Below are 56445 nucleotides of genomic sequence, written 5' to 3' on the forward strand. Positions count from 1 at the left end.
GGCGCGCATTTCGAGCCGCTCACCCTTTGGGCCGCCCTCTCCCAGGCGACCGAACATATCGGTTTCGTCGCCACCGCATCGACCACCTACGAGGACCCCTATCTTCTCGCCCGAAGATTTGCGTCGCTGGATTATATCTCCAAAGGTCGCGCGGCATGGAACGTCGTCACGACAGGCGCCGACGTCTCAAAGAACTTCTCGATAGCAGGCCATCCCGCCCATGCCGATCGTTATGAGCGGGCCGAGGAATTCGTCGACCTGGTGAAGGGATTGTGGGATTCCTATGAGGACGATGCCTTTATCCGCGACAAGGAAAGCGGGATCTATCTCGATCCCGACAAGGTGCATCTCGTCGACCACAAGGGCAAGTTCTTCTCGGTGGCGGGTCCGCTCAATGTCGGCCGTCCGGTCCAGGGTTATCCCGTCATCGTGCAGGCCGGTGCATCCGAACCGGGGCGCGAGCTTGCCGCCCGTACGGCCGAGATGATCTTTACTGCCAATCAGACCTTCGAGGACGCGCAGGAATTCTATTCCGATGTCAAAGGGCGGCTCGCCCGCTATGGCCGCCGGCCGGTCGACCTTCTGATCAGCCCCGGCATATTCCCGGTTCTCGGCGGGACGGAGGCGGAAGCGCAGGCGAATTACGACCATATCCAATCGCTGGTTCATCCCGCCATCGCCTGGAATATCCTTGCCCGCCACTATAAGGGCGTCGACCTTTCCGGTTATTCGCTCGATGATCCCGCCCCGCCCCTGCCTGAGAATACCGAACTCAACAAAAGCCGCCTCAAGCTGGTTTCCGATCTGGTGTCGCGCAACAATCTGACGCTGCGGCAATTCTATCTGGCGGTCGCCACCGCCCGCGGCCATCGCACCGTGGTCGGAACACCCGAGCAGATCGCCGATGCGATGCAGAACTGGTTCGAGAATGGTGCTGCCGACGCCTTCAACATCATGCCGCCGGTCCTGCCCACCGCGCTCACTGACTTCGTCGATCAGGTCGTGCCGATCCTGCGCAAACGCGGCCTGTTCCGACACGAATACGAAGGCACGACGCTGCGGGAGAATCTCGGCCTCCAGCGCCCGCCGAACGGTTTTGCGCTTCAGGCGCAGGCGGCACAGGCAGCCGTATGATCTTCCTGGAGGCCCTCTGGCTGGCCTCCTTCTTCCAATCGCGCAGAACCGGCATCGCATGAGCAATCATTCCGAATTTCTCTGGTATATTCCCAACGACGTCAAAGCCGGTCATCGCGGCGATTCCGCCGTCGAAAACCATAACAGCCTCGATACGCTGACCAGCCATGCAAGGGCGCTGGAGGAGCATGGCTGGAAGGGCGCGCTGATCGGCACCGGTTGGGGTCGTCCCGACACCTTCACCGTCGCGGCCTCGCTTGCCGCCCGGACCACCACCTTCGAGCCGCTGATTGCGATCCGCCCGGGTTATTGGCGTCCGGCAAACTTCGCTTCCGCGGCGGCGACGCTTGACCAGCTCACGCGCGGGCGGGTGCGGATCAACATCGTCTCGGGAAAGGACAACCTGGCCGCCTATGGCGACATCGAGGGCGATCAGGCGCATCGGTATGGCCGCACCAAGGAGTTCATGCGGCTGGTCCGCAGGCTATGGACCGAAGAAAACGTCACCGCCGCCGGCGAGCACTTCCGGGTCGTCGACTCCACGATCGCGCCACGTATCGAGGTTTGCGGTGACCGCCGGCACCCCAAATTCTATTTTGGCGGCGCCTCGGAAGCGGCCGAGCGAGTGGCCGCCACCGAGGCCGATGTCCAGCTTTTCTGGGGCGAGCCGCTCGACGGTGTCAGGGAACGGATCGGTCGCCTCAAGTCGCTGAGCCGGGACCTGGACCGCGACCTCCCGCCGCTGGAATTCGGGCTGCGGATAACGACGCTGGTCCGCGATACCACCGAACAGGCTTGGGCCGACGCCGAGGCGAAGGTGGCGGAGATGGCCAGAAGTAAGGGCGTCGGTTGGCACGATCACCAACGTACCCTTGCCGTCGGCCAGCAACGGCTGCTCGCTCTTTACGAGCGCGGTGACGTCCTCGACGATAACCTCTACACTGCTCCCGGCCGGTTCGGCGGCGGCGGGGCCGGCACCACCTGGCTGGTCGGCTCGGCGGCGGATGTCGCCCGTTCGCTGCGCAAATACCAGGATCTTGGGATCACGCATTTCGTGCTGTCCGACACGCCCTATCTCTCAGAGATCAAGCGGCAGGGGGATCAGCTTCTGCCGCTGCTGCGTGACTGAAGCGTCAGGTCGCCGCGGCTACGCATCGGTTGCGGCCGGAATTCTTGGCGACGTAGAGGTTTGCGTCCGCCACGTGCAGCGCCGCCTCCAGGCTGTCGGCGAGGGACCAGTCCGCCAGGCCGATGGAGCAGGTGACGTCAAGCTTCGGGGCCACCAGCGACCATTCATGGTCCTGCACCAGCAGCCGTAGCCGCTCGGCATCGCCAAAGGTTTCCGCGGCTGTCGTGCCGGCAAGCAGAAGCAGGAATTCTTCGCCGCCCATGCGGATTGCCAGGCTGCCTTCCGGTCCGGTGTCGCCCAGCAACCCGGCAAGCCGGCGCAGGACGATATCGCCGATGGAATGGGAAAATATGTCGTTGATGCGTTTGAAATGGTCGATGTCGACCAGCATCAGGGTCGCATGGGTCACTCCGGCTTCGACCCACTCCCCGCATCTGAGCTGCAATTCACGGCGATTGCCGAGGCCGGTCAGCGGATCGGTGCGTGATGCCAGCACCGCCGCGCGCTGTTCGGCGGCAAGCCGCAGATTTTCCTCCAGCAGGCGCTCGCGCTCCAGACGGGCGCTGTCTTCCTTGCGGCGCATGGTCTTCAGATCGAGCGCCAGCTTCATCGTATAGGCGCGCGCCGAGGCAAGCCGCCGATAATCCTCGACCACCAGCTCGTGATAGATCTTGTGATGGTCGAAGGCCGCCCGCCAGTCGCCGGCCATTTCCGCAATCCGGAAGCGCATGTCGAAATGGCGCAGCTTCATGCGCGGCACAGCCAGAACCTGCTCCATCGCCTCGACGCCGGCAAGCAGCGACTGCGCTTCATCGAAAGCGCCCCGCCCTGCCAGAAGATAAGCGTACCAGTAGGACGTTTCCGCCTCCAGCACTTCGTCCTGCGCGACCCGAGCGGCGGCAATGGCGGCGACATAGCGGCCCGCCGCGACGGCGTCTTCGCCGCTTGCCCAGGCCAGAAGCCCTAGATAACAATGACATTCGGCAATCTCATAGCTCAGCTTCTCTGCCTGAGCCTCAGCCAGGATCGATTGCAGCTGCGCTTGCGTGCGCGCAAGCAGGGATTCGTCGATCTCCTTCCGTGCCAGCCGATGTTCGCCGAGCGCGCGCGCCGCCATGCGGCTCGCAATCGAGCGGGCGATCAGCACAGAGTCCTTGGCCAGGCCGCTCGCCTCCGCATAATTGAGGCTTTCAGCCGCTGCCTCGGCGGCGCGATCGAAGTCGTTTGAATCGAACAGCGCCACCGCATAGGCAGTACGCGCCCGCCAGTTGGCTAGCGGATCCCGGCAGGACTTGGTGCGTTTCTGGCAATCGGTCAGCAGGGTGAAGCCGGTTTCCAGATCGCCGAGCGCCACGAGAATGCCGCCATGGACCGATTGCAGGGAAATGATCGCAGCCTGATCCTGGCAATATCGGAGCCAGGTTTCGGCGCGCAGGCAGATCTTCAGGCCCTCAGGCAGCGTCTCCTTGTTGAAATGGATGAGCGCCAGTCGATGTGAAACACGCAAAGCTCCGGTGACATCACCCGCTTCGAGTGCTGCCTCATAGGCAGCCTCCGCCACCTCGAGCGCTTCGCCGGTGCGGCATTCCCAGTCTAGGCGCACGGCGCAATCGAGCAGTGCCTGCCAGCTCGCTGCCAGGTTCTGATCGTGCCTTAACTCGGAAGATGCCGGTCGTGCCACCTCTGCCCCATTCTTTCCGCAACACATAGTCTTCGAGAACTTCTAACAATTCTCAAACAGTTGCGCTTAACGGCGAATTTCATCGGTGACCGTCACTGCCGGCAAGTGGATTCAAACCGCCCGGTTGCAACAGCAGATACGCGTTACTTCAAACCAACAACTTGGCGTATTCTTTTCCGCACGGACATTGGGCCGTTTAAGACGAAATATGCGACCACATAGTCAAAAAGCGCAGCAATATGACGCTTAGGCGGATTCGTTTACACTCTCTAAAATATCTACCCCTATTTTTAAGGATATCGGAGCGACGTTCTGAGGATCGTCACCTACGCCATGATGGCCGGCCAGGTATACCGAAATTTCGCATGAAATCGACGTTGTTACGCTGACGCTCGCCCCGCTTTAGGCGCGACGCGCGCAGTGGTGCACGGCGGACGCATTCGGACACAGATCCTGGTCTGAGACACCTTTGACAAACCTTGCCAACACGATGGAGCGTGGCAATGAATACTCTTAAAAGTTTCGGGATCGCAATGCGTCTCGCCCTTGGTTTCAGCTTCCTGATTGTGCTGATGGCCGGCCTGAGCATCTACTCGACGGTACAGGTCGCTGAGATCAACAGCAACCTTGGAACGATCAACGACGTCAACAGCGTCAAGCAGCGGTTTGCCATCAACTATCGCGGCAGCGTGCACGATCGGGCGATTGCAATTCGCGACGTCACGCTGGTGACCTCTGCCGATGAGCGCAAGGCGGCCGAGGCATTGATCGAAAAGCTGGCCGCCACCTACGCCGAGAATGAAAAGCGCATGGCGGATATGGTTGCATCTCCGGCAGGTGCGACGGATCAGGAAAAGACCATTCTGGGCGAGATCGCCGACATACAGGCGAAAACCAATCCTTTGGTCGCTCAGATTATTGCGCTCCAGGAAAAGGGTGATGGCGATGCGGCTCGCAAGATCCTGCTCGAACAGGCAAGGCCGGCCTTCGTTTCCTGGTTGGGCGCCATCAATAAATTCATCGATTATCAGGAAGCACTGAACAAATCGATTGGCGGCGAGGTTCGCAGCACGGCAAGCGGCTTCAAGCCGATCGTGCTGACGGCGTTGGGTATCGCGGCTCTTCTTTCGATCATTGCGGCTGCGATTACCGCGCGCACGATCGTCGGTCCGCTGGGAAGACTGCAGCTTTCGCTGAAAGCGATGGCGGAGGGCAATCTCGACGGCGATCGTCGCCTCGAAGCGCGAGGTGATGAGATCGGCAAGCTTGCGCGCGCCGTGGCCGGCTTGCGCGACGCCATTTCGACAAAAGCTGAACGGGAAGCTGACACGGAAGCCAAGCGGGCTGTCGCAGAACGGCATCGGCTCGAGCAGGATGCAGACGAACGCCGCACTCTTGCCGAGCAGACCGACAGGGCTGTCGGCCAGCTTGGCGATGCATTGCAGGCGCTGGCAAACGGCGACCTCACGCAGCAGATCGACACGCCGTTCATCCCCTCGCTGGAAAAGCTCAGAGCCGACTTCAATACCGCGGTCGAAAAGCTCCGCGCTGCCATGCAGAAGGTTGCCCAGAACGCGAGTGCTATCGCCGCCGGCGCACAGGAGATCCGATCTTCCTCGGACGATCTCGCCAAGCGGACCGAACAGCAGGCCGCATCCGTTGAAGAAACCGCCGCCGCGCTGGAGGAAATCACCACCACGGTCGCCGACTCGAGCAACAAGGCCCAGGAAGCAGGGCAGCTCGTTCGAAAGACGAAGGACAGCGCGGAGCGTTCGGGCAGTGTCGTCCGGGGTGCGGTCGACGCCATGGGCAAGATCGAATCCTCCGCCACCGAAATCGGCAGCATCATCGGTGTCATCGATGAAATCGCCTTCCAGACCAACCTGCTTGCGCTGAATGCCGGTGTCGAAGCCGCCCGCGCCGGTGAAGCAGGCAAGGGCTTTGCTGTCGTTGCCCAGGAGGTGCGCGAATTGGCGCAGCGTTCCGCCAAGGCTGCGAAGGAAATCAAGGAACTGATCAACGCTTCGAACGGCCACGTGAAAAACGGCGTCGCCTTGGTCGGCGAGACCGGAAAAGCCTTGGAAGAGATCGTCGCACAGGTGCAGCAGGTCGACGGCAATGTCGGCGCTATTGTCGGCGCTTCGCAAGAGCAGGCAACGGGGCTGAAGGAGATCAACACCGCTGTCAACAGGATGGATCAGGGCACGCAGCAGAACGCCGCCATGGTGGAAGAAGCGACAGCCGCCGCCCATAATCTCGCCAAGGAAGCCGACGCGCTGTTCCAGCTCTTAGGCCAGTTCAGCATCGGGGGCGCGGTGGCATCGAAGCGCGCATCGCAGCCCGCTGCCGCGGCACAACATGCTCAACCGGTGTCCTCGCCGGCGCGCCAGATGATTGCCAAGGTAGGCAGGTCGTTTCAGCGAAGCGCGGGCCAGGGAAATGCGGCCCAGGGGAACGCAGCATTGGCCGGCGATTGGGAAGAGTTTTAAATCGCACTGATTTCTCGCCAGCTTCTGCTGGAAAGCAAATTGCAAAGGGCGGCGTTTGCCGCCCTTTGCTTTGATTGGTGTCACGCCCGGGCCGGAACCTTGGCCGGAAGCAGGGCATTGAGCACGACTGCGACCGCGATGTTTGCCGCAAGCGCCAGCAGTCCCGTGTAGACGGTGAAGGGCTCGCCGCCGAGGCTGATCATATGCAGCGGTTTCCAACCGGCATCCCAGACCAGGAAGGTGCCGCCGCAGAAGCCGACGAACCAGCCGGCCAGCAGAGCGGGTGCACGGAACCAGTTGGTATAAAGGCCGAAGACCAGGGCTGGAAGCGTCTGCAGGATCCAGATGCCGCCGAGCAGCTGCAGGTCGAGTGCGAACTGCGTCGGCAGGAAGATGATGACGAGCAGCGCACCGACCTTCACCACCAGCGAGGTGATCTTTGCGACCTTCGCCTCCCCGGCATCGCTGACTTTCGGATCGACATAGGCTTTCCAGAAGTTGCGGGTGAAGAGATTGGCTGCACCAATGCTCATCACCGCCGCCGGCACCAGCGCGCCGATGGCGATCGCCGCAAAGGCGAAGCCGGAGAACCAGCCCGAAAACAGCGTCTTGAACAGGGTCGGAACGACATCATTGGCACTGTCGAGCTTCAGATTGGCGGCATGGCCCATATAGCCGAGCAGCGCCAGAAGACCGAGCAGCAGCGTATAGGCAGGCAGCATGATCGCGTTCTTGCGGATCGTCTTGCCGCTGTTGGAGGCAAAAATGCCCGTCAGCGTATGCGGATACATGAAGGCCGCAAGCGCCGAACCGAGCGCCAGCGTAGCATAGGCGACATATTGATTGCCGCCGAGCAGCAGGCTGCCGGAGCCTTTGGCCTGGAAGGCGGCATCGGCCGAGGCGAAGACATTGGCGTATCCGCCGAGCTTCGACGGGATCAGTGCGACGGCTGCGATCACCACGATATAGATCATGATGTCCTTGACGAAGGCGATCAGGGCCGGCGCGCGCAGGCCCGCCGAATAGGTATAGAGGGCCAGTACGATGAAGGCGATAGCGAGAGGCAATTCGCCATGCAGCCCGAGCGCCTTCAGGACCGCCGTCATGCCGACGAGCTGGAGGGCGATGTAGGGCATGGTGGCGATGACGCCCGTTGCCGCGACGGCGAGTTCGAGGCCGCGCGATCCGTATTGGCCGTGGACGACGTCGGCGGCCGTTACATAGCCGAACTCCTTGGCACGTTTCCACAGAACCGGCATGACCATGAAGACGAAGGGATAGACGACGATGGTGTAGGGCAGCGCGAAGAAGCCGTAGGCGCCGACCGTATAGACCAGCGCCGGGACGGCGATCACGGTGTAGGCGGTATAGAAATCGCCGCCGACGAGGAACCAGGTGATCCAGGTGCCGAAGTTGCGGCCGCCGAGGCCCCATTCATCGATATGGGCGAGCGTCTCGGGCTTGCGCCAGCGGCTGGCGACGAAGCCCATGACCGTGACGAGGACGAAGAAGAAGATGAAAACGGCAAGCGCCTGGCCGTTGATATCAGTCGTCATGACGGGTGCTCCGATAAGCGATCCAGGTCAGCGTCGCGGTGATCGGCACCCAGAGAAGCTGATACCAGTAGAAGAACGGAAAGCCGAAAAGGGACGGCTCGCGGACATTGTAAAATGCCGGCCAGAGCAGGCCTATATACGGAATGATCAGCAGCCAGAGCGCTGCCTTGCTACGTGGTTTTTCCATGTCGGAATACCTTTCAGGCGCCGCGGGCGGCGGTCGCCATGTTCCAGTTGTCGGCGTGGAAGGCAGGTCTGTCAGCCGGCGGCGGCAGCAGACCCTGTTCGGGTCGCTCGAGCTTTTCCGGACGTTCGGAAGCTGATGTAACGCATGTAAATTCCTCCCAGCGGCTTGCACTTGGCCAGCCGCGAATGGAGTCCTAGGGCGTCGGATTTATCCTCACAAGATGGGCGAGGAGCTGAACTACCGGGCTCTACCCAGAAGTGGGTAGGCGCGGATCCACGCCGACTTTCGAGACGATGCCGTGGTCGAGCGCATAGCGGATGAGACCTGCTGTCGTTGCGATGCCGAGCTTTTTCTTGAGGTTCTTGCGATGGGTTTCGGCCGTCGCGGCGCTTATTCCCAGCACTTCCGCGATCTCGCGGTTGCTCCTGCCTGCAACGATCAGCCCGAGCGTGTCGCGCTCACGCGGCGTCAAGGGATCGCTCCCCTCCTCCGCGCGTTCGCCCATCAGCGCATCGAAGACGCCGGAGGAGAAATAGGTGCCGCCGCCGGCGACGGTTTCGATGGCCGCGACGATCTCGTCCGTCGAAACGTCCTTGAGGACGTAGCCGGCGGCGCCATGCATGACGGAGGAGGAAATATATTCGCGGCTGTCATGCATCGACAGCATCACGACGCGGGTTTGCGGAAGTTCGTTCCTGAATAATTCGATCGCATCGATGCCGCTGAGCTTCGGCATGTTGATATCCATCAGCACCACCTGCGGCTGGACCTGCCGGGCGATGTCGAGCCCGGTTTGAGCCAAGCCGGCGGTGCCGGCGACTTCGATATGGTCGAATGTTTCGAGCACGGCTTTCAGCCCGTCCAGCACCAGTGGATGGTTGTCGATCAAGAGCACCTTGATTTTCGGGCGTGCCGTCATGCGGCTTCCGCCTGCTTGCCGGCGGCAAGATTGGCCGATCTCGGCATCATGGCCGTCAGCGTCGTGCCGGTCTCGCTGCTGTTGATCAGCAGCAGACCGCGGAAATGCGCCATCCGCTCCTGCATGTTGCGCAGGCCGAGTCCGGCTCTGCCTGAGGCGCCGTCCTTGCTGCCGTCGAAGCCGGTGCCGTTGTCGGAGATAGTCATGCGGGCGCGGCCGCCGTCGCTCCAGAGCTTGACGGTCAGCCGGGAGGCGCCAGCGTGGCGCTCGACATTGTTGAAAGCCTCCTGCGCGACGCGATAAAGTGCGGTGTTGGCTTCGGCTTTCAGCCTGTCGGTGAAGCCTGAGGCGTCGATTTTCGTATCGATCCCGGTCCGCTCGGCGAAATTGTAGCAGAGCGCCTCAAGCGCCGCCTTCAACCCGAGGTCATCAAGCACGCGCGGCCGCAGATCATGCGAGAGCCGCCGGATCTCCTTGATGGCGCCGTTCAACGCCTCGACGCCGCGGTCGATGGTCAGCGCCGCATCGTCGACATTGGTCCTGACCTTGCGGCCGGCGAGATCCATCGCATAACGGACGCCGACGAGATTTTGGGAAATGCCGTCATGCAGCTCGCGGGCCAGCCGCGCACGCTCCTCTTCCTGGGTGTCGATGACCCGCTGCGTCAGGGCCTTGAGCCGGCTATCGGCCATGCGGCGCTCATGGAAGGTCAGAAGCATGCAGGTGGTGAACACGACGAGCACCGACGGTACGGCGATCAGCGCGACGATGACGAAGGTCCGCCTTATGTTGGCGCGCGTTACCTTGTTGGCGGCGGCACTCTGGGCAAACACGTCATCCAGATAGACGCCGGTGCCGACGACCCAGTGCCATTTGTCGAGGCTGACGACGAAGGAAAGTTTGTCTGCGATCTGCCCGGTCGATGGTTTCTGCCATTTGTACTGATGCAGGCCGCCCCCCGCTCGCGCCGTGGCGATCAGTTCCGCAATCACCTTGTCGCCATCCGGATCGGTGAGATCGAGCCAATTGTGCCCATGCCGGAAGCTCTGGCGCGGGTGGACGATATTGTTGCCGTCATAGTCGTAAACGAAGAAATATCCGTCCTTGCCGTAGTCGAGCGAGGTCAGGATCTCAGCAACCTGCTGCTTGGCGGCCTCGTCGTCGGCCCCGGCCTTGTCGTAGATCGTCTGGATGGCCGACAGCGCAAGGTTGGTCAGATTGAGGATCTCGGCTTCCTTGGTCTTCAGCATGTTCTGCTCGAACGTGTCGATGCTGTTCTTGGCGAGGTTTGCCGATTGCCAGGTGATGAAGGTGGTGATCGCAAGGATCGAGATGACGAGCGGGACGATCGCCAATGCGATGATCTGGTGTCGTAACGTCAAGGACCGTTCCTCCCGGGATTTGCGGCCGGAATTATGCCCTTTGTCCTATATTAGTCCAGTCGCGGTGAGAACGGATGATCGCTATTCCAAGGGCACGAACAGGCCGAGCTTGACGTCGCGCAGCACGACATTGGTGTGCATGCGGCGGATCTGCGCGTTTTCCGCCATGATCAGAGCCGCGATGTCGTCATAGTGCTCGACGTCGCGGGCGGTGATGATCGCGATCAGATCGACCGCGCCGGTGACGTAGTAGACCTGCTGGATATGATCCTGCTTCTCCGCCCAAAGGCGGAACTTCGCCAGTGCGTCGTAATTGTCCCGCTCGATCTCCATCCCGACGATGAACACCATCGATGTTCCCGTCGCCTTACGATCGACGACGGCGACCTCCGCCTTGATGATCCCCTCCTCGCGCAACCGCTTCAACCGTCGCTGCACGGCCGAGACCGACAACCCGATCCGTTCGGCAATCGTTTCGGCCTTCAGCTGGCAGTCACGCTGAACGATGTCGAGAATGTCACGGTCAAAACGATCCAGCTGTTCCATCATTCAGTCCAATTCCAGTTGCGGCACTTCATACGTTCTGCCGTATTCGATGCGCGGGGAAGATTATTTTGCACATAATATGCAAAAGAGGTGATAATTGCGCGAAAAAACCGCGTTATTTTATCATTATCCTTCGCAAATTCAGTTCAGCCGGACCACTGCATGTCGGATCAACCCTTTCCTGCTCTTCGCGTCGAAGATCTCCATAAAAGCTTCGGCTCGCAACAGGTCCTCAAGGGTATCTCGACGGAGGCCCACAAGTCGGATGTGATTTCGATCATCGGCTCGTCCGGCTCCGGCAAGAGCACGTTCCTCCGATGCATCAATTTCCTGGAAACGCCGGATCGCGGCCGTATTGCGGTGAACGGCGAAGAAGTCGCGCTGAAAGCCGGTCGCGGTGGGCGGCTGCAGCCGCAGAGCTGGCGACAGATCGAGCGGTTGCGGACAGGGCTCGGCATGGTCTTTCAGAGTTTCAATCTCTGGGCCCACCGCACCGTGCTGGAAAACGTCATCGAGGCGCCGGTGCACGTCATGGGCATGTCCAAGCGCGAGGCGATCGAAAAGGCCGAAGCCCTGCTCCACAAGGTCGGGCTCTTTGACAAGCGCGACGCCTATCCCGCCTTCCTGTCCGGCGGCCAGCAGCAACGCGCGGCGATTGCGAGGGCGCTCTGCGTCGATCCCGCCGTCATGCTGTTCGACGAGCCGACATCGGCGCTCGACCCGGAGCTGGTCGGCGAGGTCCTGAAAGTCATCCGCGATCTTGCGGAAGAAGGCCGGACCATGCTGATCGTCACGCATGAAATGCGCTTTGCCCGGGATGTTTCGAGCCGAGTTCTCTTCCTGCATCAGGGACGGATCGAGGAAGAAGGTCCGCCGGAACAAGTTTTCGGGGCGCCGGTCAGCGCCCGCTGTCGGGAATTCACCCGTCTCAGCGCCCATTGATCACACCAGCCATCATCGACACCACACGAACCAGGAGAATCCCGCGAATGAAACTGCTCCCCACGCTTTTCGCCGGCGCAGCACTTGTGCTTTCCGCCGTCACGGCCCAGGCCGAAGTCCGCTTCGGTGTCATGAACGAATCCTATCCGCCCTTCTTTGCCAAGGATGCCTCGGGTGAGTGGCACGGATGGGAAATCGATCTGATGAACGCCGTCTGCGACGAGATGAAGGAGAAATGCTCCATCGTCGAGATTTCCTGGGATGGTCTCATTCCAGCTCTCCAGAGCAAGAAGTTCGATGTGATCTGGTCGTCGATGTCGAACACCGCCGAACGCTCGAAGGTGATCGATTTCACCGACAAATATTACAATACGCCGAGCACTCTGATCGGCCCCAAGGACCAGAAGCCGGGCGCCACTGCCGAGGACGTGAAGGGCAAGACGATTGGCATCCAGGTGTCGACGATCCAGTCGGAATATTACAAGAAGTATTTTGCAGGCGCTGCCGAGGAAAAGACCTACCAGACGCTTGACGAGGCTTTCCAGGATCTCGCCTCCGGCCGCATCGACTACGTCTTCGGTGATTCACTGGCGCTGGACGCTTTCCTGAAAAGCGACGGCGGCAAGGATTGTTGCGCCAAAATGGGCAATGTCGCCGACGACAAGGAGATTCTCGGAGCCGGCGTTTCGGGCGGGTTGCGCAAGGAAGATACAGAGCTGAAAGCCAAGCTGAATGCGGCTATCGCTGCCGTTCGCGCCAACGGTCAGTATGACGCCATCAACAAGAAATACTTCGATTTCGATATCTACGGCGCGAAGTAAGCAGTCTCAGCGATGGCGACCGCGCAACAAGGCATTCTGGACCTGCTGTCTCCCTATCCTCCGGGATGGGGCGGCGTTCTTTTGACAGGTGCAGTCTCCACGGTCGCCATCTCCGCCTGCGCCTTCGCAATCGGCCTGTTGCTCGGCACTGGCGGCGCGCTTGGAAAGCTGTCCGGCAGTCGCGCCCTCCGCCTGCTGCTCGATCTCTATACGACAGTGATCCGCGCGGTTCCCGAGCTGATCCTGATCGTTGGGCTCTATTATGCCGGCACCGACGGTCTCAATCGGCTACTGGCGGCATTGGACCTGCCGCCGATCAACGTGAACGGCTTCGTCGCCGCTGTCGCCGTGCTCGGCTTCGTGCAGGGCGCCTATATGACGGAGGTTCTGCGCGGCGCGATCCTTGCCATTCCTGCCGGCCAGATCGAGGCCGCCAAGGCCTTCGGCATGGGACCGATGCTGCGCTTCCGCCGCGTCCTGCTGCCGGCGCTTTTGCCGAACGCGCTGCCGGGGCTTGCCAATCTGTGGATGTCCGTCACCAAGGACAGCGCGCTGGTGGCGGTCGTCGGCTACCAGGAACTGGCGCTCGCCACCCGCCTCGCCGGGGCAAGCACCAAACATTACTTCGTGTTTTTCCTGGCTTCGGCCCTCCTCTACCTCGCCATCACGCTCGTTTCCAACGTCGCCTTCAAACTGATCGAGGCGCGGGTGCGGCGGGGACAGCCGCGCCTTGCCTGAAGAAAGCGTCGCATGAATTTCAGCTGGATCTCTTCCTATTGGCCGCTGCTTCTGACCGGCGCCTGGCAGACCGTTTCGCTGCTGGTGATCTCCGTGGTGTTCGGTTTTGCCATCGCCATCGGTCTCGCCTTTGCGCAGGTCAGCGGCGGCAGGCTGACGCGGCTGCTCGCTCGCGGCTACTGCACTTTCTTCCGCGGCACGCCGCTGCTGATCCAGCTGTGGCTTCTCTATTACGGCGTCGGCTCGCTGCTGCCGATGATCCCCGGCATTCGCCAGAGCCTGTTCTGGCCAATCCTGCGTGAGGGCTTCTTCTTCGCCGCCGTCAGTTTCACGCTGAACTATGCGGCCTATGAGGCGGAAGTATTGCGCGGCGCGCTGCTTGCCGTGCCCAAAGGCGAGCTCGAAGCCGGCCGGGCCTTCGGCCTGTCGCCCTTGAAGCTCGTCCGCCGCATCTGGCTGCCGCGCGCGATCCGCATCGCCCTGCCGACGATTGCCGGAGAGATCGTCATGCAGCTGAAGGCGACGCCGCTTGCCTTCACGGTGACGGTGATGGATCTCTACGCCGTGGCCAACAAGGTTCGCCAGGACACGCTGCTTGTCTATGAGCCGCTGCTTGTCGTCACCGTCTTCTATCTCGTTTTAACCGCAGTGATCGCCCGCGTCTTTCGAGGTCTCGAAGCGCAGGTGCCGGTTCGTCGCTAGGCCGACGAAAAAGGAACCGGCCATGAGCTCCCTCGCGCATCAATCAATTGCAATCCGCCCACCTTGTTATGAAAAGCCCGCCGTCGGTGACGGGGCGACAGCCTGAATGGAGACCTCTTCATGAGCACGACACGAATTCTCGATGGCGGCATGAGCCGCGAGCTGCTGCGGCTCGGCGCCGAACTGAAACAGCCGGAATGGTCGGCCCTGGCGCTGATCAATTCGCCGGATATCGTCCGTGAGGTCCACAAGGAATTCATCGCCGCCGGCTCGCAGGTCATTACCACGAACAGCTATGCACTGGTGCCCTTCCATATCGGTGAGGACCGGTTCCAGAAGGAGGGGGCGGCGCTGATCCGTCTCGCCGGTCGTTTGGCACGCGAGGCGGCCGATGCCGCCACCGATCGCAAGGTGCTGGTGGCCGGTTCGCTGCCGCCGATCTTCGGCTCCTATGAGCCGCAGAATTTTCAGCCTTCACGGGTGCAGGATTATCTCAAGATGCTGGTCGAAAACCTCGCGCCCTTCGTCGATGTATGGCTCGGCGAGACGTTGAGCCTGATCGCCGAGGGCGAGGCCGTGCGTCAGGCGGTCGCGGCATCAGGTAAGCCGTTCTGGATTTCTTTCACCTTGGCGGATGATGAGGCGGATATCGAGAGCGGCGAGCCGAAGCTTCGCTCCGGCGAAAGCGTCGAGGACGCGGCATCCTGGGCGGTTTCCTCAGGTGCGGAGGCCTTCCTGTTCAATTGCAGCAAGCCTGAGGTCATGCGAGGCGCTGTGGAGACGGCGGCGCGCGTGTTCCGCAAGGCGGACGCTCGGATCGAGATCGGCGTCTATGCCAACGCCTTCGAAGGCGAACAGGGCGCATCCGCCGCCAATGAAGGCCTGCACGAGACCCGCGACGATCTGAACGACGACGCCTATTCGCGTTTTGCCTGCTCCTGGGCCGAAGCCGGTGCGACGATCATCGGCGGCTGCTGCGGCATCGGTGCGGCCCATATTCATCGCCTCGGCAAGACGCTTTTAAGATAGGCTAGACGCCGATCGGCTCATCCGGCTTGGGTGGTCTTCTGCAGTTCGAGCAGAAGCTCGATCAGCTTCGGCGCCATCACCCTGATTTCCGAGAGATGGACGGCGCTCAGCCTCGTCAGAAGCGCGTCCGCCTTCTCGGTCAGGAGGAGCGTCTGGCGGCGCCTGTCGGCCGGATCGGTATGGCGTTCAACTAGCCCGGCATCCGAAAGCCGTCCGACGAGCTCGGTCGCCGTGTGGGGCGCGATGATCAGCCGCTCGGCCAGCATGCCGATCGTCATGGCATCGCCGCGTTGGCCTTTGATCGCCAGCAGCGCCTGATGCTGCTGTACGGGCAGTCCTTCCGACTGGGCGGCAGAGGCGCTGAAGTCCGTGAACTGGCGAAGCGCGAATCTGAGGTCGGCGAGCGCCTCATAATCCTCCTGTCTCAGCGGCGGCGGGGTTTTCTTCAAAGGCATTCTCCTCTGCCGCAACGGCTGCCAGGGTCGCGAGCCATTCTGCCATCTCGAATAGATGGGCACCCGACAGCCGGTCAAGTGAGGCATCTATACAGACATTTTCATCCTCATGCTTTCACCCATTGATTTATATCGCATCACGATATATTGACGCGCCTCAAGCATACCCATTTCCGCGTAGCAGAGGCTTCCATGGCGCAGCATCAACCAAGCAACCGGCCGCACGATTTCACCGGCGGTCTTTCCCGGCGCGAGGCCGGGGATTTCACAACCGACAGGCGGGTCCTCCTGCTGATCGGAATGTCTATCATTATCGGCACAGCCGGCGCGTTTGCGGCCTGGTGTCTCGTCAGCCTGATTGCGCTGGTGACCAATGTCATCTGGTTCGGGCAGATCGGCATTCAACCTAACTCTCTGGCTGCCGTGCCGCGCTCGCTGTGGGTGGTGCTGGTGCCGCCGCTCGGCGGGCTGATCATCGGCCTGATGGCCCGCTTCGGGTCGGAAAAAATCCGCGGCCACGGCATTCCCGAGGCGATCGAGGCGATCCTGATCGGCGGCAGCCGGATGTCGCCGAAGGTCGCGGTCCTGAAGCCGCTGTCATCGGCAATATCGATCGGAACGGGGGGGCCATTCGGCGCCGAAGGGCCGATCATCATGACCGGCGGGGCGATCGGATCGCTTTTCGCGCAATTCTTTCACATGAGCGCGGCCGAGCGGAAGACGCTTCTCGTCGCGGGTGCCGCCGCCGGCATGACGGCGATCTTCGGCTCGCCGATCGCCGCGGTCATGCTGGCGGTCGAACTGCTGTTGTTCGAATGGAAGCCGCGCAGCTTCATTCCCGTCGCCGTTGCCGCCTGCGTGTCGATCTGCTGGCGTCCGCTGCTGTTCGGCACCGGCCCGCTTTTTCCGACGCATTTTCAGGTGGATTTGCCCTGGTGGGGAATTTTTGCCTGTGCGGCGATGGGCATCATATCGGGACTGCAATCAGGATTGCTGACGACGCTGCTCTACCGGATCGAAGACCTGTTCGAGGCATTGCCGATCCACTGGATGTGGTGGCCGATGCTCGGCGGCCTCGTCATCGGCCTCGGCGGCCTGATCGAGCCGCGGGCAATGGGCGTCGGCTACGACATCATCGACGGCCTGCTCAACAATCGGCTGCTCGCGCCGGCGGTGATATCGATCCTGCTGGTAAAGACCGTCATCTGGCTGTTTGCCTTGTCGTCCGGCACTTCAGGCGGCGTGCTTGCGCCGCTTCTGATTTTCGGCGGCGCTCTCGGCTGGCTGGTCGGCCTTGTCATGCCGGGCAATGATCCCGGATTCTGGGCGCTGCTCGGAATGGCGGCGATGATGGGTGGAACCATGCGCGCGCCGCTGACGGGCACCTTCTTTGCGATGGAGATCACCGGCGACATCAGCACGCTCGTTCCGCTGCTCGCCGCAACGGTGGTGGCCTATGCCGTCACGGTTCTTCTCTTGCGCCGCTCGATCCTTACCGAAAAGATTGCGCGCCGGGGGCAGCACATCACCCGCGAATATGGCATCGATCCGTTCGAACTCTCCCGTGCACGGGAGATCATGATCAGCGATGTCGACACGCTTCCGGTCACTATGATGATCGGAGAGGCCTGCGATTTCTTCGCGTCCCAGGAGAAAACCCATCGGATCTACCCGGTGGTCGACGCGGCAGGCAGGCTAGCCGGCATCGTCTCGCGGGCCGATGCCCTGCTCTGGCAGGGGAAAGAGGAGCTGGCCCTCCAGACGCTTGGCGAAAACGTCGCAGACGGCTCCGTACCCGTCGGGCATCCGGATGATACCGTCGCCTTCATCGCCGATCTGATGCTGTCAACCGGTGACGGCCGCATTCCGATCGTCGATCCCGCTTCGGGCAAGCTCTGCGGCCTGATCGCCCGCAAGGATCTGCTGCGGCTGCGCAGTTCCTACCGGTCGGCGGAACTGGATCGGCGGCCTTATCTGACTGCCGGAGCGAAGAGCAGGCCTTGATGGTTTTTGCGAAGGCTGCCGACAGCAGCCTTCAATGCAGTCCGAACAGGTTCAGCAGCTCCTCGCGGTGGCGAACGAATTCCGGTGCGCTGCGGTCGCGCGGGCGCGGCAGATCAATGTCGATCAGGCGCGGTTCGCCGCCCTTCTCCCGTGGCAGGATGAGGATGCGGTCGGCCAGATAAATCGCCTCCTCGAGATCGTGGGTGACGAGAATGGTCGTCACATCCTCATCGCGCCAGATCCGGGCGAGTTCCTGCTGCATGCCGATCTTGGTCATCGCGTCGAGCGCGCCGAGCGGTTCGTCGAGCAGCAGGATCTCGGGCTGGACGGCCAGCGCCCGGGCGATCCCGACGCGCTGCGCCATGCCTCCCGAGAGCTGCCGGGGATAGGCCGCCTCGAACTGCTGCAGGCCGACAAGCTTGACATAGTGGCGCGCCCGCTCCCTCGCCTGCTGACGCGTGAGACCACTCGTTTCCAGCCCGAAGGCGACATTGTCGAGCACATCAAGCCACGGCAGCAGGCGGGGCTCCTGGAAGATGACGGCACGTTCTGCGCCGACGCCCCGCACCGTCTGGCCATCGACGAGAACCTCTCCGGCATCGGCATCCTCAAGGCCGGCCAGAACCCTGAGCAGGGTCGTCTTGCCCGAACCGCTGGCGCCGACAATGGCGAGGCTTTCGCCGGAGCGGATGTGGAGATTGATATCCTTGAGAACCTGCAGCGGCGTGCCGTTCAACTTGTAGGATTTGGAGAGGCGACGGATCGTCACCTCGCCGCGGCGAATGTTCTCAGCAATGCCCATCTCGGTTCCTCAGTTGCTTGCCGGCTTGGCATCAGCCGTGAAGAGGATGTCCTTGGCCGCCAACTGGCCTTGCTTCAGCTTTCCTTCGCGAACCAGGACGTCGATCCAGAACTGGATGTCGCGCTCGACCGGCAGACCGCCGGCGCGCACGCCATAGCCGCGGAAATACTGGGCGATGTCGGGATTCTCGCCGCGCTCGCCGAGTGCCTTGGCCAGGATTTTTTTGGTTTCCTCAGGATGTTCGCGGGCATAATCGAGGGCGCGGGCCGATTGCTCGACGAAAATCTTCGAAGCCTCAGGATGTTGCTGGATGAAATCGCGGCGCAGGACCACGAAGCCGCCGGCAATGTCGCCGAGCACATCGGTATCGTCGAAGACCGCGCGCAGGCCGCCATTTTTGAGCGCGGCACCCTCGAAGGTCGTCTGCCAATAACCGAAGGCGGCAATATCGACCTGTTTGGAGCGCAGCACCTGTTCGAGCTGCGGGCCGGGAACGACGATCTGATTGGCGGAGTCGGTCGGCAGGCCGGCAGAATGCAAGGCTTCACGGATGGTATAGTCGAGATGCGCACCGAGCGTATTGACCGCAATGCTCTTGCCGGCAATGTCCTTGATGCTCTTGATCGGGCTGTCTTCCAGCACGTAGAAGGTCGACTGCACCTCGTCATTGATGCCGTTCGACGGATAGGCGGCGACGAAGTCGTTGCCGCCGATGATCGAATTCAGCACGGCGGAGGTGGCCGCACTGCCGATCTCGACGTCACCGGATGCGAGAGCGATCAGAGAGGCCGGCCCGCCCTGGGCATAGCCGACATTTTCGAACGTGATGCCGGTACCCTTGAAATAGCCGAGTTCGTCGGCGAGCTCGTGGGCGGCAAGACCGCCTTGGCTGGCGAGGTAGCGCAGCTTTACCGTGTCGGCGGCTGCGGCTGGCGTGGCAAGGCCGAGCGCGATGACGGCCGGCAGGAGAAGGTTGCGGGGATAAAATGTCATGACGTGTCCCTTTCGGAAGAGGAAAATCGGGGGAAGCAGTTTAGCGGCTCGGCTAAGACCAGCGGCAGAGACGGCGCTGCAGGAGAACGAGCAAGGCATTGGCGGCAAGCCCGAGAAAGGCGAGCAGAAGGATCGCCGCAAACATCAACGGGATCTGGAAATTGTACTGGGCGTTCATCACCTGGAAGCCGATGCCCTTGTTGGCGCCGATCATCTCGGCGGCAATCAACAGGAGCAGCGCGGTCGTCGCCGAGAGACGCAGGCCGACGAAGATTGCAGGAACCGACGCCGGCAGAATGACGCGGCGGAAGATCGTCAGCGATCCGGCGCCATAGGTCCGCGCCATCTCGATAAGCTTCTGGTCCACCTCCTTGACACCGCCGATCGTGGCGAGCAGCACCGGAAACAGCGTCGCCCAGAAGATCACGAAGATCTTGGATGTTTCGCCGAGGCCGAGCAGCAGGATGAAAATCGGGTAGAGCGCCAGCGCCGAGGTCTGCCGGAAGAGCTGCAGGATCGGATCGAGCGCCTGCTCGACCGCACGCACCTGGCCCATGAACAGGCCAAGCGGAATGCCGATCACGACGGCAAAGGCGAAGGCGGTTCCAGCTCGCTGCAGGCTGATGGCAATGTCATCCAGCAGCGCGCCGTTGGCAAGATTGGTCCAAAGAGCAAACAGGATCACATTCAAGGGCGGGAAGATGGCCGGATTGATCCAGCCTTCGGTGCTCGATACCTGCCAGAGCGCGAGGAAGGCGAGGAGCAGGCCATAACGCGGCAAAAACGATGCGAGCACCCCGCGCACCTGGGAGCCGAGAACGGAGATCGTGCTTTTCTCGCTGCTTTTCAGGCGGCCGAAGCTTCTCGGGAGAGTCTGGTTGATTTCATAGGCCATGGTCCGCTCCCTCACTCTGCTGCCTGGAGAACTGCGCGTCCGGCAGCCCATCGGTTGGCGGGGAAAGGCAGGCCGAGGTTTTCCCGGAGCGTCTTGCCCTCATAGGCGGTGCGGAACAGTCCACGGCGCTGCAACTCCGGGATGACCAGATCGACGAAGTCGTCGAGCGCCGTCGGCAGCCAAGGCGGCAGAATATTGAAGCCGTCGGCCGCTTCATTCTCGAACCATTGCTGTAGCGTATCGGCGATCTTTTCAGGAGTTCCGACGATGGTGTAGTGGCCGCGGGCCGACGCGATCCACTGATAGAGCTGGCGGATGGTGAAGTTGTTTTCGTCGGCGATCTGGCGAATGAGGGCCTGGCGGCTCTTCATGCCCTCCGTCGGCGGTGCGGGCGGCAGCGGGCCGTCGAGATCATAACCGTGCAGGTCGAGCGTACCGCCGGTAAGGCCGTTGAGGAGGCCGATCCCATCCTCTTCGACAATCAGCGAGGTCAGGCGGTCGTACTTTTCGCGCGCTTCCGCTTCGGTCCTGCCGACGAAGGCGGAGACGCCGGGCATGACGAGGATGTGATCGGGGTTGCGGCCGAGGCCGCGGGCGCGTGCCTTGATATCGCGGTAGAATTCCTGGGCGGTTTCGATGTGCTGATGGGCGGTAAAGATGACTTCGGCCGTTGCCGCGGCAAGCCCGCGCCCGTCGTCGGACTGCCCGGCCTGCACGATAACCGGATGTCCCTGGGGCGAGCGCGAGATGTTGAGCGGACCGCGCACGCTGAAATGCTCGCCGCGGTGGTCGGTGCCGTGCAGCTTGGCCGGATCGAAGAACACGCCCGACTCCTTGTCGCGGATGAACGCGTCGTCCTCGAAGCTTTCCCAGAGTTTGCGGACAACGTCGACATGCTCGGCAGCACGGCGATATCGATCGGCATGTGGAAGCTGCGTATCGCGGTTGAAGTTCTGTGCCGTGAGGTCGCCTGTCGTGGTCACAACATTCCAGCCGGCGCGGCCCTCGGAGATCAGATCCAGCGAGGCGAATTTGCGAGCAGTCGTATAGGGCTCCTCATAGGTGGTCGAGGACGTCGCGATAAAGCCGAGATGGGTGGTGAAAGGCGCAAGCGCGGAAAACAATGTGACGGGTTCGAAACCGGCGACGCGGGCATTGCCGCCTTCGCGCGCTCCGCCAAAACCGACAGCCAGTCCGTCGGCCAGGAAATAAGCATCGAAAAGTCCACGCTCGGCTGTCAGAGCGAGTTGCTTGTGAAACTCGAAACTGGTGGCGCCATCGGCCGGTTGGTCCGGATGCCGCCAGGATGCAACATGCTGTCCGCCACCGGGAAGAAATGCCCCAAGCCTGATTTTGCGTGTCATTTCGCGTCCTCTCCGTTTGCCGCCCACAGCCCGGTCTTTTCCAGGGCCAAGGGATAGGTTGGCTGTCAGGACACTAACCTACGTTCTCCATAAATTTTATAGAGAAACTTAATTTCATAATTTCGGGAGAAGAGTGAATAGTTTTGCGGGATCGGCTTGAATCTGGAAATCGACGATCGGGGCGGCCAATAAGAGATATCTCTTGCGGCGGTCTTTTTGTTTTCCACGTCAGACAGGTCGGCAAGCGGCATCCTGCCTTAGCGTGACATGATTTGGGACGTCAGCCTCGTTTGGGCCGGGCCGGGGCATGTTCCAGGCCGGCGGCGGCCTTCTTCAGGCTGTCGAGGTAGCGGTCCCGGTTCGCGATGCCGTCGTCACGTGGGGTGACGAGGCAGAGCGTTGCGGCGGCGTGACCTTCCTCGCCGCGCACCGGCACGGCAAAACAATGGGTAAAGCTGTCGACGATGCTGTTGAAGGTGAAGAAGCCTTCACGCTCGGCCTGGCGCACCTCGGCGATGAAGGTCTGAGGTTCGAGCCATTCACCGCCCGGCAGACGGAAATCCTGCGACGGAATGAAGTTCAGGATGTCCTGATCCGACAGATGTGCGACGAGCAGGCGGCCCGACGCCGTCCACGGGATAGGCACCGATTGTCCGACATCCGTCGAAATGCGGAAGGGCCGAGCGCCTTCGCGCATGCGCACGACCGTGTATCTGTTCCCATCCAGCATGCAGAACTGTGCTGTCTCCCGCGTCTCGTCGGCAAGCTGTTCCAGCGTCGCCTCGCATTCACGGGTGAAATCGAAATGGTTCTCATAGGCGGCGCCGAGGAAATAGAGCTTGCGGCCGAGATAGACGCGCCCCTCGCCGCCGGTGAATTCGAGGATGCCGTTGCTGAGCAGCAGGTTGACCAGCTCGTACACCGATGAGCGCGGCGCACCGATCTGCGCGGCGATTTCGTTCGGCTTCAAGGCCTGCCGTTTTTGGCGCAGGAAATCGAGGATCTCGAAGGCGCGGTCGAGCCCTCGGGCGCGTTTGCCGGCGGCTTCATCCTGAACTGCATCCATCGCTATCGTCCTGTTCTTTTTGTCCGGCCAAGCTTTTCAAGCCGCTTGCCGTATCTGTCAATCGATCCCGTCATTCAACCGCGAATGAAATTTTCCGACCCCTCTTGCGGGGTAAAAAAATCGGCCTAAGATCGCCTCGTCCGGTATATAGATCACATGTACGATATATTGGACATAGATGGCAAGCCGTCAAGGTTGCCGCACAAAAAAGGGGATCGACATGAAGAATTTTGGAAACAGCATTTCCGCCTCGCTGCGCCGCCGCCTCCTCGCGGGCGCTGCCGCAGCAGCCACCCTCCTGGTCTTTTCCACCGGCACTGCCTCGGCCGCTGCCAATTGCATCAAGGGCGACAGGAAAGCGCCCTATACGATCGGTTGGGCGAACATCTACTCCGTGCCGACCTGGATGAAGCAGACTGAAGGCACCATCACCGCTGAAGTGGAGGAGCTGAAGAAGGCCGGCCTCGTCAAGGATCTGATGATCACCGACGCGCAGGGCAACGCCCAGACGCAGATCCAGCATATCCAGTCGATGATCGACGCCAATGTCGACGCCATCGTCGTCATCGCCGGCTCCTCCAATGCGCTCGACCGCGTCATATCGGATGCCTGCGACAAGGGCATCGCGATCGTCAATTTCGACAGCCTGGTCAACACCGACAAGGTGACGGCGAAGATCAATACCGATTCCAGCGAATGGGGCGCGACCGCTGCCAAGTGGATGGTCAGCCAGCTCGGCGGCAAGGGCAAGATCATCATCATGAACGGCCCGGCCGGCATCTCGGTCAGCGACGACCGCCGCAAGGGCGCCCAGCCGGTCCTCGATGCCAATCCGGGTCTTAAGGTGATCACCGAGACGAACACCGAATATAACGTCGCGCCGGCACAGGAAGCGATGACCAGCCTGCTGTTCGCCAATCCCGAAATCGACGGCGTGCTGTCGCTCGGCGGCGCGCTGTCGGCCGGCTCCGTCCTCGCCTTTGAGCGCCAGGGCCGCGACCAGGTGCCGACCACGGGTGAAAATGCAAGGCAGTTCCTGGAACTCTGGAAGGAGAAGGGCCTGAAAGGCTGGGCGACGATGCAGCCCAACTGGCTCGGCGCCCTTTCCGTCTACACCGCCGTGCAGGCGCTGCAAGGCAAGGACGTGCCGGCCTTCGTCAAGGTGCCGCTGCCTGTCATCGACGACAGCACGATCGGCAGCTACCTCGCACGGGCCGACAAGTTCCCGGCCGACGGCTATATCTACTCGGACTACGACAAGGCACTGTTCGACAAGCTGCTGGCCAAGTAATCCGCGGTTGGGGGACGTCGTGATGACGGAAGAAACGCCCGTGCTGGAAGCCCGGCAGGTGTTCAAGGGATTTTTCGGCAATCCCGTTTTGAAGGGTGTCGACATCGCCCTTCTGCCGGGCAGGGTTCACGCCCTGCTCGGCGAAAACGGCGCCGGTAAGTCGACGCTGATCAATCTCCTGTCCGGCTCCCTCCAGCCCGACGGCGGGTCCATCCTCGTCGACGGCAAGCCGGTCGGGCGTTTCAGCCCGGCGGCGGCGCGCGCGGCCGGCATCGCTGTCGTGCAACAGGAGCTGAGCCTCACGGCCACTCTCTCGATTGCCGAAAACATCGGGATCGGCGCGTTTCCGCGCCGGTTCGGTCTCATCGACTACGGAGCGCTTCATCGCGGCGTGCAAGAGGTCTGCGATCTGGTCGGGCTGACCGAGCCGCTCGACATGCCGGTCGCCGATCTGGCGCTCGGCCGCCGTCAGATGGTGGAGATCGCCAAGGCGCTGTTCCGCAAACCGCGTGTTCTCATTCTGGATGAACCGACCTCGTCGCTTTCTGCGTACGAAGCCGGCATCCTCGCCCGCCTGATCGGGACGCTCAAAGGCCGCGGCACGGCGCTTCTCTATATTTCCCACCGCCTGAATGAGGTGCAGGCGCTCTGCTCACATGTCACCGTGCTGAAGGACGGCAGCGTCACGGCCGACCAATCGCTGTCCGGCATCGATGGTGAGGGGCTGGTCCGCCTGATGGTAGGCCGCGAGACCGGCGACCTGTTTCCGCCGCGCCCGGCCGCGGTACCCGGCGCGATGCGCATCAGCGTCGAAGGTTTTTCGGCCGGCATCGTGCGTGACATTGGTTTTTCCGCCCGCGCCGGCGAGATCGTCGGCATCGGCGGGCTCGTCGGGCAGGGCCAGGAAGACTTGCTGCTCGGCCTCTATGGCGCGATTCCGGCCTCGGCGGCCAGGGCGGAGGTGGCGGGCAAACCCCGCCTGCCCGCCCATGTCGGCGCAGCGAATGCGGGGGGCATCGTCTACGTCCCGGCGGACCGCAAACACGAGGGACTGGTGCTGCCGCATTCGATCGCCTCCAATCTTATCCTGCCCTCGCTTGGACGGCTTGCGAGCAAGGGACTGCGCGACGCGACGGCGGAAAACGGCCTGGTCGCCGATCTCGCACGTCGCCTGACGATCAAGGGCGATACGGCCCGCCCGGTGCAGGCGCTTTCCGGCGGCAACCAGCAGAAGGTGGCGCTCGCCAAATGGCTGCCGCTCGACCCGTCCGTGCTGTTGCTCAACGATCCGACACGCGGCGTCGACATCGAGACCAAGCGTGAGATCTACCTGATGCTGCGCGCCTTCGCCGCCGAAGGGCGGCTCGTCATTTTGGCCAGTTCCGATACGCCGGAACTCGTGCATCTCTGCGACCGCGTCGTGGTTCTGCGCGAGGGCCGCGTCGCGGCGACGCTATCGAAAGATCGGATCAGCGAAGGCGCGATCGTCGGCGCCGCCATGGGCGTTACGACCACAACGCAGGGAGAGGCGGCATGAGCACTATTTCGTCAACCCGGCTCTACGGCGCGATCCAGCTCCGCCGCAACCGCGGCCTCGCCGGCCTCTATCTGGTCGTGGCTGCCTTTCTCATCCTCTATGCAGTGCTCTTTCCCGGCATCCTTTCCATCGGCGGCTTTTCGAAGTTCACGCAGAACTGGTTTCCACTCGCGCTGGTCACCATGGCGCAGGCGCTACTCATGCTCAACGGCGGCATCACGCTGGCGATCGGCCCGCTGGTCAGTCTCGGCGCGGTTATCGCCGCGACAACGATGGGAGGACCGTTCGGCCTGCCCGGCGGCATTATCGCCGTCGCCGTCGCCGGCCTTTCGATCGGTGCGGTCACCGGCGCCATCGTGACGCATCTGAGATTGCCGGCGATCATCGTCACGCTGGCCGGCTCCTTCATCATCGGCGGCGTCGCGCTCATCCTGTTGCCGCGGCCGGGCGGGTTCATTCCCGATTGGCTGTCGACGGTGCTTGCCGGCCATACGCCTGTCGCCTTCGTGCTGCTCGTCGTGATCCTCATGCTCTGGAAAGCTTTTCTGGCAACGCCGCTCGGCCTCGGCATCTATGCGGCCGGCGACAACCCGGTCGGCGCATTCCGCTCCGGCGTGCCGGTCGAACGGGTGAAGGTCGCAGCCTTCGCGCTCTCTGGGCTTCTGGCCGCTCTCACCGGTCTCTTCGTTGCGGCGCAGACCGGCTCGGGCGATCCTGTCATCGGCACGCCCTTCACGCTCAACTCGATTGCCGCCGCCGTGCTCGGCGGCGTCGGTTTTCTCGGCGGCAAGGGTACGATGCGCGGCGCGATCTGCGGCAGCCTGCTGCTCTCGGTGATGATCAACGTGATGTTCTTCCTAGGCTTTCCGCCCGTCGCGCAATATGTCGCGCAAGGCTTGATCATCGTCGGTGCGGTCGCCGTACCGGAGCTTCTTGGGGTTTGGAGGGCAAGGCGATGAACATCATCCGATCCGCATTCCGCAATCCGCCGCTCCTGACCTTGCTTCTGGTCGCGCTCGTCTGGATCGTTGCTAGCGTCTCGCTCCGTGGTTTCGGCGCCTACGGCCATCTGCGTTATCTACTGGAACTCGCCGCGGTGATCGGCATCGTCGCGGCCGGGCAGACGCTCGTCATCCTGATGGGCGGCATCGATCTTTCCGTCGGTGCTGTCATCACCGTCACGGCAATCCTGCTGCCGCTGATTTCGCCCGCCTGGGATCCGACCGGCCTTGCCGGCATTGCGGCCGCCCTTGCCATCGTCACCGGCATCGGCTTGATGAATGGCGCGGGTGCTGCCTATCTTCGCGTGCCGCCGATCATCATGACGCTTGCCATGGCGACCTTCCTGCAGGGTCTGCTCGTCATCGTCGCCGGCGGCAGCGCCGTCACCGTCAGCAACCCGGCCGTCATCCTGCTCGGGCAGGCGCGGCCGCTCGGTATTCCCTCGGGCATCCTGCTGTGGCTCGCCGTCTCGGTCGTCGTCCTGCTGCTCATCCACCGCATGCCGCTCGGCGCCCGGTTCCTGGCGCTCGGGGCGAACCCGCTCGCCGCCCGGCTTTCCGGCGTCAGCGTCACCCGCAACACACTGATCGTCCATACGCTGTCAGGTTTTTTCGCCGGGCTTGCCGGCATTCTCGTGCTGGGTATGAACCGTCAAGGTTATGTCGGCATCGGCGACCCCTATCTGCTGACCTCGATTGCCGCCGTCGTGCTCGGCGGCACCTCAATCCTCGGCGGCCGCGGCACCTATGCCGGCACCATTCCAGGGGCGATCCTGCTCGTCACCACGACGGCGCTGATCACCGTCGTCAACGCCTCCCCTGGTTGGCGGTCGATCATGTTCGGTACGCTGATCCTCGCCCTCCTGCTCGTGTCCGGCCGCGAGGCGCGCAGATGACGGAGCGCTACGACGGGCCGGTGATCGACCCGCATCACCATCTCTGGGATCTCAGCCTGCAACGCCATCCGTGGCTTCAGAAAGCGCGGGCTTCCGGCGAGGAGATGGTGTTCGGCAGCCTCGCACCGATCCTGCGCGATTACGGCATCGACGATTATCGCTCCGATGCCGCGCGCCAGAACGTCGTTGCGACGGTGCATGTGGAGGCCGGCTGGTCGGTTGCCTACCCGCTGGAAGAGAGCCGCTGGCTTGAGGGTCTCGACCGCAGCTCCGGGGTGGCGCACCGTTATATCGCGCGCGTTCCCCTCGACGGGCCGGATGCCCCGCGGCTGCTGGAGGCGGAAGCTGAGAACCCCAACGTCGTCGGCATCCGCGATATTCTGAGCTGGCATCCCGATGCGGCGAAGCGTTTTGCGCCGCGTCCGGATCGCATGGGCGATCCCGCCTGGCGGGCGGGGCTTGCCCATGCCACGCGGCTCGGGCTGGTCTTCGACCTGATGCTCTATCCCTGGCAGATGGCCGAGGCGCTCGATCTCGTGCAGGCCTTTCCCGAAACGCTTTTCGTGCTCAACCACGGCGGCAGCCCTGCCGATCGGACGGAGGACGGCATGGCGCTCTGGCATCGTGGCCTGCGGGCGCTCGGCGGCGCGCCCAACGTGCGCGTGAAGATCTCCGACCTTGTCGCCTATGACCATGCATGGACGCTCGAAAGCCTGCGGCCGGTGATCGAGCATTGCCTCGATTGTTTCGGGCCTGAACGTGCGATGTTTGCGAGCGACTTCCCGGTCGCCGGCCTGCACGCTTCTTTCGACGAGGTCTATCAGGTTTTCCGTACGGTCGCCGCCGAGCTCTCTCTCGACGAGCAGCGCGCTTTGTTCTTTGCGACTGCCAATGACACCTATCGCCTTGGTTTGGCCGATCCGGCCGAGATCGGGAGAGCCCGCCATGCCTGATCTTCATAGCGCGACGGAAAACGTCCTGATCGACGACCGAGTGCGCGGCTTTCCGCCGGGCCATCCGCCGCTTTCGCCTGCTGCGATCGGATCGCAGGGATGGAAGCCCTATGACGGCAGGATGGCCCTGCCGCTGATCTCGCTCGACCGCCGGGCCTTCGCCGGTAATGTCGAACTGATGATGGCTTATGTGAAAAGCCATGGCGGCGAGATCGCGCCGCATGCCAAGACCCCGATGTCGACAGTGCTGGCAGAGGCGCTTCTTTCGGCAGGCGCCTGGGGCACGACCGTTGCCGACATCCGCCAGGCCGCCGTCCTGCTCAAGGCGGGACAGCGCCGGCTGATCCTCGCCAACGAGATCGGCGGGGCCGCCGCCGCCCGCCGGCTTGCCGCGCTGCTCGGCCATTATCCCGATGCGGAACTCCATGTCTTCGTGGATTCGACGGCGCTCGTCGAGGCGCTTCGCTCCACATGGCAGGGGCGTGCGGATCTGCCGCCTCTCGGGCTGATGATGGAATTCGGTGCCGGCCGCGCCGGTCTCCGCAGCGCCGAAGCCGCGGCGGCAATTCTCGACTCGATCCTGGCCCTGGAGACGCCGGCTTTCCGGCTGACCGGCATCGCCGCCTATGAGGGCGCGGCCGCGACCGCCGATCCGGAAGAGACGATGCTTCGCATCGACGCGCTGATGGCGATGACATCAGATTTCCTGCCGAAAATCCGCGCCCGCATCGGCAGGGAACGGCCGCTCCTTCTGACATCAGGCGGCTCGGTGTTTTTCGATGTCGTGGTGGCGCGGCTTTCAGCCGCCGTCGCCGCCGATCCAGCCTGCCGGCTGGTGCTGCGCAGCGGCGCGATCTTCTTCCACGACCACGGCGTCTACGCGCGTGGTCTCGCCGGCCTCGATGCGCGCGGTGGCTTGCGTATCGGCGGCGAGACGGTTTCGGCAGCGTCCGGCTTCCGTCCGGCGCTGCGCGTCTGGGCCGAGGTCCTGTCGCGGCCGGAGCCGCAGCTTGCGATCTGCGGCATGGGCATGCGCGACGTGGCGATGGACCAGGGCCTGCCGCGGCCGCTGGCGCTCTATCGCAATGGCGCATATCTCGGCAATTTCGAAAGCGCCGAGGTTTTCCGCCTCAACGATCAGCATGCCTTCCTGACTCTTGCCGAGGATAGCGACGTCTCGGTCGGCGACGTCGTCGAGTTCGGCATTTCGCATCCCTGCACCTGCCTTGACCGGCATGCAATCCTCTATGGCCTCGACCCGGATCATTCGGTGACGGCCGCCTATCTCACAAGCTTCGGCTGAATTCTCTCCAAGAGCAAGAAAAGGAAACCTGCATGATCCAGCGTTACCAGAAGGGTTCGCGCATGAGCCAAGCCGTCAGCTATGGCGGTCTCGTCTATATTGCCGGTCAGGTCGCGGAAAATCGCAAGGCAGGCATTGAGGAGCAGACCCGCGACGTGCTCGGCAAGATCGACGCCCTTTTGAAGGAAGCCGGGACCGATCGCTCGCGTCTCCTCGCCGTCAATGTCTTCCTGCCGGCGATTACCGATTTCGAGGCGATGAACGGCGTTTACGACAGCTGGATCGACATCGAAAACCCGCCGGCCCGCGCCTGCACCGAAGCCCGCCTTGCCGACCCGGACCTGCGCGTCGAGATGACCGCGGTCGCGGCGCTGTAACTGCGCGGCAACCGCCCGCACTGGAGAGATCATGCATAGCGGCCTCGTCAATCCGATCGATTTTTCGCGCCAGGGCCGACAGGCCGGCCATCTCGCCATTCCCTATTCGATCGACCGTTCGCCCTATTATCAGATCCGCATTCCGATCCTTCGTCTCAGTAATGGTGAGGGGCCGTCTTTGCTGCTGATGGCCGGCAATCATGGCGACGAATACGAGGGTGAACTGCAGCTCGCCCGGCTGATGCGCCTGCTTGACGTTACTGAGATCCGCGGTGCCGTCACCATCCTGCCGATGGCCAACCTGCCGGCGGTGATGGCGGCCAAGCGCTGCTCGCCCTTCGACGGCGGCAACCTTAACCGGGCTTTTCCCGGCGATCCCATGGGCTCGCCGACGGCGCGTCTGGCGCATTTCCTCGAACACGAGCTATTTCCGCGCCATGACGTCATTCTCGACCTGCATTCGGGCGGCACGTCGATGGCGCATCTGCCCTGCACGCTGATCGAGCGCCAAGCCGATGCCGCCCGCTTCGAGCGATCCGTCTCGCTGATGCGGGCGATAGGCGCATCGCATGCCTTCATCGCCGACAACGGACCGACCGCACCGACATCGATGGGTGCTGCGGCACGGGCAGGAACCATCGGCCTTTCTGGCGAATTCGGCGGCGGCGGAACCGTGACACCTGCGACGATGGCCTTCACCGCGGCGGCGATCGACCGGCTGCTCCTCACGCTCGGTATCGTCGAACAGCCGATTCTGTCGCGAGCGACCCTCGCCGAACCGGGGCCATTGCAGCTGCTCTCGCTCTCCCGCCACAGCCAGGGCATCTATGCCAACCGCCGAGGCTGGTTCGAGCCGGCCGTCACGCTTGGAGCCACCGTTTCTGCCGGCGATCTGGCCGGATGGTATCACAATCTGGAAGGGCTGGAGCAGCCGGAGGAAGAGCTGCGCTTTGCCGAGAGCGGCATCGTCATTTCCCAGCGTCTGCATTGCGACAGCCAGGCTGGCGATTGCCTGATCCAGGTCGGCGAACCCATTGCAGCTTAGGTGATCGCGCGGACCGCCGCCTTGACCCAGTCGAGACGCTTTGCCGGGATGAGGCCGTAATTGTAGAAGTTGACGCCGTCAGCGCCGGCATCGACGGCCGCCTTAGCGCCGGCCGCCAGCACGGCGGCTTCACCGACCTCGGGATAGAAGACGCGCAGGCCGACGCCGAGGAATTTTTCCGATCCGAGTGCTGCCCGGCCGGCGCGGATGACATCGCCGATCGCATCCGGCTCCATGTCGTAGCAGCAGAGGATCGCCCCGTCGCAGAGCCTGCCGACGGCTGCGAGATCGACGCCGCCGAGCCAACCATCCTTCAGGTCGATCAGCACGATGCGTGTCGCCGGATCGGCTGCCGCCTTGATCTCGCCGATCAGGCTGGTCACCGGTTCGCTGCGCCAGGCGAGATAGGGGTGCAAATCCGGATGGTCGCGGAAGGCATCGATACCGGCTGCCGGGAAATCCGGGAACTGCCGCTCCGGCACGGCCCGTTCGCAGAGCTCCGCAATGAAGCGCGCAACCGATCGGCGCGCACCTTCGACCGGCACGCCGGCCTTTGCGGCGCGCGCCGTGCAATGGTCGCAGAAGCAGAGCGACAGCAGAAAATCGTCTTCCGGGTTAAGGCCGACGCCGTCTTTCTCGTGATGATATTCATGCGCGAAGCCCATGAAATTAGGGCTTTCCAACTCCACCATGTCGGGCCGGTAGTTCGTCGTGATGTCGCGGACAAGCGTGACGGCATAGGCGCGCGCCGCCGGGCTGGAGGGACAAAGGTTGTAATAGTTGGGATTGCCGAAGGCGTTGCGCGTCACATGATCGGGATGCAGCATGCCGAGGCGGCTATTGTGGAGGCAGACCGTCCAGCATGAAACCTTGAGACCCGTCGCCTCCCGCCCCCGAACCAGCGCTTCCAGCATGTCGCCGCGCTCGGTGACATTTGCGGCCATCAGCGGCCGGATCAGCTTGTCCTGCCATAGGCTTTCATCCGGCTTGAAGTAGACAGTCCCGTCCTCGGGGAAATAGGCCTTCTGCTGCGGGCTGCGCGGCTGGAAGAAGCGGCCGGCATGATAGGAGGTCGCCATGCTGATCGTGTTGAGGCCGGCCCGGTTGCGAAGCTCGGCAGCAATCGCGTCGAGCCCCTGGTCCTGGATATCCCAGGGGTAAGTCCACATGGAAAGGTGCATGGCGCGCTCCGGTTCAGGCCTGTCCGCTTTATAGAACATGTGTCCATAATAGTGTCCAGGCTGATTTGAAACGCGGAGGGCGGCGCGAAAGCCGCCCGCCCTGCCCTGTCATCGGCTGATCGTCGCCTGCAGCGCGTCGATGGAGGACTGGATCCCGGCGTCCGTGGACATAGTGAAATCCTCCATTTCGAGGCTGACCCAGCCGTTGTAGCCGGCCATGCGGACGACCGAGAAGAACTCCTTCCACCACTGCAGGTCGTGGCCGGCGCCGACGGCGACATAGTTCCAGCTGCGGTTGGCGACGTCGGTGACGTCCTTGAGTTCGAGCAGACCATTGACGTCGGCAAGGCCCCGCTCGATGCGGGTGTCCTTGCCATGGCAATGATGGATGGCGTTGCCCAGCGCCCGGGCCGAAGCAATCGGATCGGCGCCCTTCCAGAACAGATGGCTGGGATCGAGGTTCATACCGACGGACGGGCCGACCTCGTTGCGCAGGCGGAACAGGGTTTCCGGGTTCCAGACCAGCATGGCCGAGAAGTTTTCGAGCGCATATCTCTCGACGCCGACTTCCCGCGCGAGCTTGACCAGATCGTGCCAGAGCGGGAAGGCGCGGTCTTCCCACTGGTAGCGGTCGCGTTCCGGCATCTCGTCGGGCCAGCTCTTGGTATAGACGAGCCAGTTGGGCACGCTGTCGCCGGGGGCGGCTTCCGGCAGGCCGGACATCGTCACGATGGTCTTGACGCCGATCTCGCCGGCAAGACGGATCGTCTGCTCCATCTCCTTGCGGTGACGCTTGCCCATGTCGCCCGGATCGAGCGGGTTTGCCGAGCAATTCAGTGCCGCGATCTCCAAGCCGCGGGCTTCGATTTCCTTGAGCTTGGTTCTCAGTAGTCCCTTGTCTTCCAGCAGCTCGTCGGCTCGGAAATGCGGCGCACGCGACCAGCCGCCGCCGGTCATCTCGATGCCTTCAACGCCGAGTTTGACGCATTTGTCGAGCATGTCGGTGAAAGAAAGGTTGCCCATGACGTCAGTGCAGATCGAAAGTTTCATATCATTGTCTTTCTAAAAGAGGGGTGGGGAACGCGCCCGGGAGGAGGATGGAGGAGATCCGGCGCGCCCCGAGACCGATCACTCGAATGCGACCCAGGCGGCGCCCGCATCAGCCGAGCGGACGCAATTCTCAAGCCAGCGCACGCCTTCGGTGCCGGCCTCGATGCCGGGATAATGATGGGTCTTGAGGAAGGCTTCATCGCCGCGGCGTTTTGCATCGATCGCCTGGGCGATCCAGAGATAGATGTTCGCCCAGCTGTCGCCGAGGCTTTCGGTGTGCAGCGCGCCCATGCGGTCGGCCGCCAGGCTTTCCTGTTCGAGATAGGGCATGCCGTGGTGGAGGGTGCGGTTCGGCTCGCCCTGCACTTCGTAGATCAACTGGTCGGGATGGGAATCAGACCATTCGATCGAGGCCTTGGAGCCGACGAAACGATAGCGCTGCGAACCCATATTCCCGGCATTGACCGAGGACACCCAGAGACGGCCGCGGGCGCCATTGTCGTAATGCATGAGAACGGTCGCATGATCTTCGAGCGGCGCGCGGGTCGGAATGAAGGCCTTGCGGTCGCAGAGCAGCTTTTCGATCTTCAGATGTGGCAGCACCACTTCGGAGAGGTAGTAGAGGTGGGTGCCGATATCGCCGAGAACGAAGGTCGGGCCGGCGGTCTTCGGATTGGTGCGCCATTTCACCGCCTCGCCGGCGCCGACATCGTCGCCCGAATTGAAGCCGTGGCTATATTGCATGTCGACGATGCGGATCTCGCCGAGCATGCCCTTCTTGACCATCGCCGCCATCTGATGAACCAGCGGATGGCCGGTGAAGCCATAGGTGACGCCGACGATCAGGCCTTTTTCTTCGGCGAGCTTGGCAATCTCGTCGCATTCGGCGACGGTGAAGAACAGCGGCTTTTCGCAGATCACGTGCAGCCCGGCCTCCAGGCATGCCTTGGTGATCTCGTAATGGGTGAAGTTCGGCGTGGCGATCGAGACCACCTCGACGCCGTCCTCGCGCCCGGCCTCCCTGGCGATCAGCTCCTTATAGTCGCCATAGCAGCGGTCGGCGGCGACGCCGATCTTATTGCCGAAGTCGCGCCCGCGCTCGGCGTCGAGGTCGAAGGCTCCACAGACGAGCCGGTAGGTGCCGTCCCGCTGGGCGCCGGTTCTGTGCTTGTAGCCCACCTGCCCTGTGCGGCCGCCGCCGACCATGCCCCAGCGCAAGGGGCGTTCGATGGATCTTTCTCCGTTGATCATCTGATCATTGCTCCTGAAATGGCCTGCCGTGTCATTCCGCCGCCATGGCGGCCGGCGGTGCGTAAAGTTTGGGTTTCGGTATCATGTTGACGGGTTCGAGGTCGCCGCTGGAGACGGCTCGCAGAGCGGCATCGGCCACCAGCGTCGCCGCATATCCATCCCAGGTGGAAGGTCCGCCGGCCGTTCCTTGAGAGGCGGCGACGATCCATTCACGGAATTCCTGGTCGTAGGCCTCGATGAAGCGCTCGCGCCAATCCTCGGGGATCGCCTGGCGAATGCCGTTCGAATCCGAGATCACGGTCGCCGGGCGGTTTGGAAGCGCAGCGACACCCGCCTCGCAGCTGATTTCGCCGCGGATGTCATAGCCATAGGCGATGTTTACCGAGATCTCGACGTCAACCAGCGCGCCCGAGGCCATGTGCAGGAGAACGAAAACCGGATCGCGCAACTCGCCGCCGCGTGAGGATCGGCGCGGCACACGCACCTCCACCCCGGTGACTTCGTCGGAAAGGAGCCAGCGGGAGATGTCCGCATCATGCACCAGCGTGTCGTTCAGCGGCATCTCCGAGGTATAGAGCCCCGCAGGAACCGAGGCGTTGCGATGCACGGAATGAAAGAGGAGCGGCGCGCCAAGTTTGCCGCCCTCGATAACGGCCTTCAGGCGGCGATAATCGGCGTCGAAACGGCGCATGAAGCCCACCTGCACGAGCCGCCGTCCGAAGGCGGCTTCTGCCTCCATGACGCGAAGCGCGGCCGCCTCGGAGGTCACCAGCGGCTTTTCGCAGAAGACCGGCTTGCTGGCGGCAATTGCGGCGAGCAGCTGCTCCTCATGGGCCGGCCCCCAGGAGCAGATGATCACAGCCTGCACTTTTTCTGAAGCGATCAGCGCCGAAGGGGTGGCGAAGACCTCCGCCCCCGCGGGGGCAGCAGCGGCGGCGCGAGCCTGGTCGATATCGGTGACACCGACGATTTCGACACCGGAAACGACGTTCGTCAGGCGGCGGATATGATCCTGACCGATCATCCCCGTGCCGATGACACCAACCTGAAGGGTCATTTCGCCCCCCAATACTTATCGATGTAGCGCTGGATTTCGGCACGCATGAAGGTGCCGCTGTGATCCGCCTTGTCCTCCCAGGCGAAGACGCAGGTGGTCATGATACCGTCGAAGCCGATCTCGGCGAGCGTGCCGAAGAAGTCGTCCCACGGAACCTCGCCCTGACCGATATTGAGGTGCTGGTGCACCCGGGCGTTGGTGCCGGGCGGATTGAGGATATAACGAAGGCCCGACGAAGCCTTGTGGTTGAACGTGTCGCCGACATGGACATGCGCCAGCACGTCTTTCGCCTCGCGCAGCATCGCCTTGGTATCGTCGCCGAAATAGAAGGTGTGCGGGGCGCAATAGAGGAACTTGACGCTCTTCGAATTGACGGTGCGGATGATGTCGAGCGCCGGCTGCAGCGTCTCGCACCAGTCTTCCGGATGGGGTTCGACATGGAGCTGAATGCCCTCGCGCTCAAGGATCGGCACCAGTGCCTCCATCGAGCGCCACCAGGCATCTTCGCAGGCCTCGATCATCGAGCCGGTGTGGCAGCAATAGCAGGATCCCCTGTCCGGATGCGGGCCGCGGCCGAACTCGGAATTCATCACGCTGACTTCCAGCTCGACGGCGATCTCGATGGCGCGTTTCCAGTGTTTGACGGCGGCCTGGCGTTCGGTCTCGTCGTTGGAGGCCCACCGGTACATCGGCAGCAGCGAGGCGATGCCGACATCGGCCTCTTTCAGCGCCTTCTTGAGCGTTTTAATGCGCTCCGGAAAGACGCGCGGCGCCTTGAACCATTCGAGGAAATCTCCGCGCGGCGAGAGCTCGATCCAGTCGTAGCCGAGTTCCTTGACCTTCCTGGGCAACGCCTCGAGTGAGAGATGCCGATGCATGAACGGGTCGATTGCGATCTTCATTTTGACCTCCGGATTCCAGACATATTTTTCCTTCCCCGGCGGCGGTCTGTTCTGCCGCTGCCGGACGATGTGTGTTTTGTGCTGTGTCGTTTAGGGTGTCGTCAGCGGTTACTCGGCCGGCGACGAATGGTTCTCATGGCTGGCAATGTAAGTATCGATCTGAGCTTCGAGATCCGCCATGGTTTCCCCGCCGGCCATCAGGTCGGTAATCTCTTCGCGAGTCTTCTCGCCCCGGCGGAAATCGGCGGCGATCGCCCCGCGGATGAGCACGGCGAAGTGGTCACCCACCGCCATCGCATGCATGACCTGGTGGGTGATGAAGATCACCGCCAGACCCCGACGCTTCGCCTCGTTGACGATCCGCAGCACGTGCGCCGCCTGCTTGACGCCGAGAGCGGCCGTCGGTTCGTCAAGGATCAGCACACGCGCGCCGAAATGAACGGCTCGGGCAATGGCAAGCGACTGGCGTTCGCCGCCGGAAAGCCCGCCGACGAGACGGTCGCCATCGTCGATCCGGGTGATACCGAAATCCTGCACGGCCTTGACGGCAATCTCGTTGGCCTTCCTGCGGTCATAGACTTTGAACGGACCCCAGCCCTTGGTCGGCTCGACGCCGACGAAGAAGGAGCGGCCGATCGACATCAGCGGAAAGGTGCCTCCGAATTGATGCACCGCCGAGATGCCCTTTTCCTGCGCATCACGCGGTCCGCTGAATTCGACCGGATTGCCATCCATCAGGATTGCGCCACGCGTCGGTTTGTGGACCCCGGCAAGCGTCTTGATCAGGGTCGATTTGCCGGCGCCGTTGTCGCCGAGCAGGCAGAGCACCTCGCCCGCACGGACCTTGAGCGAGATGTCATGCAGCACGTCGATCGGGCCGAAGCTCTTGTCGACATTTTGAAGTTCAAGGATCGGAATATTGTCGGACATATCGACGCTCACTTCTTTTTCTTCGGCACGAAGCTCAACGCCATCTGCCGGAAGGTGTTGTTCATCAGAACGGCGGCCATCAGCATCACACCGATAATCAGGTTGGACCAGTTGCGGTCGATGTTGGTGAAGTAGATGCCCTGGCTGACGACGGCGAAGGTCAGCGCGCCGAGAAAGATCCCGGCGACCGAACCGAAGCCGCCCGTGAGCAGCACGCCGCCCACCACGATCGAGACGACCGTATTGAAGATGTAGTTCATGCCGCCCGAAACCTGTGCGGAATTGAACAGGATGGCGCCGCACATTCCGACGAAAGAGGCGGCCGTGCTCGACAGAATGAAGAGCACGATCCTCAGGCGATCGGTCGGGATGCCGGCATTGCGGGCGCTGACCTCGTCTCCGCCCATCGCGGCGATCCAGTTGCCATAGCGCGTTGCGTGCAGCACGAAACCAAAGACCACCGTCAGCGCCAGCCACCACAGGATGATCACCTGGAATTTGCCGTGGATGAGGTCGCCGAACACCATCTTGGCCCAGGCCGGGGCGTTGAGCGGAACCGAAGCGGCCCCGGTCAGGATGACGGATCCGGCAAGAACGAGCCCCTGCACCGCAACCAGCGTGCCGAGTGTGATGATCAGCGAGGGCACGCTGGTGCGCACCGCCAGGAGGCCGTTGATCAGCCCGACGAGAACGCCGATGGCGAGCACGCCGAGCATGCCGATGACGATCGGCAACTCGTAATAGCCCGAGAGGATGGCGATCGTCATCGAGCCCGCTGGGATCATCGCGCCGATCGAGATATCGAGCTCGCCTGATATCATCAGCAGGCCGACAGGCAGGGCGACGATGCCGAGATTGGCGGCGAAATTGACCCAGCTTGCGGCGCCGAAGAGCGTACCAAGGCTGACTCCGCCGAAGGCGACATAGAAGGCGATCACCGCGATGAAGCTCAATACGGCACCGAATTCCGGGCGGCGTACAAAGTGTCCAATGGAAAAGCCGTTCATCTTCCCGCCCTCACTTCTTCTTTTTCGCGGCATAGGACATCGCCATCAGCCGGAACTTGTCGTTCATCATCACGGCGAGCAGCAGGAGCGCGCCGATGATGACGCTGCCGAGGTTCGGGTCTATGCCGGTGAAATAGATGCCCTGATTGACGATCGCGAAGGTGAGCGTGCCGAAGACGATGCCCACCACCGATCCGGCGCCGCCGGTCAGAAGCACGCCGCCGATCACCACGCACATGATCGAGTTGAAGATGAAGGATTGCCCACCGAGCACCTGCGCGCTTTGATAGACAAGCACCTGGCTGACGCCGACGAAGGCGGCGGAAAAGCCGGACAGCATGTAGAGGGCGATGGTCAGCTTTTCCGTCGGAATGCCGGCGTTGCGGGCCGAGACCTTGTCGCCGCCGAGAGCGAAGATCCAGTTGCCGACCGGTGAGATGTGCAGCAGGCAGAAGAACGCCGCCGCAAACAGGATCCACCAGAAGATCGTCACCTGGAACATGCCGCCGATAAAATCGCCGAGGATCGCTTTGACGGTTGGGCTTGGCACCAGCGATACGCCGGTGCTGCCGGCGATCAGCACGGTGAAGCCCAGCGTCAGCCCCATGACGCCGAACATCGAGCCGATGGTGACGATCAGGGACGGGACGCGGGTGCGGTTGACGAGGTAACCGTTGAAAAAGCCGACGATGAGCCCGACGCCCAGGCCGGCGGAAATCCCGACGATTTCGGGCAGGCCGTAATGGCCGGATATGATCGCTACCGTCAGGGATGATGCCGGGATCACCGCGCCGATCGAGAGGTCCATCTCGCCTGCGATCATCAGGAGCCCGATCGGCAGTGCGACGATGCCGATCTCGGCCGCGACGTTCAGCCAGCTTGCATAGCCCGCAGCCGACAGGAAGACCTTGCCGCCCAGCAGGGCGAAGAAGACGAACACCGCAATCAAGCCCAGCAACGATCCCGCTTCAGGGCGCCGGGAAAGCTGACCGATGGTCGCTTTGGCATGGCCGCCCGAAGGAAGCGAAGAGGCGAGGACATCGTTTCTCGCGTTCATTTGACACCACCAATAAAGTCGCATGACCGATGACGGCCGGCGCTTTTTGAAAGAATGGAAGCTGCCCGCGTGAGGGGCAGGCAGCTTCACGACGTTCGGCCGATCCCTTAGCGGGCGCCGGCCTTCACGCCAGCCAGGGTGGCGTCGACGTTCGAGGCGTCGATGACGCCGGGACCGGTGAGAATTTCCCGGGTCGGCACGGTGAGGCCGTAATTGACGTTGCCGTTCAGGATGGAGACGGCCAGGTAGCCCTGCAGGTAACCCTGCTGGTCGATCGCGCAAAGCTGGCTGCCGCTCTTGATGTTGTTCAGAACGGTTTCATCCATGTTCATGCCGCAGACCTTGACCTGTCCCTGCTTGCCGGCCTGAGTCACCCCGTTGACCGCCGAATTCGTATCGACGTTGCCGATCGCGAAAACCGCTTTGATCTCCGGATGCTGCAGAAGGTGCGCTTTGAGGGCCTGCGCCACGGCGGTCGCCGAACCGAATGAGGTTGCCGGCAGCGGCAGCGACGAACCGGCGCCGCCACCTTCGGTCACACCATCTGTCATGCCTTTGCAGAACGCTTCGATGTTTGCAGCACCCGGCAGCGTGTTGAGGCAGACAGCATTCTTCAGGTCATGTTTGGCAAAATAAGTGCCCGCTGCCTTGCCGGAGAGATAGTCGTTGGAGCCGACATAGTTCATCGCACCAAGGCGATCGGCAGCTTCGATGCCGCCGGCATTATAGATGACCAGCGGAATTTTCTTGTCGACGACCGCCTTGAAGGCAGGGTCCATGGCCTCCGGCACCCAGTCTGGGCCGACGATTGCATCGGCGCCCTGGTCGATGGCCTGACGGATCAGCTCGGCCGCATCGACGCCAAGATTGTCGTAGTTCTGAGGCCCGAGCCAGACGACCTTGCCGCCCTGGGCTTCTGCGACCTTGCCGGCATCCTCGGCGCCACGCTTGACGATCGACCAGAACGGATCGTCCGGCTTGCCGCCCACAACGAAGATGTTGGCGGCCATAACGGCCGTGGCAGTGCAGGTCACGATGGCGGCAGCCGATACGGTTGCCGCGAGGCGGCGAAATTTAGTCATCTCAATTTCCTCCCTTGGCCCGCCTCCCTGGCCTGACCGTGAAGAGAAACATATCACCGCTTGAAATTCTCGAAATGTGAAATCATAGTAAACATGCATAAAGTATCACGGAGTATCAGTCATAATGATACGAATGCTCTGACGATGGAGGGAATGATCATGCGGCGGCCGACTATCTCCGATCTTGCCAAGGAGGCCGATGTCTCCATTGCGACCGTCAATCGGATTCTGGCCGGCACCGCCTCCGTCAAAGGCACGACCGTGCAGCGCGTCCAGGCCGCCGCGGAGCGGATCGGCTTCTACGGCGCCGGCGCCATCGAGGATCGGCTGCGCAAGTCGGTGCCGAAATACCGGCTTGGCTTTCTGCTGCAGCAATCCAGCCGTGAGCTCTACCAGCTGTTCGGCAAGAAAATCGTCGAGGCATGCCGCGCCAGGCGCGACGAAGTCATCGACCCGGTGGTCGATTTCGTGGATCTCCTGACCCCGGAGAATATAGCCGGCCGGCTCAAGGCGCTCGGTGCAAACTGCGACGCCGTCGCCGTGGTCGCCGCCGATCATCCGGTGATCGCCCAGGCCATCCGTGAGCTGCACGAGAAGGGTAAGCCGGTCATCGCCTATATTACCGACCAATCCGCCCGGGAACGGGCCGCTTATGTCGGAGCCGACAATTGGAAAATGGGACGGACGGCGGCATGGCTGATCTCGAACATGACCCACGGGCCGGGGCGCATTGCCGTCTTCATCGGCAACCATCGTTACCAGTGTCAGGACGTCTCCGATGCAAGCTTCCGCTCCTATGTGCGCGAACATGCGCCGCATCTGACCATCGAGGACAGCCGTCCCACGCACGAAGAGCCGAACGAGGCCTACCGGATGGTCAAGGAACTCCTGGCGACGACGGATGACCTCACCGGCATCCTGATCGTCGGCGGCGGCATTTCGGGGGTATTGCGGGCGCTGAGGGAAGTGCCGCAGGAGCGGCGCCGAAGCATCCGCCTCGTCTGCCGGGATATTGGTCCGGAGACGCGAAAGGGCCTGTCAGAGGGGATGATTACCGCGGCCCTCTGTCATCCGCTGGAACAGACGTCGACGGCTCTGGTCGAGACGATGATCGAGACGATCACGCAGGGCGCTTCGGGTGGTACGATTCAGCGCACCATTACCTTCGAAATCGTGACGCCCGAGAATATCTGAAATGCCGCGGTCGCGGGCGGCAAAGCCCGCGACCGGAAAAAGCGGCGCGGGCTTAGCAAAAGGTCATCCGTGTATCGTCTCAGATGTCGACGACAAGGCCCTTGGCTTTCAGCACCGGCGCCAGATTGCTGACCTCGATAACCGATTTCCCCGCCTTGTAGGCGGCGATATAGCCGGCTTCGGCATCTTCGCGGGCCTGCGAGAGTCTGGCTGCTTCCTGCGCTTCCTGCCTGCGCACGACCACCAGGCCGTCGGCATCGCCGACGATGATGTCGCCTGGATTGATGGTTTCGCCGCCGACGATGATCGGGTCGTTCACCGCCGCAATGGTTTCTTTCACCGTGCCCTTGATGCAGACGCTGAGCGAGAAGACCGGGAAACCGAGTTCCCGCAGCTGCAGCGTGTCGCGCACGCCGGTGTCGGTGACGAGACCGCCGATGCCCTTCGCCAGGCAGGCATTGGCAAGCACATCGCCGAAGGACCCGGCTTCCTCGTATTCGCCCGCCGAGACGACGATGATATCGCCGGGTTTTGCATAGTTGATGGCGAGCTGCAGCATGATGTTGTCGCGCGGCGCGCATTTGACCGTAAAGGCCGGACCGCAGAGTTTCATGCGGTAGTCGACGGGCTTGAGGCGGGAGGAAAGTGCGCCGCGGCGCCCCTGGGCTTCGTGGATGGTCGCGGGCGAAAATTTCGAAACGGCCTCGATGTCGGCTTTGCTGGGCCGTTCAGCGATGTCTTTTATATGAATCATAGGTGCCTCACATCGTTGGTAGACGGCGGGCAAATCCCGCCGTCTTATCTCGGTTGAATGTCTTCGGGAGGTTCCGAGACCGGTCGGTCTACGGGATCGGGTCGAATTTCAGCTGCGCGAGCGGCACGACTTTGTCGGTGCGGGTCATCTTGTACTCGGTGTTCGGGCCGAGCCACTTGTCCCAGATCTTGTTGATTTCACCGGACTCGTCGAGCTTGTGGAGGATTTCGTTGATCTTGGCGGTCAGCGCCGGCTGATCCTTGGCCATGCCGATGCCGATCGGCTGATAGAGCATCGGCTCCTCGATCATCCGCATTTCCTTGCCCTTGCTCTTCGATTCATTGACGAACTTGGTCGTCGTCATGGTGTTGGCCACCATGCCGCGCGCCTTGCCCTGCTGAACGGCGAGATAGGCCGAGGCGGTGTCCTGGAAGGTCAGCGGATCGGATTTGTTGAGCTTGATCGACATCTCAGATGTCGAGCCCTTGGTCGAGGCGAGGCGCTGGCCGGCGTAATCGGCCTTCTGCTTGCCGGCATCGTCGGCCGGCACGATCAGCATTTCCTTGGCGAGATAATAGGGATCGCTGAACTGGATCTGCTCGGCGCGGCTCACCGTATAGGCGAGGTTTGCAACGGTGATGTCGACGCGGCCGAGCTTGACCTCGGGCACACGGGCTTCGACCGAAACCGGCTTGATTTCAGCCTTGACGCCCAATTCCTTGGCGATGGCGCCGCAGAGATCGACGTCGAAACCGGCCATTTCGCGGGTCTTCGGATCCGGCGAAGCAAAGGGGGGAACGTCGGCGAAAGTCGCGCAGCGCAGGGTCTTTGCCGACATGATCGTGTCGAGCTGATCGGCTTTCGCGGGCAAGGCGGCTGCCATGCCGGCGAATGCGACGGTGAGGCTTAGGTATTTCCAGTTCATTGCTGTTCTCCTTTGTTTTTGGTGGTTGGTCTCAATGCCTGAGATCAGCGAGGAAACGCTGAGCCCGGGGATGGGTTGGATTGCTGAAGAAGTCTTCAGGTTTCGCCGTTTCGATGATCTGGCCGGCATCGATGAACCAGATCCGGTCGGCGACGTCGCGCGCGAAACCCATTTCATGGGTGACGCACAGCATGGTCATGCCTTCGGAGGCCAGGCTTTTCATGACAGCGAGCACCTCGCCGACCATCTCGGGATCGAGCGCGCTGGTCGGTTCGTCGAACAGCATCACCGGCGGTTCCATGGCCAGAGCACGGGCGATCGCCACCCGCTGCTGCTGGCCGCCCGACAGCTGGCCGGGGTAGGCGCGGGCCTTGTCGGCGAGACCGACCCGGTCGAGCAGCTTAAGGGCCTTTTCGTGCGCGACATCGGCCGCGACGCCCTTCACCCGGATCGGCGACATCGATACGTTTTCGGCGACCGAGAGATGCGGAAACAGGTTGAAGTTCTGGAATACGAAGCCGATCCGGCTGCGCATCGCGTTGAGTGCCTTTGCCCGCATGGAGGCGTGAATGTTCTGTCCGTCGAGCGTGATCGATCCGCTGTTGATCTCCTCAAGGCGATTGATCGTGCGGATCAGCGTCGATTTTCCCGAACCGGACGGTCCGCAGATGACCACCACTTCGCCGCGCGTGACCTCAGCATCGATGTCCTTCAGGACCGGATAGTCGCCATAGCTCTTGCAGACCTGCGAAAGCCGGATCATCTGCGATTCCTGCGTTGAAACGGACATGGTCATAGCTGCTCCGATACGATTTTCGACGGCGTGACCACGGCGGCGGAGACGTTGAGAAGTCCCGCACGCCGCCGCGTGATGCGCCGCTCGAGGCGATTGGCGAAGTAGGTCAGCGTCCAGCAGATGGCGAAGTAGACGATCGCCAGGATGAGGAAGACCTGGAAAGGTTGCGTCAGCAGCTGATTGTTGACCTGGCTTGCCGCAAAAGTCAGATCCGGCACGTTGATCACATAGCCGAGCGTCGTGTCCTTGATCGTCGAGACGAAGGTCGAGAGGATGCTCGGGATCATGTTGTAGAGCGCCTGCGGCAGGATGATGTAACGCATCGCGCCCAGATAACCGTGGCCCAGCGCTCGCGCCGCATCCATTTGGCCTGGTCCGAGCGCGACGATGCCGGCACGAACGACCTCGCTGAGGAATGCGCTCTGATAGATCACGAGTGTCGTCAGCATGGTGACGAAGCTCGGCACGTCGGCGCCGGTCAGCAGCGGAACCAGGAAATAGCTCCACAGGATGAGCATCAGCAGCGGCACGCCCCTGGTGAAATAAACGAGGGCCGTGACCGGCCAGCGCAGCAGCCGCGACTTGGAAAGCCGCGCTAAGGCGAAGAGGATGCTGGCCGGAAAAGCGAGGGTGATGCTGAGCGCCGAGAGGATCAGCGTATTGGCGAGCCCGCCGAGCGGTCCGTTCGGATATTGGCCGATCAGGAGCAGCAGCCAATAATCTCTGACGATGGCGATCATGTCGTGGATCATGCGCGCGCGCTCCTGGCAGGATCTGCGCGCATCGACAGATAGGCGCCGATGCTCATGATCACGAGCGAGAAGAAGAGGTAGAGAACGGTGCCGATCAGGTAGATCTCGAAGGTCCGGAAGCTGAGGTTCTCGATTTCCTTGACCGCATGCGTCAGTTCCGACGCCCCGATGATGACGGCCAGGCTGCTGTTCTTGAATAGGGAAACGCTGTGATTGATGAGCGGCGGCAGCGCGTTGCGCACGCCTTGCGGCATGATGACGAAACGCATCGCCGAGACATAACCGTGGCCCAGCGCCCGGGCTGCCTCCATTTGGCCGGGACCGACCGAGCGCACGCCCGAACGAAGATCTTCGCTGAAATAGGCCGCCTGGCAGAGCCCGAGCCCGATCACCGCGAAGATGGCCTCGGCATTGTGGACGGAAAGCCATTCTCCCAGCCCGCTCGGCATCAAAGTGAAGATCCCGAAATACCACAGCATCAGCTGAACCAGGGTTGGCACGTTGCGGTGGTAGGATACGTAAGCAGCGACCAACGGATCGCCGATACGAAAGGGTGACAGACGCAAACTGAGCAGCAGAACTGCCAGCGCCATCGCCAGCGACCAGGATCCGGCAAAGATGATGAAGGTCATCTCGATGCCATGCAGCAGCATGGCGGCATATTCGGGATTTCCGAGGATTGCCGAAAGGTCGAAACCGCTCACGGGGTTGGCTCCCCGGATGGATCCGTCTTCGGCTGCGGCCTTGCGGTCTGCAGGCCGCCCATGACCTGCAGCGTTGGCGTGATCTCCATATGTCCGATGTTGACGGCGACCGGGGCCGATATGGCGAAGGCGATCGCGTCGGCGATATCGCCCGCCTGCGGCAGTTCGAAACCATCGATGAACCGTTCCCGGATGCTCGGATCATCGCCGTGGACGTGATTGAAAATATCGGTGGCGACGCGGCCGGGGCAGATTTCCGTGACCCGCACCCGCTTGCCGAAAGCGTCGATGCGCAGCTGGTTGGACAGCATGCTCACCCCTGCCTTGGTGGCGTGATAGGAGGAATTGCCACCGAAGTTATAGGCGCCGGCGATCGACGAGATGTTGATGACGTGGCCGCGGTCCCGCGCCACCATGCCCGGCACGACCAGCCGGCAGATGTGCAATACCGCCCGCAGATTGACGTCGACGATGAGATCGATATCGCCCTCGTCGGCTTCGAGGAATTTCTTCGGCCGGTCGACGCCGGCATTGTTGACGAGGATGTCGAATTCCACCCGACGCGCGAGTTCGGCGATCGCCGGCCGGTCGGTCACATCGATGGCGTGGGCGACGCAGCCAGTGCGTTCTGCCAGCTGCTGCAGCGCGTCGGCGCTGCGGGCAACGGCATGGACTTCGATGTTCTCCCGGCGAAGCCGTTCAACCACGGCTGCGCCGATACCGGAGGATGCGCCGGTCACCAGTGCGGTCTTGTAGTCGGAGAATGGCATTGTCGTTCCCTTGTTGTTGAAAGAGAGAGTAGCGAAGCTTCAACCCCTTGCCTAAGACCGATTATCTTTGGAGCAATAAGCAACGGTTATGGAGCCGGTGCGGTCTGCCGAAGAACAGAAAGCGGCGATGCCGGTATTCTCTCGCTGCCTCGTTTCAGGCCGCGTCGCGTTGCAAAAGCAATGCGCCTCTGCAAACATGCCATCCGCAGATCAGCACGGTACCCCGATCCCCATGGACATCAGACGCCTCAAATCTTTCATCGTGATCGTCGACAGCGGCAGCATCACGCGAGCGGCGGATCTCTTGCATATCGCCCAGCCGGCTCTCAGCCAGCAGCTCGCGGCGCTGGAGGAGCATTTCGGCCACAAGCTGCTGATCCGCAGCCAGCAGGGCGTCAGCATGACCGATGCGGGACACGCCGTATATCGCCATGCGCAGATCATTCTTCGGCAGATGGAGCAGGCGCAGGCCGATGCTTCCGCCGCCGGCAATTCGCTTGCGGGCCGAGTGTCCGTCGGCCTCGTGCCGTTCAGCAGCGCGGCGACGGTCTCCGTCGATCTATTGGCGGAGACCCGGAAACGGCATCCCGGCATTCTGCTGCATCTGACCGAAAGCGTCGGACAGACCTATAGCCAGATGATCATGAACGGCCGGCTGGAGATGGCGCTTCTCCACGGAACCGGACCGATCAAGGGCGTTCGGTTCGAGCCGATCCTCAGCGAAGAGTTTTTCCTGGTCGCCCACCGGGATTTTGCCATCGAAGCCGATGCGAAACCCGTTCCGGTCAACGCTCTCGACGGAATACCGCTGCTGTTGCCGCCAGCCTATAATTTCGTCCGCCGCGCGGTCGACACCGCCTTTACCCGCACGCGCACCAATTTGAAGGTCGTGGCGGAAGTCGAAATCGTCCGTACCCTTGCCCGCGCGGTGGACGGCGGTCTCGGCGCGACGATCATGCCGAAGGCGATTGCCGACCGCATCGTCTCTGAATCGAGCGAGCCGCTGATTTGCCGGCTCGTCTCGCCGCGGATCGAAGAAACCCTGTCGCTTTGCGTTTCCGACCAGAATCCCCTGTCGGAACCGGCCCTTGCCGTCCGCGACATCCTTCTCGAGCTGACGGCGCGGCTGAAAGCCTGAGACGCAATTGCCGCTCAGCGCATATCCTTGCAGAACTCAGCGATGCGCGCGCAGCCTTCGCCCAGTTTTTCCATGCTCGTCGCGTAGGAAATGCGGAAGAAGGGGCTCATTCCGTAAGCCGCACCTTGCACGGTTGCGACATGATGTTCTTCCACCAGCCCCATGACGAAATCGACGTCGCTCTCGATCTTGCGCCCGCCCTTGCTGGTCTTGCCGATCAGCCCTGAAATGTTGGGATAGATGTAGAAGGCGCCTTCGGGCCGATGGCAGCGCAGCCCTTCCACCTCAGACAATCTGGCGAGCACGAAGTCGCGTCTTTCCTTGTAGATCGCCGCACGTTCCTTCAGCAGGTCCTGAGGCCCGTCGAGCGCTGCGGTTGCCGCCGCCTGCGTCAGCGTCGCGATGCCGCCGCCATTCTGGCCGTTGACGTTGCTGATGGCGGAGATCAGATCTTTCGGCCCGGCGCAAAAGCCGAGCCGCCAGCCGGTCATCGCGTAAGCCTTGGAGACGCCGTTCATCGTCAGGACGCGATCGTACAATCTCGGCTCGACCTTCGCGATCGTGCAAAACTGGAAGTCGTCATACACCAGGTGCTCGTAAATATCGTCGGTCATGATCCAGACATCGGGATGGCGCAGCATGACCTCGGCAATGGCAGCCATCTCCACCCGGGTGCAGGCTGCTCCGGTCGGATTATTCGGGAAATTCAGGAAGAGCCATTTGGTGCGTGGCGTGATCGCAGCTTCCAGATCCTCCGGACGCAATTTGAAGCCGGTCTGTTCGTGACAGGGTACGGCGATCGGGACGCCGCCGGCGAATTTGACGATGTCGGCGTAGCTGACCCAGGAGGGCGTGGGGATGACGACCTCGTCACCCGGATTGCAGGTCGCCAGCATGGCATTGAAGATCACCTGCTTGCCGCCGCCGGAGACAACGATCTGGCTGGCATCGTAGTCGAGATTGTTGTCGCGCTTGAACTTCCGGATGATGGCGGCCTTCAGCGCCGGCGTACCGTCCATCGGCGGATATTTGGTATCGCCGGCCAGTGCCGCGGCGTGGGCTGCCTCGATCGCGTGGGCCGGGGTGGGAAAATCCGGCTCGCCGGACGAGAGGCTGACGACCTTGATTCCCTTGGCGGCCAATTCCCGGGCGCGCTGTGTCATGGCGGCGGATGCGGATATGGAGACATTTTTCAGGCGGTCTGCGATGACGGACATCGGCATGGGTCCTTCGATGAGGGATTGAAGTGGTCGATCGCCGAAGGCAATCGGAATTGCGTCAGTCGGCGAGTTCGGCGGCAGGTGCGAGCGTCGCGCCCGCGGCTTCGATTTCGCTTCGCACGATGCCGGCCAGCTCAAGGGCGCCCGGCGTGTCGCTGTGGACGAGAATGGAGCGCGCCGGCATGGCGATTACCGCCCCATCGATCGTCTCGACGTTTTGGTCGAGGAGGAATTTTCGCACACGGGCGCGTACCGAGGCTTCATCCTTGATGACGGCGCCCGGCAGCCCGCGCGCGACAAGCCTGCCGCCGGCGTCATAGGCCCGGTCCGCAAGGAAAAGCGCCAGTGTCTTCAGGCGCGCGCGCTTGGCCGCCTGCTCGATCTCGCTGCCTGATGTGACGAAGACGACGAGATTGGCGTCGACGGTGGCGATCGCATCCATCATCAGGTCGGCCAGCAGAGGATCGCGGTTGACCATATTGCCCATGGCCGCATGGAAGCTGATATGGGAGACGGTGACGCGCTCGGCTCTGGCGATCGCCATCAGCGCGCCGAGCTGGTAGAGCATCTGCTGGCGAAGCTCGTCTGCCTGAAAGGGTATTTCGCGCCGGCCGAAGCCCAGCCGGTCTGGCAGGCCCGGATGGGCGCCGATGCCGACGCCGTTCAGTTTCGCCAGCCGCACCATGCGCCCCATCGTCTCCGGGTCGCCGCCGTGGAAACCGCAGGCGATATTGGCCGACGAGACGATTTTCATCATCGCTTCGTCGTCGCACAGCCGGTAGGGACCAAATCCTTCGCCCATGTCGGAATTCAGATCGATCTTCATCAGTTCCTCCTTTCGCCTCCTTTAGGTCATCGCCTTCAGGGCGCGCTTGACCATCTGAGATGTCTGCCTGACATCCTCGACATAACGGGCGACAGCCTGTTCGACCGCGCGCGCTTCCGCATGCGTCGACCGGACGAATTTGAGGCGGGCGCCGATGCGGGCCTGCCCGAGCCGCCAGAGGTCGCATTCGATCACGCCGGCAATCTTCGGATATCCGCCGGCGGTGTTCGCATCGCTCATCTGCACGATTGGTTCGCCGCCGGGCGGAACCTGGACGACGCCGGGCACGACGCCGTGGGAGCGCATCTCGATGGAGGCGGTCGGCGTGATCGGCTCGCCGGACAGGCGGTAGCCCGTCCGGTCGCTGCGGGAAGAAATCCTCCAGGTCTGGCTCCAGAACGCTTCGCCGTCTCCGGCGAAAAGATCATGCTCGCCGGCCGGCAGGGCGCGGATCGGCACGGCGCCGTCGACGGGTCCCGGGAACACCTCGCGCAGCGCCACGGCCGGCTCGACGACGGCAAGGCCCGTGGTCGGCAGCATGGCGATCTGCAAGTCCTCGCCGACGGCGATCCGATCGCCCTTCGCCAGCGGCCGGCCGGCATTGCCGCCGAAGCCGCCGCGCAGCGACGTGCTTCGCGACCCCATGACAACAGGAATATCCAGCCCGCCTCCAAGCGAAATATAGGAACGTGCAAGCCGCCGAGGCTGCTGCAGCTGGAGAACCTGTCCGGGCTCGGCGGTATAGGCGCACCAGGAAATGAGTTCATATCCATCGAGATGAGGGCTGTCGTCGGCGCCGGTCACGGCAAAGACGGTGCGACGCTCGAAACGCAGGCTGAACGGGAAGGTCTGCACCTCGACCACGGCAGCATTCTCGTCATTGCCGACGAGAATATTGCCGATCCTGACCGCAAGCGGATCCATGGCGCCGCTCGACGAGACGCCGATGTCGCGATAGCCGGAACGCCCGAGATCCTGCACTGTGTTGAACGGGCCGCTTTCCAAGATCTCGATCATAGCTCGATCCTTGCCGGCAGAAACCGCACCGTATCTCCCGGCGCCATCATGGCGGGGGTCGGCGAGCTTGGGTCGAACATCTGCAGGGATGCGAAGCCGATGGAATTCCAGCCGTTGGGACCGGTGAGCATGGCGACGCCGGTCTGCATGCCGCCAATGGTCACACAGCCCTTCGGCATCTTCAGCGACGGCACGGTCTTCCGCGGCATATAGATGCGCGGATCGAGGCCGTGCAGATAGCCGAAACCCGGCGCGCTGCCCAAGGCGAAGACGCGGTAGCTGGCTTCATGATGGATGCGGACGACCTCACGGTCGCTCAAGCCGGAGAGATCGCAAAGGGCCGGAAGATCCGTCGCATGTTCGCCGCCGTAAGTGACGGGGATCTCGATGGTCTTGCCGTTGAGATCGATGCTCTGCGCATTCTCCCATGCCTCCAGCAGCCGGGCGACCACCGCATCGGGGTCTTCGGGCGTCTCCTTGAAGATCACCAGCAGGTTGGTCATGCCGGGAATATCTTCGGCAAGGTCCGTCCAACCCTTCACCGCCTGTGACAGGGCCCAGATCCGCCGCTGCGCGATGAGATCGAACTCGCCCGGCGCCTCAAGCAGGAAGGATCTGGCTCCGATCGAGGACACCCGCGCCCGGCTTTGGGTGGCCGGAGCGATTTCGCGCTGCGATGCATGTCGGGTTGTTGTGGCGATCATGAGGGGAACTCGATTTCGAACAGAGGATCGCCGAAGCCGACCAATGCGCCGGGCTCAGCGAGCCGTCTGGTCAAAACACCGGAATAGCCGGCGCGAAGGGGAAGCAGCACATGTCCTATCCTGACGAAGCCGAGGATATCCGTATCGGATACGGAGCGCGGCAGAGTTTGGGGCGTGACGGCGGCGGCCGGATGTTCGGCGCAGAAATATCCTGCGATCGGCGCCTTCACGATGACAGGTGCGGGGCCTGGAGCACGGGGTGTGGCTTCTTGTAGGTCGATCCGGGCGCCACCCTCCCCTGAAATGACGATGCGAAGCTGTCCGCCCGGCCGGGAGATTTCGAGACCTTCCACGCCGGCAGCCGTCAGAGCGTCGGTGAGGAATGCGATGGTTGCGGGATCGCTGAAATCGATGGCGCTCATGCTGCGGCCCTCCGCAGCTTCAGCCATTGTTCTAGATAGTGGATATCGGTCTGACCGCGTGCGAATGCGTGGTCTTCGAAAAGCGCCCGCAGGAAGGGGATATTGGTGGCGATACCTTCGATCTCGGTGCCGGCAAGCGCCTCGCACATTCTTGCCATCGCTTTCGCCCGTGTCGGCGCGTGGACGATCAGCTTGGCGATCAACGAGTCGTAATAGGGCGAGACCTTGTAGCCGGGATGAATATGCGTATCGACGCGGATGCCTGGCCCCTCAGGCAAAACCAGATGGGTGACGACACCCGCAGACGGCAGGAAATTGTCGGCATCCTCGGCGTTGATGCGGCATTCGAAAGAGTGGCCTTCGCAGGTCACATCGCCCTGGGTGATATCCAGTACGTCACCCTCGGCCGCCTTTATCTGCGCCTGGACGATATCGACCCCGCTCGTCATCTCGGTGACGGGATGCTCGACCTGAAGCCGGGTGTTCATCTCGATGAAATAGAAAGCACCGTCCTCATAGAGGAATTCGAAGGTGCCGACGCCACGGTAGCCGATCTGGCGGCAGGCCTGGACACAAGCCATGCCGACCGGCTGAATGATATCGGGCGCGATCCCGGGAGCCGGCGCCTCCTCCACCACTTTCTGATGGCGGCGCTGCATCGAGCAATCCCGGTGCCCCAGCCACACGGCATTGCCGTGATCGTCGCAAAGAACCTGGATCTCGATGTGGCGCGGATGCTGGAGGAATTTCTCCATGTAGAGCGAGGGTGAGCCGAAGGCCTTGCGCGCCTCTTCCCGCGTCAGCGCGATCGCCTCATGCAACTGGTCGGCCTCTGGCACGACGCGCATGCCGCGTCCGCCGCCGCCGCCTGACGCCTTGACGATGACCGGATATCCGATCTCGAGCGCGACCCGCTCGATCGAGGCCGGGTCGTCGGGCAGCGCGGTATCGGGACCGGGAACGCAGGGAACGCCGGCCGCCATCATCGCCCGTTTTGCCGCGATCTTGTCGCCCATGGTCGCGATCGATGACGCTGTCGGGCCGATGAAGACCAGTCCGGCCTTTTCGACCGCGTCGGAGAATGCGGCGTTTTCCGACAGAAAACCGTAACCGGGATGAATGGCGCCTGCACCCGTCAGGCGTGCCGCGAGAAGAATGGCATCCTGATTGAGATAGCTCTTGGCCGCAGTCGATGGGCCTATGCAGACAGAACTGTCAGCGGCCTTGGTGTAGGACGCTTCCCTGTCCGCCTCGGAGCAGATGGCGACCGTCTTCAGGCCGAGCTCGCGGCAGGCGCGCTGGATCCGGGCGGCGATCTCGCCGCGATTGGCGATGAGGACGGTATCGAAACGGCGGCTTGAAGCGGCGGATTGTTCGAGCGTTTCCCGCATCAGGCGATCTCCGCCAGCAGGTCGCCGGTCTCGACCTCGCCATTGTCGATATCGGTCAGGTGGGTGATGCGCCCGGATCGCGGCGCAGCGATCGTGTTGAAGACCTTCATCGCCTCGATGATGAAAAGGGTCTGCCCCTCCTGCACCGCATCGCCGATCGCGACGAATGGCGGCTCGCCGGGCGCAGATGCCCGGTGCAGAACACCGAAGACGGGCGCCTTGACTGCATGGGAAGTTTTCTCGACGCTTGAACGCGCCTCGGCGACGAGGTCAGTCGCCGATTCCGGCTTTCGCGAGGACTCGCCAGCAGCGGCCGCTGCCAGTGATGTGCGGAAAATCCGAACCGTCACGTCCTTTTCCGTCACGGTCAGCTCGGTAATATTCGATCGTCCGACAAAGTCGATCAGCGTCTTGATCTTCGAGAGGTCCATGTGCGTGCTCGGAATTTCAAATTCCACCGCGCAGACCTAAAGTTTCAGATCGCCCGGCGTTGTGATTTTCGTAGCACGACGTATGGGCTGATGGGGTCAGACGAAGTTTTGATGGAGCGCAATCGGCGCTTATGGGGAGATATCGCCGAATGCCCTTGATGGCAGCCGGAGCCGGCGAGATGAAATATAAACCGTGGCAGAGCAAAGCGGTTTCGGAAACCGCCCTCCGAGATGATTCACATTTTGTCGCCCCTGCCTTTCCGTGGCAGCGCCGTGGCGGTGATTGGTAAGTCGTTGACCATCAGCCCGCAACCTGAGCAATCTCTCGCTATACGATCTTGAATCCCGGTTGAGCATCTTGAAACTTGCCGTTCAATCTTATGGCAACCCACAAGTCTGTCCCGGTCGGAGCGCTAATCGGAGGCTTAGCCACCACCGACAATACCTCATCGGTACTCGTAGAAGAGTCAGTGATAGCAATTTTGAAGACTTCATCGCCGCCGTGTTCGTCGGTAGATACGTATACCTCGATCGTTTCTTTACTAAAGCCACGGCCTATCAGTCTGAAAGGCGTATCAACAAGTAACGGAGCAAGCACCTTCCTCGTGTCGAAACTGTCAATTTCAACTTCCGGTCTGCAATCGGACATGTTTGCCTCCCTGTCCATCCTGTGCGTAGATCAATCATTGTCGCCCGGTCTGCGAGGTATGAATCCTCCCGATCTTGACATCACGCCACCGGAGCGGGACAAGGCGCCGCCCGATCTGGACAATCCGCCGCTCGCCATTCCTCGGGGATCAGCCGAACCCTCGGCCGAAATCAGGATTTGCTCAAAGGTTCCCGTTTCGGCATCAAGCCTCATCGAGAGATCGCCCTTGTCATAGGTCCAAACCCTCATATCCTTGGCGAGAGCCCCAATTTGGGAGCCGAGGCCCGTTCGGGCACTCGAGCCAGGGGACCGAGACAATCTGTCGTAGCCGAGATCACTCGGCGCGGGATCGTCGGGATCGGCACCGGCGCCATGGACAACAAAGATTGCTGGCCGACCCAGTTCCATGAAAGCGCCCTCGAAAGAGAATGCATAGATTCGCGCGAGCACCGCATTGTCCGCACCAAGCTGACGCCTCAGAAAATTATTCTTTCCTACTTTAGGTATACCCAAAGGCCCGTAAACGCTGCCCCTAAGAATCAGATCACTCAATGGGCGTCCGAACAGATATACCGCTGATACGCCGAGTAAGGTTTCATTGTCTGCCACTTCCCCCTCCATCTACCGGTTTATTGCCTGCTCATTGATCTCGACAGCAGAACTTTCTCGCGAAAGGTCATCTTCGGAAGCTCCAGCTCATCTATCGGCAGCAACGTCCGCGCAGAGTGGACATGACTGTGATGTTCGCCGCCTTTGAGGTGCGGGCCGGCGTGCAGTTCACCGATCGCCCGTCGCCTGAAGTTTCTACTGATGATCCGTGCGAACTGACCGCCACTTTCGTTCTGATCGATCGCAAGCATCGTTCTCGCGACGTCGCCGTAGTCGAGAAAGTCGGGAGCGAGAGCCCACAAGGTTTCCGCCAGATACGTCCCGACGATATCGCGGGCGTCGAGCAGTGCTTCGACAAATCCATCCGAGTCCCGCGCGAAAGCGCGGTCGAAAGCATGTTGCACCGGCGCCTCGGCAGCCGGATCGAACTCGGCAATATCTGCCAGATCTTCAACCGCATGGGAGATCAGGCCGCGCGCCACGAGGCTCTCATGAAAGATGTCGACGAGGATGTCGAATATCGCACCGGTCAGCGGTTGCGAGAGCTCATGCTCGTCCTTCCAGCCATGCGCGAACTCGGCCATCGTCCGTTTGTTGTTTGCAGAGCGTATCTGGCGATGCGGCGAAAATTCCGAAAAACGTGACAGGCGGTTTGCGCGGTAGAGGTTACCGCGCGTCTCTGCGAGAACATTGTCGATCACGGATGGAAAATGCATGGCCGCGATCAGCGACACGCAGTCGGAGAAGGCCTCCTGGAAGCCAAGATATTCGGGATACTCGGCTCCCGAGCGCGGCACGCCGAGCACGCTGAAGATGATCGCGTGCCCCACCTCATGGGCGATGACGTCGAAATCCAGGCTGAAAGGAAGGACGCGGCCGTCGCTCTCGAACTGGCTGCCGACTTCGAGGAAACCATAGCCGTACTGTGCGTTGTCCCATCGCCGCAAGATCGAGATCTCCAGACGGTCATAATGAGCACGAAAATGCCAGGTGAGCGGCTGGCCGAGATAGCGCTCCCAGACATCCAGTGTGAAACGCACGCATCCAAAAACATGCGCGGCTTCGAAGCCAGCCATCGAAGGTCGGAGATAGTCGAAATTGCCGTATGCGTCGGGGGTGGCGGGCGCGAGGATTTTCCCCGTCCAGGGCGGCAGATACATGTACGGCGTTCCCAGTGGCCCGCGGTTTAAACCGTAAGGACCGGTCTTGCCGACCGGCTCCACAACGAACATGCGATCATCGGCCGGGCCAGCTGTCAGGCTGCCCAACGGAGACGAAACTTCCACGATCTCGGGCTTGGACCGAGCATCTTCAAATGGAGGCTGTACAAAAAGCCTGAACCGGGTGCACATCGGCTCCCCCTCAAAAGACTTTTATGATTGCCAGTTT

The 56445-nt window shown here is 62.2% G+C and carries 56 protein-coding genes (1 of these 56 running past the window's edge); 19 read left to right on the forward strand and 37 right to left on the reverse strand.

Going from position 1 to position 56445, the window contains the following annotated elements; translation table 11 throughout:
* Together GR197_RS20770 and GR197_RS20775 are read left to right on the forward strand one after the other, a co-directional pair.
* On the forward strand, positions 1-1134 hold the 3' portion of the coding sequence (locus tag GR197_RS20770; RefSeq protein ID WP_164012927.1) for an LLM class flavin-dependent oxidoreductase. It extends 234 nt beyond the left edge of the window; only the last 1134 of its 1368 coding nucleotides appear in the window; the start codon falls outside the window, past its left edge; it ends in the stop codon at positions 1132-1134.
* Between the two features lie 58 nt (positions 1135-1192).
* A complete protein-coding gene (locus GR197_RS20775; protein WP_164012929.1) occupies positions 1193-2263 on the forward strand; it encodes an LLM class flavin-dependent oxidoreductase in 1071 nt (356 codons plus the stop codon).
* A 4-nt stretch (positions 2264-2267) separates the two neighbouring features.
* On the opposite strand, the gene GR197_RS20780 is transcribed toward GR197_RS20775, so the two are convergent.
* On the reverse strand, positions 2268-3944 hold the full coding sequence (locus tag GR197_RS20780; RefSeq protein WP_164012931.1) for a diguanylate cyclase: 1677 nt from the start codon (positions 3942-3944) through the stop codon (positions 2268-2270).
* 503 nt (positions 3945-4447) lie between these two features.
* On the opposite strand from GR197_RS20780, the gene GR197_RS20785 reads away from it, so the two are divergent.
* Positions 4448-6433, forward strand: coding sequence for a HAMP domain-containing methyl-accepting chemotaxis protein (locus GR197_RS20785; protein ID WP_164012933.1), 1986 nt, complete (start codon positions 4448-4450; stop codon positions 6431-6433).
* An 80-nt stretch (positions 6434-6513) separates the two neighbouring features.
* On the opposite strand, the gene mctP is transcribed toward GR197_RS20785, so the two are convergent.
* From mctP to GR197_RS20810, 5 genes are all read right to left on the reverse strand, one after another.
* Positions 6514-7989, reverse strand: coding sequence for a sodium:solute symporter family monocarboxylate transporter (mctP, locus tag GR197_RS20790; protein WP_164012936.1), 1476 nt, complete (start codon positions 7987-7989; stop codon positions 6514-6516).
* Positions 7979-8176, reverse strand: a complete 198-nt coding sequence (locus GR197_RS20795) for a DUF3311 domain-containing protein (RefSeq protein WP_164012938.1) — start codon at positions 8174-8176, stop codon at positions 7979-7981. The genes mctP and GR197_RS20795 overlap by 11 nt, the downstream gene beginning before the upstream one ends.
* 247 nt (positions 8177-8423) lie before the next feature.
* Positions 8424-9095 (reverse strand): response regulator transcription factor, encoded by a 672-nt coding sequence (locus GR197_RS20800; RefSeq protein ID WP_164012940.1) that lies wholly within the window; start codon positions 9093-9095, stop codon positions 8424-8426.
* A complete protein-coding gene (gene mctS, locus GR197_RS20805; protein ID WP_164012942.1) occupies positions 9092-10477 on the reverse strand; it encodes a sensor histidine kinase MctS in 1386 nt (461 codons plus the stop codon). The genes GR197_RS20800 and mctS overlap by 4 nt, the downstream gene beginning before the upstream one ends.
* 81 nt (positions 10478-10558) lie before the next feature.
* Entirely contained in the window at positions 10559-11023 is a 465-nt protein-coding gene (locus tag GR197_RS20810) for an Lrp/AsnC family transcriptional regulator (RefSeq protein WP_164013069.1), read from the reverse strand.
* Between the two features lie 162 nt (positions 11024-11185).
* Here GR197_RS20810 and GR197_RS20815 point away from each other — a divergent pair, with 162 nt between their 5' ends.
* The 5 genes from GR197_RS20815 to GR197_RS20835 all read left to right on the forward strand — a co-directional run bounded on the left by GR197_RS20815 (position 11186) and on the right by GR197_RS20835 (position 15255).
* Positions 11186-11965: an ABC transporter ATP-binding protein gene (locus tag GR197_RS20815; protein WP_164012944.1), complete on the forward strand. Its 780-nt coding sequence runs from the start codon at positions 11186-11188 to the stop codon at positions 11963-11965.
* 47 nt (positions 11966-12012) lie between these two features.
* Complete coding sequence (locus tag GR197_RS20820) at positions 12013-12786, forward strand: transporter substrate-binding domain-containing protein (RefSeq protein ID WP_164012947.1); 774 nt, start codon at positions 12013-12015, stop codon at positions 12784-12786.
* A 12-nt stretch (positions 12787-12798) separates the two neighbouring features.
* Positions 12799-13524: an ABC transporter permease gene (locus tag GR197_RS20825; RefSeq protein WP_164012949.1), complete on the forward strand. Its 726-nt coding sequence runs from the start codon at positions 12799-12801 to the stop codon at positions 13522-13524.
* 12 nt (positions 13525-13536) lie between these two features.
* Entirely contained in the window at positions 13537-14226 is a 690-nt protein-coding gene (locus tag GR197_RS20830) for an ABC transporter permease (protein ID WP_164012951.1), read from the forward strand.
* Positions 14227-14346: 120 nt separating this feature from the next.
* Positions 14347-15255: a homocysteine S-methyltransferase family protein gene (locus GR197_RS20835; RefSeq protein ID WP_164012953.1), complete on the forward strand. Its 909-nt coding sequence runs from the start codon at positions 14347-14349 to the stop codon at positions 15253-15255.
* Positions 15256-15272: 17 nt separating this feature from the next.
* Here the strand turns inward: GR197_RS20835 and GR197_RS20840 are convergent, their stop codons facing one another.
* On the reverse strand, positions 15273-15704 hold the full coding sequence (locus GR197_RS20840) for a MarR family winged helix-turn-helix transcriptional regulator (protein ID WP_164012955.1): 432 nt from the start codon (positions 15702-15704) through the stop codon (positions 15273-15275).
* Between the two features lie 198 nt (positions 15705-15902).
* Between GR197_RS20840 and GR197_RS20845 the strand changes: the two genes are divergently transcribed.
* On the forward strand, positions 15903-17714 hold the full coding sequence (locus tag GR197_RS20845) for a chloride channel protein (protein WP_164012957.1): 1812 nt from the start codon (positions 15903-15905) through the stop codon (positions 17712-17714).
* Between the two features lie 31 nt (positions 17715-17745).
* Here the strand turns inward: GR197_RS20845 and GR197_RS20850 are convergent, their stop codons facing one another.
* The 5 genes from GR197_RS20850 to GR197_RS20870 form a co-directional block, all read right to left on the reverse strand.
* Complete coding sequence (locus GR197_RS20850; protein ID WP_164012959.1) at positions 17746-18516, reverse strand: ABC transporter ATP-binding protein; 771 nt, start codon at positions 18514-18516, stop codon at positions 17746-17748.
* Between the two features lie 9 nt (positions 18517-18525).
* A complete protein-coding gene (locus tag GR197_RS20855) occupies positions 18526-19509 on the reverse strand; it encodes an ABC transporter substrate-binding protein (protein ID WP_164012961.1) in 984 nt (327 codons plus the stop codon).
* 52 nt (positions 19510-19561) lie between these two features.
* On the reverse strand, positions 19562-20404 hold the full coding sequence (locus GR197_RS20860) for an ABC transporter permease (RefSeq protein ID WP_164012963.1): 843 nt from the start codon (positions 20402-20404) through the stop codon (positions 19562-19564).
* A gap of 11 nt (positions 20405-20415) precedes the next feature.
* Positions 20416-21768, reverse strand: coding sequence for an LLM class flavin-dependent oxidoreductase (locus tag GR197_RS20865; RefSeq protein WP_164012965.1), 1353 nt, complete (start codon positions 21766-21768; stop codon positions 20416-20418).
* Positions 21769-22048: 280 nt separating this feature from the next.
* Complete coding sequence (locus tag GR197_RS20870; RefSeq protein ID WP_164012967.1) at positions 22049-22834, reverse strand: IclR family transcriptional regulator; 786 nt, start codon at positions 22832-22834, stop codon at positions 22049-22051.
* A gap of 220 nt (positions 22835-23054) precedes the next feature.
* Here GR197_RS20870 and GR197_RS20875 point away from each other — a divergent pair, with 220 nt between their 5' ends.
* Genes GR197_RS20875 through GR197_RS20910 form a run of 8 tightly spaced genes read left to right on the forward strand, consistent with a single transcriptional unit; the run spans position 23055 to position 31237 of the window.
* Positions 23055-24125 carry an ABC transporter substrate-binding protein gene (locus GR197_RS20875; RefSeq protein WP_164012969.1) on the forward strand — a complete coding sequence of 357 codons (1071 nt, stop codon included), beginning with the start codon at positions 23055-23057 and terminating at the stop codon, positions 24123-24125.
* A 22-nt stretch (positions 24126-24147) separates the two neighbouring features.
* Positions 24148-25662, forward strand: coding sequence for a sugar ABC transporter ATP-binding protein (locus GR197_RS20880; RefSeq protein ID WP_164012971.1), 1515 nt, complete (start codon positions 24148-24150; stop codon positions 25660-25662).
* Positions 25659-26621: an ABC transporter permease gene (locus GR197_RS20885; protein WP_164012973.1), complete on the forward strand. Its 963-nt coding sequence runs from the start codon at positions 25659-25661 to the stop codon at positions 26619-26621. Before GR197_RS20880 ends, GR197_RS20885 begins: the two co-directional genes overlap by 4 nt.
* Complete coding sequence (locus tag GR197_RS20890; RefSeq protein ID WP_164012975.1) at positions 26618-27559, forward strand: ABC transporter permease; 942 nt, start codon at positions 26618-26620, stop codon at positions 27557-27559. Before GR197_RS20885 ends, GR197_RS20890 begins: the two co-directional genes overlap by 4 nt.
* Positions 27556-28512: an amidohydrolase family protein gene (locus GR197_RS20895; protein ID WP_164012977.1), complete on the forward strand. Its 957-nt coding sequence runs from the start codon at positions 27556-27558 to the stop codon at positions 28510-28512. The genes GR197_RS20890 and GR197_RS20895 overlap by 4 nt, the downstream gene beginning before the upstream one ends.
* Positions 28505-29815 (forward strand): alanine racemase, encoded by a 1311-nt coding sequence (locus GR197_RS20900; protein ID WP_164012979.1) that lies wholly within the window; start codon positions 28505-28507, stop codon positions 29813-29815. Before GR197_RS20895 ends, GR197_RS20900 begins: the two co-directional genes overlap by 8 nt.
* Before the next feature lie 32 nt (positions 29816-29847).
* A complete protein-coding gene (locus GR197_RS20905) occupies positions 29848-30192 on the forward strand; it encodes a RidA family protein (RefSeq protein WP_016737016.1) in 345 nt (114 codons plus the stop codon).
* Positions 30193-30223: 31 nt separating this feature from the next.
* Positions 30224-31237 (forward strand): succinylglutamate desuccinylase/aspartoacylase family protein, encoded by a 1014-nt coding sequence (locus tag GR197_RS20910; RefSeq protein WP_164012980.1) that lies wholly within the window; start codon positions 30224-30226, stop codon positions 31235-31237.
* Here the strand turns inward: GR197_RS20910 and GR197_RS20915 are convergent.
* The 9 genes from GR197_RS20915 to GR197_RS20955 form a co-directional block, all read right to left on the reverse strand.
* Complete coding sequence (locus GR197_RS20915) at positions 31234-32418, reverse strand: hypothetical protein (RefSeq protein WP_164012982.1); 1185 nt, start codon at positions 32416-32418, stop codon at positions 31234-31236. The genes GR197_RS20910 and GR197_RS20915 overlap by 4 nt on opposite strands.
* Positions 32419-32526: 108 nt before the next feature.
* On the reverse strand, positions 32527-33468 hold the full coding sequence (locus GR197_RS20920; protein WP_164012984.1) for a sugar phosphate isomerase/epimerase family protein: 942 nt from the start codon (positions 33466-33468) through the stop codon (positions 32527-32529).
* A gap of 78 nt (positions 33469-33546) precedes the next feature.
* Positions 33547-34719 (reverse strand): Gfo/Idh/MocA family protein, encoded by a 1173-nt coding sequence (locus GR197_RS20925; RefSeq protein ID WP_164012986.1) that lies wholly within the window; start codon positions 34717-34719, stop codon positions 33547-33549.
* A gap of 31 nt (positions 34720-34750) precedes the next feature.
* Positions 34751-35776, reverse strand: coding sequence for a Gfo/Idh/MocA family oxidoreductase (locus tag GR197_RS20930; protein WP_164012988.1), 1026 nt, complete (start codon positions 35774-35776; stop codon positions 34751-34753).
* Positions 35773-36678 carry a sugar phosphate isomerase/epimerase family protein gene (locus tag GR197_RS20935; protein WP_164012990.1) on the reverse strand — a complete coding sequence of 302 codons (906 nt, stop codon included), beginning with the start codon at positions 36676-36678 and terminating at the stop codon, positions 35773-35775. Before GR197_RS20935 ends, GR197_RS20930 begins: the two co-directional genes overlap by 4 nt.
* Before the next feature lie 108 nt (positions 36679-36786).
* On the reverse strand, positions 36787-37608 hold the full coding sequence (locus GR197_RS20940) for an ATP-binding cassette domain-containing protein (RefSeq protein WP_164013071.1): 822 nt from the start codon (positions 37606-37608) through the stop codon (positions 36787-36789).
* 8 nt (positions 37609-37616) lie between these two features.
* The gene (locus GR197_RS20945) at positions 37617-38615 is read right to left on the reverse strand and encodes an ABC transporter permease (RefSeq protein WP_164012992.1); all 999 of its coding nucleotides are present in this window, start codon (positions 38613-38615) and stop codon (positions 37617-37619) included.
* Positions 38616-38625: 10 nt separating this feature from the next.
* Positions 38626-39672: an ABC transporter permease gene (locus tag GR197_RS20950; RefSeq protein WP_164012994.1), complete on the reverse strand. Its 1047-nt coding sequence runs from the start codon at positions 39670-39672 to the stop codon at positions 38626-38628.
* A gap of 107 nt (positions 39673-39779) precedes the next feature.
* The gene (locus GR197_RS20955) at positions 39780-40754 is read right to left on the reverse strand and encodes a sugar ABC transporter substrate-binding protein (RefSeq protein ID WP_164012995.1); all 975 of its coding nucleotides are present in this window, start codon (positions 40752-40754) and stop codon (positions 39780-39782) included.
* 159 nt (positions 40755-40913) lie between these two features.
* Between GR197_RS20955 and GR197_RS20960 the strand changes: the two genes are divergently transcribed.
* Positions 40914-41948 (forward strand): LacI family DNA-binding transcriptional regulator, encoded by a 1035-nt coding sequence (locus GR197_RS20960; protein WP_016737005.1) that lies wholly within the window; start codon positions 40914-40916, stop codon positions 41946-41948.
* A 79-nt stretch (positions 41949-42027) separates the two neighbouring features.
* On the opposite strand, the gene GR197_RS20965 is transcribed toward GR197_RS20960, so the two are convergent.
* From GR197_RS20965 to GR197_RS20990, 6 genes are all read right to left on the reverse strand, one after another.
* Positions 42028-42702: a 4-carboxy-4-hydroxy-2-oxoadipate aldolase/oxaloacetate decarboxylase gene (locus tag GR197_RS20965; RefSeq protein WP_004670866.1), complete on the reverse strand. Its 675-nt coding sequence runs from the start codon at positions 42700-42702 to the stop codon at positions 42028-42030.
* A gap of 88 nt (positions 42703-42790) precedes the next feature.
* Positions 42791-43627, reverse strand: a complete 837-nt coding sequence (locus GR197_RS20970; RefSeq protein ID WP_164012998.1) for an ABC transporter substrate-binding protein — start codon at positions 43625-43627, stop codon at positions 42791-42793.
* A 31-nt stretch (positions 43628-43658) separates the two neighbouring features.
* Positions 43659-44423, reverse strand: coding sequence for an amino acid ABC transporter ATP-binding protein (locus GR197_RS20975; RefSeq protein WP_164013000.1), 765 nt, complete (start codon positions 44421-44423; stop codon positions 43659-43661).
* A complete protein-coding gene (locus GR197_RS20980; protein ID WP_164013002.1) occupies positions 44420-45175 on the reverse strand; it encodes an amino acid ABC transporter permease in 756 nt (251 codons plus the stop codon). Before GR197_RS20980 ends, GR197_RS20975 begins: the two co-directional genes overlap by 4 nt.
* On the reverse strand, positions 45172-45879 hold the full coding sequence (locus tag GR197_RS20985; protein WP_164013004.1) for an ABC transporter permease subunit: 708 nt from the start codon (positions 45877-45879) through the stop codon (positions 45172-45174). Before GR197_RS20985 ends, GR197_RS20980 begins: the two co-directional genes overlap by 4 nt.
* On the reverse strand, positions 45876-46649 hold the full coding sequence (locus tag GR197_RS20990) for an SDR family oxidoreductase (RefSeq protein WP_164013006.1): 774 nt from the start codon (positions 46647-46649) through the stop codon (positions 45876-45878). The genes GR197_RS20985 and GR197_RS20990 overlap by 4 nt, the downstream gene beginning before the upstream one ends.
* Positions 46650-46881: 232 nt before the next feature.
* Here GR197_RS20990 and nac point away from each other — a divergent pair, with 232 nt between their 5' ends.
* Entirely contained in the window at positions 46882-47787 is a 906-nt protein-coding gene (nac, locus tag GR197_RS20995) for a nitrogen assimilation transcriptional regulator NAC (protein WP_164013008.1), read from the forward strand.
* A 14-nt stretch (positions 47788-47801) separates the two neighbouring features.
* On the opposite strand, the gene GR197_RS21000 is transcribed toward nac, so the two are convergent.
* The 10 genes from GR197_RS21000 to GR197_RS21045 form a co-directional block, all read right to left on the reverse strand.
* Complete coding sequence (locus tag GR197_RS21000) at positions 47802-49004, reverse strand: pyridoxal phosphate-dependent aminotransferase (RefSeq protein ID WP_164013010.1); 1203 nt, start codon at positions 49002-49004, stop codon at positions 47802-47804.
* Positions 49005-49065: 61 nt separating this feature from the next.
* Positions 49066-49833, reverse strand: coding sequence for a 5-oxoprolinase subunit PxpA (locus tag GR197_RS21005; RefSeq protein WP_164013012.1), 768 nt, complete (start codon positions 49831-49833; stop codon positions 49066-49068).
* Positions 49834-49854: 21 nt separating this feature from the next.
* The gene (locus GR197_RS21010; protein ID WP_164013014.1) at positions 49855-50850 is read right to left on the reverse strand and encodes a biotin-dependent carboxyltransferase family protein; all 996 of its coding nucleotides are present in this window, start codon (positions 50848-50850) and stop codon (positions 49855-49857) included.
* Complete coding sequence (gene pxpB, locus GR197_RS21015; protein WP_164013024.1) at positions 50847-51554, reverse strand: 5-oxoprolinase subunit PxpB; 708 nt, start codon at positions 51552-51554, stop codon at positions 50847-50849. The genes GR197_RS21010 and pxpB overlap by 4 nt, the downstream gene beginning before the upstream one ends.
* Entirely contained in the window at positions 51551-51976 is a 426-nt protein-coding gene (locus tag GR197_RS21020; protein WP_164013026.1) for an acetyl-CoA carboxylase, read from the reverse strand. Before GR197_RS21020 ends, pxpB begins: the two co-directional genes overlap by 4 nt.
* A complete protein-coding gene (gene accC, locus GR197_RS21025) occupies positions 51973-53367 on the reverse strand; it encodes an acetyl-CoA carboxylase biotin carboxylase subunit (RefSeq protein ID WP_164013028.1) in 1395 nt (464 codons plus the stop codon). The genes GR197_RS21020 and accC overlap by 4 nt, the downstream gene beginning before the upstream one ends.
* The gene (locus GR197_RS21030) at positions 53367-53798 is read right to left on the reverse strand and encodes an acetyl-CoA carboxylase biotin carboxyl carrier protein (protein ID WP_164013030.1); all 432 of its coding nucleotides are present in this window, start codon (positions 53796-53798) and stop codon (positions 53367-53369) included. Before GR197_RS21030 ends, accC begins: the two co-directional genes overlap by 1 nt.
* A gap of 328 nt (positions 53799-54126) precedes the next feature.
* On the reverse strand, positions 54127-54447 hold the full coding sequence (locus tag GR197_RS21035) for a hypothetical protein (RefSeq protein WP_164013032.1): 321 nt from the start codon (positions 54445-54447) through the stop codon (positions 54127-54129).
* A gap of 30 nt (positions 54448-54477) precedes the next feature.
* A complete protein-coding gene (locus tag GR197_RS21040) occupies positions 54478-55068 on the reverse strand; it encodes a hypothetical protein (protein ID WP_164013034.1) in 591 nt (196 codons plus the stop codon).
* Positions 55069-55076: 8 nt separating this feature from the next.
* Positions 55077-56408: a hypothetical protein gene (locus tag GR197_RS21045; RefSeq protein ID WP_164013036.1), complete on the reverse strand. Its 1332-nt coding sequence runs from the start codon at positions 56406-56408 to the stop codon at positions 55077-55079.
* Between the last annotated feature and the right edge of the window lie 37 nt (positions 56409-56445).

This window comes from Rhizobium phaseoli (assembly GCF_010668805.1).
In the GTDB taxonomy this organism is placed as follows: domain Bacteria; phylum Pseudomonadota; class Alphaproteobacteria; order Rhizobiales; family Rhizobiaceae; genus Rhizobium; species Rhizobium phaseoli_A.

Coding starts and splice junctions, on each gene's coding strand:
- GR197_RS21000 (WP_164013010.1), bottom strand. CDS start 49,004: ATGTCCGTCATCGCAGACCGCCTGAAAAATGTCTCCATATCCGCATCC.
- GR197_RS20835 (WP_164012953.1), top strand. CDS start 14,347: ATGAGCACGACACGAATTCTCGATGGCGGCATGAGCCGCGAGCTGCTG.
- GR197_RS20850 (WP_164012959.1), bottom strand. CDS start 18,516: ATGGGCATTGCTGAGAACATTCGCCGCGGCGAGGTGACGATCCGTCGC.
- GR197_RS20950 (WP_164012994.1), bottom strand. CDS start 39,672: ATGAACGCGAGAAACGATGTCCTCGCCTCTTCGCTTCCTTCGGGCGGC.
- GR197_RS20905 (WP_016737016.1), top strand. CDS start 29,848: ATGATCCAGCGTTACCAGAAGGGTTCGCGCATGAGCCAAGCCGTCAGC.
- GR197_RS20955 (WP_164012995.1), bottom strand. CDS start 40,754: ATGACTAAATTTCGCCGCCTCGCGGCAACCGTATCGGCTGCCGCCATC.
- GR197_RS20825 (WP_164012949.1), top strand. CDS start 12,799: ATGGCGACCGCGCAACAAGGCATTCTGGACCTGCTGTCTCCCTATCCT.
- GR197_RS20800 (WP_164012940.1), bottom strand. CDS start 9,095: ATGACGGCACGCCCGAAAATCAAGGTGCTCTTGATCGACAACCATCCA.
- GR197_RS20945 (WP_164012992.1), bottom strand. CDS start 38,615: ATGAACGGCTTTTCCATTGGACACTTTGTACGCCGCCCGGAATTCGGT.
- GR197_RS20960 (WP_016737005.1), top strand. CDS start 40,914: ATGCGGCGGCCGACTATCTCCGATCTTGCCAAGGAGGCCGATGTCTCC.
- GR197_RS20810 (WP_164013069.1), bottom strand. CDS start 11,023: ATGGAACAGCTGGATCGTTTTGACCGTGACATTCTCGACATCGTTCAG.
- GR197_RS20795 (WP_164012938.1), bottom strand. CDS start 8,176: ATGGAAAAACCACGTAGCAAGGCAGCGCTCTGGCTGCTGATCATTCCG.
- GR197_RS20915 (WP_164012982.1), bottom strand. CDS start 32,418: ATGCACCTTTCCATGTGGACTTACCCCTGGGATATCCAGGACCAGGGG.
- GR197_RS20775 (WP_164012929.1), top strand. CDS start 1,193: ATGAGCAATCATTCCGAATTTCTCTGGTATATTCCCAACGACGTCAAA.
- mctP (WP_164012936.1), bottom strand. CDS start 7,989: ATGACGACTGATATCAACGGCCAGGCGCTTGCCGTTTTCATCTTCTTC.
- GR197_RS20890 (WP_164012975.1), top strand. CDS start 26,618: ATGAACATCATCCGATCCGCATTCCGCAATCCGCCGCTCCTGACCTTG.
- GR197_RS21005 (WP_164013012.1), bottom strand. CDS start 49,833: ATGAAGATCGATCTGAATTCCGACATGGGCGAAGGATTTGGTCCCTAC.
- GR197_RS20920 (WP_164012984.1), bottom strand. CDS start 33,468: ATGAAACTTTCGATCTGCACTGACGTCATGGGCAACCTTTCTTTCACC.
- GR197_RS20885 (WP_164012973.1), top strand. CDS start 25,659: ATGAGCACTATTTCGTCAACCCGGCTCTACGGCGCGATCCAGCTCCGC.
- GR197_RS20925 (WP_164012986.1), bottom strand. CDS start 34,719: ATGATCAACGGAGAAAGATCCATCGAACGCCCCTTGCGCTGGGGCATG.
- GR197_RS20845 (WP_164012957.1), top strand. CDS start 15,903: ATGGCGCAGCATCAACCAAGCAACCGGCCGCACGATTTCACCGGCGGT.
- GR197_RS20875 (WP_164012969.1), top strand. CDS start 23,055: ATGAAGAATTTTGGAAACAGCATTTCCGCCTCGCTGCGCCGCCGCCTC.
- GR197_RS20930 (WP_164012988.1), bottom strand. CDS start 35,776: ATGACCCTTCAGGTTGGTGTCATCGGCACGGGGATGATCGGTCAGGAT.
- GR197_RS21020 (WP_164013026.1), bottom strand. CDS start 51,976: ATGAGCGCCATCGATTTCAGCGATCCCGCAACCATCGCATTCCTCACC.
- GR197_RS20785 (WP_164012933.1), top strand. CDS start 4,448: ATGAATACTCTTAAAAGTTTCGGGATCGCAATGCGTCTCGCCCTTGGT.
- GR197_RS20980 (WP_164013002.1), bottom strand. CDS start 45,175: ATGATCCACGACATGATCGCCATCGTCAGAGATTATTGGCTGCTGCTC.
- GR197_RS21030 (WP_164013030.1), bottom strand. CDS start 53,798: ATGGACCTCTCGAAGATCAAGACGCTGATCGACTTTGTCGGACGATCG.
- GR197_RS20895 (WP_164012977.1), top strand. CDS start 27,556: ATGACGGAGCGCTACGACGGGCCGGTGATCGACCCGCATCACCATCTC.
- GR197_RS20880 (WP_164012971.1), top strand. CDS start 24,148: ATGACGGAAGAAACGCCCGTGCTGGAAGCCCGGCAGGTGTTCAAGGGA.
- GR197_RS21035 (WP_164013032.1), bottom strand. CDS start 54,447: ATGTCCGATTGCAGACCGGAAGTTGAAATTGACAGTTTCGACACGAGG.
- GR197_RS20855 (WP_164012961.1), bottom strand. CDS start 19,509: ATGACATTTTATCCCCGCAACCTTCTCCTGCCGGCCGTCATCGCGCTC.
- GR197_RS20970 (WP_164012998.1), bottom strand. CDS start 43,627: ATGAACTGGAAATACCTAAGCCTCACCGTCGCATTCGCCGGCATGGCA.
- GR197_RS21040 (WP_164013034.1), bottom strand. CDS start 55,068: ATGGAGGGGGAAGTGGCAGACAATGAAACCTTACTCGGCGTATCAGCG.
- GR197_RS20900 (WP_164012979.1), top strand. CDS start 28,505: ATGCCTGATCTTCATAGCGCGACGGAAAACGTCCTGATCGACGACCGA.
- GR197_RS20990 (WP_164013006.1), bottom strand. CDS start 46,649: ATGCCATTCTCCGACTACAAGACCGCACTGGTGACCGGCGCATCCTCC.
- GR197_RS20935 (WP_164012990.1), bottom strand. CDS start 36,678: ATGAAGATCGCAATCGACCCGTTCATGCATCGGCATCTCTCACTCGAG.
- GR197_RS20815 (WP_164012944.1), top strand. CDS start 11,186: ATGTCGGATCAACCCTTTCCTGCTCTTCGCGTCGAAGATCTCCATAAA.
- GR197_RS20820 (WP_164012947.1), top strand. CDS start 12,013: ATGAAACTGCTCCCCACGCTTTTCGCCGGCGCAGCACTTGTGCTTTCC.
- pxpB (WP_164013024.1), bottom strand. CDS start 51,554: ATGATCGCCACAACAACCCGACATGCATCGCAGCGCGAAATCGCTCCG.
- GR197_RS20975 (WP_164013000.1), bottom strand. CDS start 44,423: ATGACCATGTCCGTTTCAACGCAGGAATCGCAGATGATCCGGCTTTCG.
- GR197_RS20870 (WP_164012967.1), bottom strand. CDS start 22,834: ATGGATGCAGTTCAGGATGAAGCCGCCGGCAAACGCGCCCGAGGGCTC.
- GR197_RS20830 (WP_164012951.1), top strand. CDS start 13,537: ATGAATTTCAGCTGGATCTCTTCCTATTGGCCGCTGCTTCTGACCGGC.
- accC (WP_164013028.1), bottom strand. CDS start 53,367: ATGCGGGAAACGCTCGAACAATCCGCCGCTTCAAGCCGCCGTTTCGAT.
- GR197_RS21045 (WP_164013036.1), bottom strand. CDS start 56,408: ATGTGCACCCGGTTCAGGCTTTTTGTACAGCCTCCATTTGAAGATGCT.
- GR197_RS20910 (WP_164012980.1), top strand. CDS start 30,224: ATGCATAGCGGCCTCGTCAATCCGATCGATTTTTCGCGCCAGGGCCGA.
- GR197_RS21010 (WP_164013014.1), bottom strand. CDS start 50,850: ATGATCGAGATCTTGGAAAGCGGCCCGTTCAACACAGTGCAGGATCTC.
- GR197_RS20965 (WP_004670866.1), bottom strand. CDS start 42,702: ATGATTCATATAAAAGACATCGCTGAACGGCCCAGCAAAGCCGACATC.
- nac (WP_164013008.1), top strand. CDS start 46,882: ATGGACATCAGACGCCTCAAATCTTTCATCGTGATCGTCGACAGCGGC.
- GR197_RS20860 (WP_164012963.1), bottom strand. CDS start 20,404: ATGGCCTATGAAATCAACCAGACTCTCCCGAGAAGCTTCGGCCGCCTG.
- GR197_RS20865 (WP_164012965.1), bottom strand. CDS start 21,768: ATGACACGCAAAATCAGGCTTGGGGCATTTCTTCCCGGTGGCGGACAG.
- GR197_RS20940 (WP_164013071.1), bottom strand. CDS start 37,608: ATGTCCGACAATATTCCGATCCTTGAACTTCAAAATGTCGACAAGAGC.